Genomic DNA, 56049 nt, shown 5'->3' with positions numbered 1-56049 from the left:
GTGCCTGCCAGACCTGCGCAGGCGACCCCGCCAGCAGGTCGACGACGCGGCCCATGTAATAGATCAGGCCAACCTCGACCGCTGCTACGATGACCGACATAAGGGCAGTCCAGACAAACACCCGAAAGAACGGGCGCGAATAGTCCAGCATAAAGGGCCACAGGCGCGTGGGCGGGGTATCAACCTCGTCATAGGTGATAAACGGGTCAACAAGATTTTCGAAGAAACGAAACATGGATAAGTGCTCCGGTTTGAGCAGGTAAACAGATCATGCGAAAGAAGATGGCGCCAGAACACCACCCCAACGGGTCGAGTGTCCCGGCCTTAGCCGAACCAGATCCCGTAATACATTCGCAGTCCTCCATCCATGTAACAGGCGCACCCTAGCCAAAAACGATCCGGTTTGTCATCCCCTTTTGAGACTTTATGTCACTCGGCCAGCAATTGCGCGCGACCCAGCGTGAAACCGGACGCGATCCAGCGCGCCTCGAGCTCTGACAGTTTCTTGCCCAGCGCGGGGCCCGTGAACTTGGGGATCAGGTCCTGCGCCCGGACCGGAAAACTGGCGCTTGCGCCGTCTTTCAACGCCGTTGCCAGGTCATCCGACCAGGGGCGTTCCAAGAACGCACAGCGCAGAAGCGTTTCGTGCAACCCGCCCTCGGCACCGTACCGGTATCCAAGCTCGGCCACGCTGGCGGTTCCCATCGCCTCGTCCCGCATCCGGGTCAGGCGTTGCAATTGCGAACGGCTCAGCCGCAGGGTCTTGGCGGTATCGGGCGCGGCAATCGCTGCAAGGCGCCGAACCGGCTCGGCCGTTGCGCCAGCGGCCTGTTCAAGCGCGACAAGAACGGCCAGCGACCGGTCATCCGCGCCGGGCAGCACCGCGCCCAGAACCCCCGCTCCGCGCATCGCGGCGATGGCCGGCGCCGGGTCAGGCGCAGCCAGCAGTTTGAGTATTTCGGCACCCACCCGTTCACGCGAAAGCTGTTCCAGCCCGTCAAGGTTCGATGCAATGGCATCCAGCGCATCGGGGTCGAACCCGGCCGCCGCATCGCCATACCAGGCGTGAAACCGGAAATATCGCAGCGACCGCAGGTAATCCTCGCGAATACGGTCTTTGGCCTGCCCGATAAACCGCACATGCCGGGCGTTCAGGTCCGGCAGGCCGCCCAGCGGGTCAAGCAGGGTGCCGTCCGGGCGGGCATACAGCGCGTTCATGGTGAAATCGCGCCGCGCCGCGTCCTCTGACACGGTGTCGGAAAACGCCACCGTGGCGCGGCGACCATCGGTTTCAACGTCACGGCGAAAGGTCGTGATTTCATGCGGGATGCCCCCGCTGACCACGGTGACGGTTCCATGTTCGATACCCGTCGGGATAGCCTTGAGGCCGGCCCCCGCCGCAAGTTCGACCACCCGTTCGGGATGCGCATCCGTGGCAATATCAATGTCCGAGGCCGCGGCCCCCAACAGCGCATTGCGCACGCAGCCACCAACAAAGAACGCCTGGGCGCCGCCATCCGTCAGCGCCTTGCAGACATCCTGAGTGGCCTGCAACTGTATCCAATCATCGGTGATGATCTGCGTCATTCACTTACTCGCGCTGCCAATCCCCGTAACATCCGCGCCGTCGCGCCCCAGATGTAATAGGGACCGTAAGGCACAGCGAAATAATATCGTCTCTGACCACGCCAGCGGCGCGACTCGATGACATAATTCGCCGGGTTCAGCACATGCGCAAGCGGAACTGAAAAAACCTCGTCAACTTCTCCGGGTTCTGCCACCGGATCGAAATCCTGTTCAAGAATGGCGACGACTGGCGTCACGGCAAAGGATGTCACGGTTTCATGCACCGGCAAATGGCCCAGAACGCGTGGAAGATCGGATGGCAGGCCGATCTCTTCATGCGCCTCACGCAGGGCGGTCGCGGTAACGTCCCGATCGGTTTCATCCTGCTTGCCGCCGGGAAAGGCAATCTGACCGGGGTGATGTTTCAACGCCGAGGACCGCTTGGTCAAAATCAGCCGGGGCCCCTGCCGGGTCAGCGAAATTGGCACCAGAACCCCGGCAGGGCGCAGTTTTCGCCCCGCTGGCAAAACGGTCTCTGGGTTCAGGTCAAAATCGCTTGACCCGCCGCCGGGGCGGGTCAGGGCGCGGGTCAGCTGGGCAACGGCGTCACGCACGGCCTGCATCGTCGGCATCGAACCCGACCGTTTGCGGATCAAGCACGTAATGGGCGCCGCAGAACTGACAGTCAGCCGTCACCAGACCTTCGGGGGTTGTCATCTTTTCGATGTCCCGGGCCGAATAGATCGACAGGCTTTGGCGCACGCGGTCCTCGGAACAGGTGCAGCCGAACTTGACCGGCTGGGCGTCATAAACCCGCGGCTGTTCCTCGTGGAACAGACGGACCAGCAAATCGGTCGGCGCAACCGAAGGACCAATCAGTTCAAGATCGTCAACCGTATCGAGCAGGATGTTCACCCGACCCCAGTTCTCGCCTTCGTCCCCGTCGACCAGATCCCCGGCGGACAGGATTTCGCCTGTGCCCTCGCCCGACGCCACAAAGGGCGACGCCTTGGGCATGTGCTGCAGCATCACCCCTCCGGCGCGCCAATGTTCGCCGACACCGGGTTCGGTCGATTTTCCGAAGCTCAACGAGAACCGCGTCGGCAGCTGTTCGGACTGGGCAAAATACGCCTCGGCACAGGCGCGCAGCGAACCGCCCGCCAGCGGCGTGATCCCCTGATAGGGCTGCGTGCCCTCGCCCTGATCGATCATGATGGCGAAATACCCTTCGCCCACCTGATCGAAAGGGGCGCTGTCGGTCAGGCGATCGCGGTCAAAGCTGGCATAGGCGCGAATCTGCGCGGGCTGCCCCGGATCCGTTGGCGCATAATAGTCGGTCGCAATCATCCGAACCGGCCCCTTTGACTGTACCTGCAGCGACAATTTCCAGCGCAGCGCGACAGTCTGGCCGATCAACGCGGTCAGCAAGGCCATTTCGGCCACCAGCGCTTCGACCTGTTCCGGATAGTCATGCTGTTTCAGGATGCCGTCCAGCACCCCGTCCAGCCGCGCAACGCGGCCGCGCATATCCGATACGTCGAGTTGAAAGGGCAGGACGGTATCGTCCCACGCGATTTTCGTTCCAAGAGACATGGGGTTTCCTTACACGCCACGGGTTGGCATACCGCAACCATATAGGTCGAACAAATTTGGTTGAAAGGGGCCATACATGATCAGACGGTTCGGCGAAAGCCCCGAAGCCGGGCGCACCTATACGCGGCGCGTGAGCGTTTATGCGCTGTTGCCGCGCAACGGGCACCTGTTGCTGACCTGCCAGACCGAACCCGGACCGGACCTGCAACTGCCGGGCGGCGGCATCGACCCCGGTGAATCCCCGGTTACCGCGCTGCATCGCGAAGTGTACGAGGAAACCGGATGGCGGATTGCCGCGCCGCGCCGGGTCGGCGCCTTCCGCCGGTTCACCTTTATGCCCGAATACGACCTGTGGGCCGAGAAAGTCTGCATGGTCTATTGCGCCCGGCCCGTTCTGTGCATGGGCCCCCCGACCGAAGAAATGCACGAGCCCGTTTGGATGGCCGTCGCCGATGCGGCCCAGATGCTGGGCAATGCAGGTGACAGGCATTTTGCCACGCAGGTCCTGCGGCGGCTTTAGGGGCCGTTATATTCGAAGAAGACTGCCGATATATCGTCTTCGGCCCCCGCGCCCGGGGCCATTTCCTGCGTCAGGCGCCAAAACAGGTCATCAAGAAATTCGGTCTTGCCACGCCCGGTGCTGCATCCCATCGCCATCCGGTGCAGACCGTCTTCGTCCAACAGGTTTCCATCGGCCAGGCGGCATTCGGTGAAACCGTCGGAATACAGCAGCAAACGATCCCCCGGTTTCAGATAGGCCTCGGTCTGTTGGAATTGGACATCGGCCAGCAATCCAATGGGCAACCCCCCTTCGCCAATGAATTCGGCATCACCATTTTCGCGCAGCAGCAGCGGGTGGGGATGGCCGGCCTGAACCATTTTCAAATGTCCGTTGCGCAGGTCGACGATGGCGTAGACCATGGTGAAATATTCTTCGATACCGGTATCGGCCATGAGGCGTGAGTTCAGCGTTTCCGCGACCTCTTCGGGCGGCAGAAGGGCATAGAACCGGTTGAAACGCTGCTGCATGGCCACGTTCTGATCGAAATGGGTGCTGGACAGGTAGCCGCCCAGCCGCGCGGTCATCATCGCCGATGTAATGCCATGGCCGGACACGTCGATACTGTAGAATCCCAGCCGGTTTACCCCCGGTGAGAACATGCCGACCAGGTCGCCGCCGATGTGCCCGCAGGGTTTCAACAACAGGCTGACCCGCGATTTTCCGAAATCCCGCGTCAATTCCGGCACAAGGGATTCCTGAATTTTGCGGGCCTGCATCAGGTCCTTGTCGATGGCGTCATGGGCCAGCCGCAACTCCTCCAGCGCGGTCTCGATCAGCCGGTTCTTGTCGGAAAGTTCACGCTGCATGTCCAAAATCCGCGCGCCGGCAGATATGCGCGCGCGCAGCTCATCGGCCTCAAGCGGTTTGATCAGGAAATCATCGGCACCGGCATCCAGTCCGCGCGCGACCTCTTGCTTTTCACTTTTCGAGGTCAGCAGGATGAAATAGGTGTACTGGTCCTTTTCCAGTTCCCGAAAGGCGCGGCAGAAATCCAGCCCGCTCATCCCCGGCATGACCCAGTCGCTTAGCACCAGGTCCGGCAGGTCTGCGGCGCACAGGGCGATCGCATCCTCGCCGCAATCAGCCTCAAGAACGGTAAACCCCCATTTTTTCAACGACGCCACAAGGATGCGACGCTGCAGGCGGCTGTCGTCGACGACCAGAACCTTTCGGATCGCGCCAAAATCCAGTTCGACCCTGGCGTCTGTTTGACTGGTTAGTGGCACCCTGATTCCCTGCGTTCCGATTGACCGGTTGTGATCAAAGGCTAGGCTGCGCGGCTTAAGATACCGTGAAAACCACCAATGAGCCTGCCCGCCGCGCTTAACCGGGTGTTTACGCAAACCCGGCTATCCATAGACCAAAGCGGAGGCGGTTATGATCAACTGGCCCAGGGTCAATCAGTTGCGCGACGAGGTCGGCAGGGATGAATTCGACGAGGTCGTGGAAATCTTCCTCGACGAGGTACAGGATGTCATGGTCCGCCTGCGCCAGGACACCGAACGACAGGATTTGGAACAAAACCTCCATTTCCTGAAAGGAAGCGCGCTGAGCCTTGGGTTCGACAGCTTTTCCCGCCTCTGCCAGGATGGCGAAAGGCGGGCCGCGGCCGGGGCGGCGGCAGAGGTGGATATCGACGCCATCCTGGCCGCCTATGACGAATCCCTTGCCCTGTTCCAGTCAGGTCTGACCCAAAACCTGGCCTAGATCACGAACTGCGCCAAAGTCTCGTCTTCGGTGATGTCGGTATAGGTGAACCCGGCCTCGTCCAGATGGGCGAACAGGCGCATGAAATTCTCGGGCTTGCGGGTTTCGATCCCGATCAGAACAGACCCGAAATTGCGGGCCGATTTCTTCATGTATTCGAACCGGGCGATGTCGTCCTCGGGGCCTAGGATGTTCAGGAACTCTTTCAACGCGCCGGGGCGCTGCGGCAGGCGCAGGATAAAGTACTTTTTGATACCGGAATACCGTTGGGCGCGCTCTTTCACCTCGGGCAGGCGTTCGAAATCGAAGTTCCCGCCAGAGGTCACGCAGACAACCGTCTTGCCACGGACAAAGCTCTGGATGTCGCCCACGGCCTCGATCGCCAGCGCACCGGCGGGCTCAAGGACGATGCCTTCGACATTCAGCATTTCGATCATCGTGGTACAGATGCGGTCTTCGGACAGGACCAGTACGTCGGACAGGTGACGCGACTTCAGCAGTTCAAACGGCTTGGCGCCGATCCGGCCCACCGCCGCACCGTCAACGAAGTTGTCGACGTGATCCAGCGACACCGGATGCCCCGCCGCCATCGCCGCGTGCAGGCACGCGCCCCCGCGCGGCTCGACAAACAGGCAATGGGTCCGATCCCCGAACCAGGTGGCAACGCCCGCCGACATTCCGCCACCACCAACCGGCAAGACGACATGGTCGGGCACGCCGCCCAATTGTTCCTCGATCTCGACCGCAAGCGAGGCCTGCCCTTCGATCACATCCGCGTCGTCAAAGGGCGACAGGAAATGCCCGCCCTGTTCCACGCACCATTTTTGCGCGGCGGCCAGCGTGTCGTCGAAATAGTCGCCGATCAGGTGGATTTCGATGTTGTCGCCACCAAAAATGCGGGTCTTCTGGATTTTCTGCTGCGGCGTGGTCACCGGCATGAAGATCACGCCGCGCACATTCATGTGTTTGCACATAAAGGCCACGCCTTGCGCGTGGTTTCCCGCACTGGCGCAAACAAATAATTCCTGCCCCGGCTGCTTGCGCATGGCGTTGAACGCACCGCGGATCTTGTAGGACCGCACCGGGCTGAGGTCTTCGCGCTTGAGCCAGATATCCGCGCCATAACGGTCGGACAGATGGGCATTGCGCTGCAAAGGCGTTGCCGGAAAGACAGAGCGCATCGCCTGTTCGGCGGCGCGGGCGCGGGTCATGAAATCGCTCATGCTGGCCTCCGTGACCTATCCCGACCAAAAGAGCAAGGAATACATCTGGGAACGAGCCTCAACCCAGCTCTCGGCCTTCCACAAAAACACCGTACATCGTGGTCAGAACGCTGACATTGATCAGCGGAAGAACCAGAAGGGATGCGAACAGAACAAGAAGCACGCCCAATACCGGAACCAGCATCAAAACCGTGCTGACCACCTGCACAAGCAGTTGAAACAGAACAGCAACAATCAGCAGAACCACGATGGCGCCCGCCGTACCTGTTGTCCTGTTCCATGCCTCGGACAGGCTAAGCGGATGGCCAATGGCGGCGGCGGGAAGAATGATCATCAGGGGAAAAAGCCCGACCGACACAAACAGCGAATAGGCAACCGTAAGGACCACGGACAAACCAACCGACTGTTCGCCGATAACGGCCAAAAGGAACATCAGCGGCAGAAACGCAATCAGCCCGATCAGGGCCAGCATCAGCCCCCGGCCGAAATAGGCAAGGATTCGGTCAAACCTGAACTCGGGCAGAAATCCGGTCGGGTATTCCTCGAGCAGGATGAAACGGTGCCAGGACACGGCTATCCAGAACATGATGATCCACATCACGACGATCAGCGCCGCCAACAGCATGCCGATGCTTCCAGCCGACACACCCGGCGGCAATCCGGCAGCCGAGTCGTCAAAAACCTCAAGCGGAACGCCAAGCATGATAAACGCCGCTGCAATCAGGATCGTCGCGATCAGAACCGGACCGACGGTGATCTGAAGCACCTGTTTGATATTGCCAAACACCATACGCACCGAATGTGCAAAAATCTGCCAGCCCAGCATAAAAATTACCCCTGTTGAAAATCCCTGTTGGTCTACCACCCGTTTCACCCCAAATCCCCTTATGGGTCAACGCTGATAACTTGCCCCCGCGTGCAAAACCCGCTAGGGGCCAAGCGTTCTACGCATAAAGGGAAATCAGATGTCCGCGCCCAAGAAAGTTGTTCTGGCCTATTCCGGTGGCCTTGATACCTCGATCATCCTGAAATGGCTGCAGACCGAGTATGGCTGCGAGGTCGTGACCTTCACCGCCGATCTGGGTCAGGGAGAAGAGCTGGAGCCCGCCCGCAAAAAGGCCGAGCTGCTGGGGATCAAGCCCGAGAATATCTATATCGAGGATATCCGCGAAGAGTTTGTCCGCGACTTTGTCTTCCCGATGTTCCGCGCCAACGCGCAGTACGAAGGTCTGTACCTGCTGGGTACGTCCATCGCGCGGCCTCTGATCTCGAAGCGTCTGGTCGAGATTGCGCAAGCCACCGGCGCTGATGCCGTTGCGCACGGCGCGACCGGCAAGGGCAACGATCAGGTCCGGTTCGAGCTGGCCGCATATGCGCTGAACCCCGATATCAAGGTCATCGCCCCCTGGCGCGAATGGGATCTGTCCAGCCGCACCAAGCTGTTGGAGTTTGCCGAGGCGAACCAGATCCCGATTGCCAAGGACAAACGTGGCGAGGCACCGTTTTCGGTCGATGCCAACCTGCTGCATACCTCGTCCGAGGGTAAGGTTCTGGAAGACCCCGCCGATATGGCGCCCGATTACGTCTATCAGCGCACCGTCCACCCCGAGGATGCGCCCGATCAGCCCGAGTTTATCGAGATCGGCTTTGAAAAAGGCGACGCGGTCAGCATCAATGGCGAGGCGATGAGCCCGGCAACCATCCTGACCAAGCTGAACGAATATGGCGGCAAGCACGGCATTGGCCGTCTGGATCTGGTCGAAGGCCGGTTCGTTGGTATGAAATCGCGCGGCATTTATGAAACGCCGGGCGGCACAATCCTGCTGGAAGCACACCGCGGTATCGAATCCATCACGATGGACCGTGGCGCGATGCACCTGAAAGACCAGCTGATGCCGCAATATGCCGAGCTGATCTATAACGGCTTCTGGTACAGCCCCGAGCGTGAGATGCTGCAGGCCGCCATCGACAAAAGCCAGGAACATGTGACCGGCACTGTGCGCGTAAGGCTGTACAAGGGTCTGGCCTCGACCGTGGGCCGCTGGTCGGATCATTCGCTGTATTCCGAGGCGCATGTGACATTCGAGGAAGATGCCGGTGCCTATGATCAGAAAGATGCGGCCGGTTTCATCCAGCTGAACGCGCTGCGCCTGAAACTGCTGGCGGCGCGTGACAAGCGGCTGTCCAAGTGACCGACGAAGACGACGGCATAAACGAAGAACTGGAAATGTTCATCGAAGCGCAGGACACGGTCTGGTCCGATGTCCTGCGCGAACTTGAGCAAGGAAAAAAGGACAGCCACTGGATGTGGTTCGTCTTTCCGCAACTGGCGGAACTGGGCCAATCCCACATGGCCCAGCTCTACGGGATCGAAGACCTGGACGAAGCGGCAGCCTATCTGCAACATGACGAGTTGCGCGGCAGGCTGACCGAGGCCGCAAACCTGATGCTGCTGCACAAAGGTTCGGACCCCGAAACCATTCTGGGGGCCGTCGACGCCAGGAAACTGTGTTCTTCCATGACCCTGTTCGCGGCGGTCCCGGATGCCCCATCCACGTTTCAGGCGGTTCTGGATGCCTTTTACGGCGGTCAGCAATGCACGCAGACCCGCGCCGCCCTGGGTTTGCACTAGGGCGCCGAACCTTCTGCTTGGGACACTGACAATCCCTGCCGCATGGGCGTCGCGATGAAGCGGGCGCATTGTGTGGGCGGATCGGGGCGATAAACTCGGCTCAACAGCGCGTGACCTTTGCCGCCTGCGGATTGTCACCGGCGCAACAGCGCGGCACCCCGACCGGAAAGGAGCCCCGCAATGTCCCATACCCGCAAACCCCGCCCAGCGATGTTTTCCATAGCCTTTGCCCTGCTGGCAATGGTTGCCTTAATGGGCGGGCGGCAGGCGCTGGCCGATACACAGACGCTGACCGTGGCGGGTGGCTGTTTCTGGTGCGTCGAATCCGACTTTGAATCTGTTCCCGGCGTGATCGGGGCCGTTTCCGGCTATACCGGCGGGGCGACGGCCAACCCGACATATGACCAGGTCAGCAAGGGTGGGACCGGCCATTACGAGGCTGTCCAGATCACCTTTGATCCGGCCAGGGTCTCGCGCGAGGCGCTGCTTTACATGTTCCTGCGATCCGTCGATCCGACGGATGCGGGCGGGCAGTTCTGTGATCGCGGTGAAAGCTATCGCACGGCCATATTCGTCTCTAACCAAGGCGAAAATACGCTGGCAAGGCGCGTGGTCGCCGATGCGCAGGCGACCTTGGGTCAGCCAGTGGTCACGCCGGTCCTGCCAGAGATGACCTTTTACCCGGCCGAGGCGTATCACCAGGATTACTACAAGGGTAACAAGCTGGTTCTGACACGGTTTGGTCCCAAGCGGCAAAGCAACGCGTACAAAGCCTATCGCAAGGCCTGCGGCCGCGACGCACGGGTGCTGGCCCTGTGGGGAAGCGCGGCGCCTTTTGCGGCCGGGCATTAATCCAGCCGGGCGGCGTGGACCTCTTTCAAATCGGGGATGACATCTGCGGTGCCGTGGCGCGTGACCATCAACGCGGCCGCGCGATTGGCCAGCGTAATCGCCTGCGCCATCGGCATCCCCCGGTCCATCCCGGCCAGAACATAGCCGGTAAAGGTGTCGCCCGCACCGGTCGTGTCCACAGCCTTTACCTTGTGGGCTGCAAAACTGATTGGCGCCGCGCCGCGGTGATAATATTGCGCACCTTCCGACCCCAGCGTCACGATGACATGTTCAACGCCCAGATCCGCCGCGGCCATCCCGGTGGCTGCCTGCAATTGCTCGGCCTCGACCTGATTGAGGATAAGGAAATCCAGATAGGGCAAGACGGCCTGAACAGCCTCGGCCTGAAATGGCGCGGCGGCATAGCAAACCGTCAACCCAAGGTCGCGCCCCAACCGTGCCGCGTCGACCTGCGCGTTGGTTTCATTCTGCATAACCAGGATATCGCCGGTTTCCGCCCCCGAAAGGACCTGTCCCAGATGTGATGGATCAATGGCGTGATTGGCCCCCGGATACAGAATGATCAGATTTTCGGCCTGATCATCCACCGCGATGATCGCGTGCCCGGTCGGCACCTGGGCGTCAACGACTTGCCTGGTGTCCACGCCATATTCCGTCAGCCGATCCCGCGCCCAATGACCGTCACTGCCCACGGCCCCGATATGGGCCACATGCGACCCGGCACGGGCCGCGGCAACCGACATGTTGGCGCCCTTGCCGCCCAGGAACCGCTCAAGGCGTCGCGCGGCAAGTGTTTCCCCGGCTCCGGGCAGATGCGGCATGGAATAGACCATGTCCGCATTGATCGAGCCGAGATTCCAAATCGCCATAACTTACCCGATATCGCATGAGGCCAGGATGGCCATGTTCAGGATATCGTTCGCGGTTGAAACGGTCGAGCAGATCTGAACCTGCTGGTCGATCCCGGACAGGATTGGTCCGATTACCGTCGCCCCGCCCATTTCCTGCATCAGCTTGGTCGAGATGCTGGCCGAATGGCGGGCGGGCACGATCAGGATGTTGGCCGGGCCGGTCAGGCGCGAGAACGGATAGGCCGCCTGTTGATCCACGTTCAGCGCCACATCCACGGTCATCTCGCCCTCGTATTCGAAATCGACCTTGCGCTGATCCAGAACCGCCGGGGCGCGGTGCATCTTTTCCGCCCGCTCCGACACCGGGTAGCCGAATGTCGAAAAGCTGACAAAGGCAACGCGCGGCTCAAGGCCCATGTGTCGCGCCACGGCGGCCGAGCGTTCGGCGATATTGGCCAGGTCATGTTCATCGGGCCATTCATGCACCAGCGTATCGCCGATCAGCACGATCCGCCCCTTGTACAACAGTGCCGTCACCCCGGCGGCGCCATGGGTGGCGTCCGCGTCGAATACGTGGTTGATCCGGTCCAGAACATGGGCCGATTTGCGGGTGGCACCGGTCACCAGACCATCACCATGGCCATGCGCCAGCATGAGCGACGAAAACACGTGCCTGTCACGCGCGGCAAGGCGGTGGATATCCTTGTGGTCGAACCCTCTGCGCTGCAACCGCTGATACAGAAAGTCCTTGTAGGTTTCCAAATGCGTCGTGTTGGCGGCGTTGACCACCTCAAGCTCGCGCACCGCGTCGCCCAGACCGGCGGCTTCAAGCTTTTCTTTCACCTCTTCCTGCCGCCCCACGACCAACGCCTTGCCAAAACCGGAACGCTGATATGTCACCGCCGCGCGCAGGACACGGGGGTCATCGCCCTCGGCAAAGATCATCCGGCTTTGCGCCGCACGCGCACGCGCGTTGAGCCCACGCAGGATGCTGGCCGTCGGATCCATGCGCGACTTCAGGCTCAGCTCATAGGCATCCATGTCGATGATCGGACGCCGCGCCGCGCCGGTATCCATCCCCGCCCTGGCAACGGCAGGTGGAATGCGGTGGATAAGGCGCGGGTCAAACGGTGTCGGGATGATGTAGTCGCGACCAAAGGTCAGCGATTTGCCATAGGCCATGGCAACCTCGTCCGGCACATCCTCGCGCGCCAGACGGGCCAAAGCATGGGCGCAGGCAATCTTCATCTCGTCATTGATGGCGCGGGCATGGATATCCAGCGCACCGCGGAACAGGTAGGGAAAGCCCAGCACGTTGTTGACCTGGTTCGGATAATCACTGCGCCCGGTGGCGACAATGGCATCAACGCGGACCTCATGCGCTTCTTCAGGGGTGATTTCCGGATCGGGGTTGGCCATCGCAAAGATCACCGGGTTGTCAGCCATCGACGCAACCATATCCTGCGTCACGGCCCCCTTGACCGACACGCCCAGGAACACATCGGCGCCTTTCATGGCGTCTTCCAGCGTCCGCAGATCGGTGGTAATCGCGTGGGCCGATTTCCATTGGTTCATCCCCTCGGTCCGGCCCTGATAAATCACGCCCTTGGTGTCGCAGACGATGCAGTTCTCGTGCTTTGCACCCATCGCCTTGAGCAATTCGATACAGGCGATCCCCGCCGCGCCTGCGCCGTTCAGCACGATCTTCACATCCTCGATCTTCTTGCCCGAGATGTGCAGCGCGTTGATTAGACCCGCTGCGCAGATCACCGCTGTTCCGTGCTGGTCGTCATGAAAGACGGGGATGTCCATCTCTTCCTTCAGACGCTGCTCGATGATGAAACACTCCGGCGCCTTGATGTCTTCGAGGTTGATACCGCCAAAGGTCGGCCCCATCAGGCGCACCGCCCGGCAGAAATCATCCGGGTCCTCGGTATCCAGTTCGATATCGATCGAGTTCACATCCGCGAACCGCTTGAACAGGACGGATTTCCCCTCCATCACCGGTTTCGAGCCCAGCGCGCCCAGGTTGCCAAGACCCAACACGGCGGTCCCGTTCGAGATCACCGCCACCAGGTTGCCCTTGTTGGTATAGTCATAGGCGGTTTCCGGGGCCTCGGCGATGGCCTCACAGGGAACCGCAACGCCGGGGCTGTATGCCAGCGACAAATCGCGCTGCGTCGTCATCGGCACGGTCGCCTGCACCTCCCACTTGCCGGGATTGGGTTCCAGGTGAAAGGCCAGCGCCTCTTCTTTGGTGATTTTCGTCTTGGGCATCGGATTCATCGTTTCTTTGCTGCTGCGGGGCCTATGCCTCATAGCGCAGGCAAGTGCGCGCCTCAACGGTTATACTTTTCGCCTTTCACAGCCGAAGGGGGATTTGTAATGTCGCCTTCGGAAAACGCCAGAAAGGGTCCGCTTTGTCCACAGTCACGCCAATGATGGCGCAATATCTCGAGATCAAAGAGGCCCATGCCGACGCCCTGCTGTTCTATCGCATGGGCGATTTCTACGAGATGTTCTTTGAGGATGCGGTCAATGCTGCCGAGGCGCTGGACATCGCCCTGACCAAGCGCGGCAAGCACAATGGCACCGATATCCCGATGTGCGGCGTGCCAGTGCATTCGGCCGAAGGGTACTTGCTGACGCTGATCCGCAAGGGCTTTCGCGTGGCCGTCTGCGAACAGATGGAAAGCCCGGCCGAGGCCAAGAAAAGAGGCTCTAAATCGGTCGTTAAACGCGATGTCGTCCGCTTGGTGACCCCCGGAACCCTGACCGAAGACGCCCTGCTTGAGGCCCGCCGCCACAATTTTCTGGCCGCCTACGCCGAGGTGCGCGACCAGGCCGCGCTGGCCTGGGCCGATATCTCGACCGGCGCATTTCACGTCATGCCACTGCCCCCTCTGCGCCTCAGCCCCGAACTGGCGCGGCTGGCCCCATCCGAGTTGATCGTGGCGGACGGGGCGCAGGACAAGCTATACGAGCCGGCGCAGGATCTGGGCATTTCGCTGACCCCGGTGGGACGCGCCAGTTTCGACAGCACGGCGGCAGAAAAACGCATTTGCGGGCTGTTTCACGTCGGTGCTTTGGACGCGTTCGGAACCTTTGAGCGGGCCGAGGTTTCAGCCATGGGCGCACTGATCGACTATCTGGAGATCACGCAAAAGGGCAAACTGCCTCTTCTGCAGACCCCGCTCAAGGAAACCGAAGACCGGGTCGTGCAGATCGACGCCGCAACCCGCCGCAACCTGGAACTGACCCGGTCCCTGTCGGGCGGACGCGCCGGATCGCTGCTGTCGGTGGTCGACCGCACGGTCACGCCGGGGGGCGCGCGGCTGCTGGAACAACGGCTGTCCAGCCCGTCGCGCAATCTTGACGTCATCCACGCCCGCCTGGACGCGGTGAGTTTCGCCGCCCAAGACAGCCTGACCGCCTCGGACCTGCGCGAAGCGCTGCGCAAAACCCCCGATCTGGACCGCGCCCTGTCGCGCCTGTCACTGGACCGCGGCGGCCCCCGCGACCTGGCGGCCATCCGCAACGGCCTGACCCAGGCCGCGACCATCGCCACCATTTGCAGCAGCAACGACCTGCCCGTCCTGCTTTCCACCGCCGTGCAAAACCTGACCGGGTTCGATGATCTGCTGGCCCTGCTGGACGAGGCGCTGATCGCCGAGCCGCCCCTGCTGACCCGCGATGGCGGCTTTATCGCCCCCGGCTTTGACCCCGAACTGGACGAAGCCCGCACCCTGCGCGACGAAGGCCGCACAGTCATCGCCGGGTTTCAACAGAAATACGCAGATCACACCGGCATCTCTTCGCTGAAGATCAAGCACAATAACGTGCTGGGCTATTTCATCGAAACAACGGCCACCCATGCCGAGAAAATGCTGAACCCGCCGTTTTCCGAGACCTATATCCACCGTCAGACAACCGCCAACCAGGTGCGGTTTACAACGGTCGAGCTTTCCGAAATCGAAACCCGCATCCTGAACGCAGGAAACCTTGCGCTAGAGATCGAAAAGCGGCTCTATCAAAGGCTTTCTGGCGAAATTCTTGCCACCGCCGCCCGCCTGAACCAAGCGGCCCGTGGACTGGCCGAGTTGGACTTGACCACCGCGCTGGCCGATCTGGCGCGTGGCGAGAACTGGTGCCGCCCACAGGTCGACACCTCGCGCGCCTTTGACATACAGGGTGGTCGCCACCCGGTTGTGGAACATGCCCTGCGCCAGCAGAACGGCGATGCCTTCATCGCCAATGACTGCGACCTCAGCGCCCTGGACGGTGCCGCCATCTGGCTGCTGACCGGCCCCAACATGGCCGGTAAATCAACCTTTCTGCGCCAGAACGCCCTGATTGCCCTGCTCGCCCAAATCGGAAGCTATGTTCCGGCGGAACAGGCCCATATCGGCGTTGTCAGTCAGCTTTTCAGCCGCGTAGGCGCATCGGATGACCTGGCCCGTGGGCGGTCAACCTTCATGGTCGAAATGGTCGAAACCGCAGCTATCCTGAATCAGGCCGATAACCGCGCATTGGTCATCCTTGATGAAATCGGGCGCGGCACCGCCACCTATGACGGCCTCTCGATCGCCTGGGCCACGCTCGAACATCTGCACGCCGCCAACCAATGCCGGGCCCTGTTCGCAACCCACTATCACGAGCTTACCGCGCTTGCCGCCAATCTCAATGGTGTCGAAAACGCCACCGTCGCCGTCAAGGAATGGGAAGGCGAAGTCATCTTCCTGCACGAGGTCCACAAGGGCGCCGCTGACCGGTCATATGGCGTGCAGGTTGCACAGCTTGCCGGCCTGCCTGCGTCAGTCGTCGACCGCGCCCGCATCGTTCTGGACCAACTTGAAAAAACCGAACGCGAAGGCGGCAAGCAAAAAGCCCTTATCGACGACCTGCCGCTGTTTTCCGCCGCCCCTCCGCCGCCACCCCCCGCGCCCAAGTCATCGCCTGTTGCCGACATGCTCGACGACATCCTTCCCGACGACCTCAGCCCGCGCGAGGCGCTCGACCTGATCTACAAACTGAAAGAGGCGGCCAAGTCCTGACCGCCCCTTCATCTTTTCACAAATACTCTCGCCGAAGGCTTGGCCTCACCGAGGCCAATCAGCTGGCAGGTGTCGAAGAAACACCAACCTGCGCCGGCCGCAGCAAACGATCATGCAACATGAACCCTTCGGCCGATACCTGAATGATATCGCCGGCCTTGGTTCCGGGCACAGGTGCCTCGAACATCGCCTCATGCACGTTCGGGTCAAACCGGTCGCCAACCTCGGGCGTGATCACTTCGATCCCGTGTTTCTGGAACACATCCCTCAGCGCACGCATGGTCAATTCGACGCCTTCAATCAGCCCGGCGGCAACCTCTTTTTGCTCATCCGTTGCCGCCTCAAGCGCGCGTTTCATGTTGTCGTAGACCGGCAACATATCCCGCGCCAGCTTTGACCCGCCATACTGCTCCGCATCGCGGCGGGCCTTGTCGCCACGCTTGCGCGCATTCTCGGCATCGGCCAGCGCGCGCATGAACTTGTCCTTGTAATCGTCGCGTTCCGCACGCAGCGCATCCAGTTCCAACGCCTCTTCGCTGATCTCGGCAAATTCCTCGGCCAGCTCTTCCGCCTCGGCGGTCGCGATATCATCCAGAAAATCTTCGTTCTTGGGCTCTGCCATCTTCTACCCTCTAGCTCCGGTCGGAAATCAGCCTGCCGACCAGTTGCGCCGTATAATCCACGATCGGCACGATCCGTCCATAGTTCAGACGTGTGGGCCCAATGACCCCAACCGCACCAATTATCTTACGATCAGCGTTCATATAAGGAGACACCACCAAAGAGGAACCCGAAAGTGAGAAAAGTTTGTTCTCAGAGCCAATAAAAATGCGCACACCCTCGCCATCTTCGGTCAATTCCAGAAATTCGGCGATATCGCGTTTCCGCTCCAGGTCGTCAAACAGCGTCCGAATACGGTCCAGCTCTTCTTCGTGGCCAGGTTCATTCAGCAGATTCGCCCGCCCCCGCACGATCAAACGGGCCGAGTCGGCGCCATCTCCGTCCCAGGCGGCCATGCCGCTTTCGACCATTTCGCGCGCCAGCGCGTCGATTTCCTGTTTCCGCGCCGTGATCTGCGATTGCATCTGACGGCGCACCTCGCTCAGCGTCCGCCCTTCAATCAGCGCATTCAGGAAATTGGCGGCCTCACGCATGGAACTGGGCGTCTGGCCCGGAGGCGGTGTGAACAGCCGGTTTTCCACATGACCATCCGAGAACACCAGAACCACAAGCGCGCGGTCATGGCCAAGCGAAACAAACTCGATATGTTTGATTTCGGCCTCATGCTTGGGCGTCAACACCAGCGATGCACCGCGTGTCACATGCGACAAGGCCGATCCGACGCGGTCCAGCATTCCGCCCACATCGCCCACGTTAGAGCCTAATGTCTCGTCCAGCTTCTGCCGATCATCGGCACCCAGATCGCCGACTTCCAGCAATCCATCCACGAACATCCGCAAACCCTGTTGGGTTGGAATACGGCCTGCGCTGACATGCGGGCTGTCGAGCAGGCCCAGGAATTCGAGATCCTGCATAACGTTGCGCACGGTCGCCGCGCTGACCTTTTCCGAAAGCGTGCGCGTCAGGGTCCGGCTGCCGACGGGTTCACCGCTGTCCAGATAGCTTTCCACAATCAGCCGAAACACCTCGCGCGACCGATCGTTCATCTCGTCCAGAATTTTGCTCGCTTCGCTCATGCGCCTTCCCCTGCTGGTTTGTCATTAAATAGCAGGCCCGCGAAAGGTCAATCGGGGTTGCATCGTAACGCTGCGGGGCGGTATCCCCAAGCCAGCAAACAAAGGATTTCCCATGCGACCCTCAGGACGTGATCTAAACGAAATGCGCGCCGTTTCCATCGAAACCGGCTTTACCAAACATGCCGAAGGTTCCTGCCTGATCAAGATGGGCGACACCCATGTGCTGTGTACCGCCACGATCGAAGATCGCGTACCGCCGTTCATCAAGGGCTCGGGCCTGGGTTGGGTCACGGCCGAATACGGCATGCTGCCCCGCGCAACCAACACCCGGATGCGGCGCGAGGCCGCCAGCGGCAAACAAGGCGGCCGTACCGTCGAAATCCAGCGCCTGATTGGCCGCGCCCTGCGCGCGGGCGTCGACCGTGTCGCCCTGGGCGAACGTCAGATCACCGTTGACTGCGACGTGATCCAGGCCGATGGCGGCACGCGCTGCGCCTCGATCACCGGCGGTTGGGTGGCGCTGCGTCTGGCGGTGAACAAGCTGATGAAGGCGGGCGACGTGATTTCCGACCCTCTGGTTGATCCGGTCGCTGCTGTGTCCTGCGGCATCTACGCGGGTCAACCGGTGCTGGACCTTGATTACCCCGAAGACAGCGAAGCAGGCGTCGATGGCAATTTCATCATGACCGGATCGGGCAAACTGATCGAAGTACAGATGAGCGCCGAAGGCTCCGTTTTCAGCCGCGCCCAGATGGACCAACTGATGGACCTGGCCGAAAAAGGCGTTGGCGAACTGGCCGCCGCCCAGAAAGCCGCCACCGCATGACCCGCAAGTTCGACGGGGACAGGCTGCTGGTCGCCACCCACAACAAAGGCAAGCTTGAGGAGATGGCGCATCTGCTCTCGCCCTTTGGTGTGACCGTTGTGGGCGCAGCTGAGATGAACCTGCCCGAACCGGAAGAAACCGAAGACACCTTTGTCGGTAATGCCCGGATCAAGGCCCACGCCGCCGCCAAGGCAACCGGCCTGCCTGCGCTGTCGGATGACTCCGGAATCACCATCGACGCGCTGGACGGCGCGCCCGGCGTCTATACCGCCGATTGGGCCGAGACCGGCAATGGCCGCGATTTCATGATGGCCATGACCCGCGCGCATAACGCGTTAGAGGCCAAAGACGCCCCGCACCCGCGCACCGCGCAGTTCCGCTGCACCCTGGTTCTGGCCTGGCCCGATGGCCATGACGAGGTGTTCGAAGGCGTCGCGCCGGGCCATCTGACCTGGCCGATCCGCGGCAAGGACGGGTTTGGCTATGACCCGATGTTTGTCCCCGAGGGCCACGACATTACCTTTGCCGAGATGGATCGCTGGGAAAAAAACAAGATCAGCCATCGCGGCCGCGCGGTAGAGCTGTTCGTGAAAGGCTGCTTTGGCGGATGATTGGCGCAACGGGGGCTTTGGCCTGTATGTGCATTGGCCCTTTTGCGAGGCCAAATGCCCCTATTGCGATTTCAACAGCCATGTTTCCAGAAATATCGACCAAAAACAATGGCTTGAATGCTATCTGCAAGAGCTAAAGCGTTCGACTGCCGAAACGCCTGATCGGGTATTGAACACGATCTTTTTCGGCGGCGGGACCCCGTCGCTGATGGCGCCCGAAACTGTCTCGGCCATCATTGATGAGGCCCGCGCCCTTTGGCGCCCTGCCAATGACATGGAAATCACGCTTGAGGCCAATCCCGGCTCGGTCGAGGCTGGCCGCTTTGCTGCATATCGCGACGCCGGGGTGAACCGTATCTCGATGGGGGTGCAGGCGCTGAACGATGAAGATCTGCGTCGGCTTGGTCGCATCCATACTGTCGCCGAAGCCCGCGCCGCCTTTGACATCGCCCGCAGGTGCTTTGACCGGGTGAGTTTCGACATGATCTATGCCCGCCAGCATCAGACATTGGACACCTGGCGCAACGAACTGACCGAGGCGCTGTCGATGGCGGTTGATCACCTGTCTCTGTATCAACTGACCATCGAGGACGGCACCGCATTTGGGGATCGTTACGCCGTCGGCAAACTGCGCGGCCTGCCCGAAGATGACAGTGCCGCCGATATGTACCTTGCGACCCAGGATATCTGCGAGGCGCACGGCCTGCCCGCCTATGAGGTGTCCAACCACGCACGACCCGGCGCGGAATCGCAGCACAATTTGATCTATTGGCGTTATGGCGATTACGTCGGGATCGGACCCGGCGCGCATGGGCGCCTGACCCTGAACGGGCGGAAATATGCAACGGAAACCCATCTGGCCCCGACGAAATGGCTGGATGCTGTTTCAACCGGATCCGGTGAGAGCGATCGAACCGAGCTTTCAATGCAGGAACAAGCCTCAGAATACCTTATGATGTGCCTAAGACTTTCCGAAGGTCTAGATGTTGACAGATATCAGGTGCTCGCGGGCCAGCCCTTACCCCAGGAAAGGCTGGACTCTCTGACAGAACTCGGGATGGTCGTTCAGGCTGAGGGCCGATTGAAGGCCACGGAAAACGGGCGCGCGGTCCTGAACGCGGTGATCCGAGAGCTGTTGGGATAAGGCATGCAATATCTCTGGGCCAGTCTTGGATTGCTGTGCGTTGCGCTTGCGATGATCGGGGTTGCATTGCCATTGCTGCCGACCGTGCCCTTTTTGCTGTTGGCCGCGTTTTTCTTTGCCCGGTCATCGTCACGATTGCACAATTGGTTGGTAACCCATCGCACCTTCGGGCCGTTGATTGTCGACTGGCAAAGCTCGGGCGCCATTAGACCGGCCGCAAAAAAGGCGGCCACCCTGTCGATTGCCGCCGTTTTTGGCCTGTCTGTTCTGATCTCGGTGCCGACGTTTGTTCTGAGCATTCAGGCCGTGACCCTGGGCGCCGTCTTGGTGTTTATCTGGACCCGCCCTAGCGGCTGAGCTTGGCGCAAAGATCGTCCAGCTGATCAAGGTTTTCATAGGCCAAAACCACCTGGCCCGTTTCCGACCCGGCCTTGTGGTTGATTGTCACCTTCATCGCCAGGATCGCCGAAAGATCTTTTTCAAGCGCGCGCGTGTCCGCGTCTTTTCCGGCATTCAGGTTCCTGGCCCGTGGCGCGGGCCGATCGGTGCCGCCTTGCTGTTTCTTTACCAGTGCTTCGGTTGCGCGCACCGACAGCCCCTCGCGGACAACCTGCCGGGCCAATTCCGATGGATTTTCCGCCGTGACCAGAGCCCTGGCATGACCTGCCGAAAGTTTTCCTTCTATTACAAAGGTTTGAACATCGTTCGGCAACGTCAAAAGGCGCAGAAGGTTGGCGATGTGGCTGCGGCTTTTGCCAAGCGCCTCGGCCAGTTTTTCCTGCGTGTGGCCAAAGCGATCCATCAACTGCTTGAAACCGGCCGCCTCTTCCACCGCGTTCAGGTCGGCGCGCTGAATGTTTTCGATAATTGCCACTTCCAAAACTTCGGTGTCGTCGAAGTTACGGACAATAACCGGAATTTCATGCAGCTGTGCCATCTGCGCTGCGCGCCACCGGCGCTCACCGGCAACGATTTCATATTGGCCTTCCCCTTTGGGTCGAACAATCAGAGGCTGGATAATACCCTTTTCCTTGACCGAAGCCGCCAGCTCATCCAGTTGATCCGGCGAAAACGTGCGGCGCGGCTGGTCCGGGTTGGCGTGCAGCTTTTCGATAGGAACCGAAAGATCCGGTCTCCGGCGTTCTGGCGCAGACGGTCCGCTGGCATCCTGGGTTACATCCGCCATCAACGCGGATAGGCCGCGTCCCAATCCCCTGGGTTTACCCTTTTTGGCGCTCACTTCGCCCTCCTGACGGCTGTTCAGACAGCCTGTTTGTTATTCTTGTGCATGATCTCGCGTGCCAGGTGCCGATACGCCATGGCGCCCAATGAGCCCGAATCATATTGCAGAACCGGCAACGCATAAGACGGTGCTTCGCTGACCCGTACATTTCTGGGTATCTTGGTTTTAAATACCATCTCACCCAAATTGTCACGGGCGTCCTTCTCGACCTGACGGGACAAGTTGTTGCGGTTGTCATACATGGTCAACACAACACCTTCGATTCTCAGGTCAGGATTCGCGGTGTGCCGAACCTCTCGGATCGTCAACATCAACTGCGACAACCCTTCAAGAGCGAAAAATTCGCTTTGCAGCGGAACCAGTACAGAATGCGCGGCCACCATCGCGTTGACAGTCAACAGGTTCAACGATGGCGGGCAGTCGATCAGGACAAAATCAAAGGCAAAAGCATCGACCGCGGTCTGGCGCAATGCATCATGCAGCAAATAGCTGCGTTTTTCGTTTGAGATCAGTTCGATATCTGCCGAACTCAGGTCGACGGTGGCGGGTACGATATGCAACCCATCGATCTCGGTTTCCTGTACGACCGCATTCAACGGCGCATCGTCCAGGATCAGGTCATATGTCGTCCAATCCCGATCTTCGACGCCCAGCCCCGTTGATGCGTTGCCCTGCGGATCAAGATCGACGACCAGAACCTTGCACCCGGCCTCGGCAAGACCGGCAGCAAGGTTGATTGCAGTCGTTGTCTTGCCCACCCCGCCTTTTTGATTGGCAACCGCGATAATCCGGGGCCCGGCTGGGCGAGACAGATCAACCACGTGATACTCCTTTGATCTTCAGGATTACGGCCTGGGGTTCTGTTAAACTTGTAATCGGCTCTGCATCGAATTTCCATTCCTGACGCGCATCCGCAATTTCTTTTTTCCAGGTTGCCCCTTTTGGAAACAGCGCAACGCCGGTTTCACGTAAATGCCGATCGCTAAATGATAAAAGTTTCGAAAGCTCTGCCAATGCCCGCGCTGTCAGAACATCTGCCTTCAAAGGTTCAACCGCTTCGATTCTTTTGGAAATTACCTGGCAATTCGCGCCAAGCTCTCTGGCGGCAGTGCGCAGAAAGGCGGATTTCCTCTGATCACTCTCCACCAAAGTAAACCGGGTTTCTGGCGATGCCTCTACCGCCATCAAAGCACAAACAATGCCTGGAAAACCGCCGCCACTGCCCAGATCAACCCAATGTTCTGGGGGGGCAATACAGCGGAAAACCTGGACCGAATCCAGAATGTGCCGGGTCCAGACCTCTCTAAGGCTATTGCGGGACACCAGGTTGATCTTTGGATTCCAACGCTGGACCAATGCAACAAACGCTTCGATACGGTCAAATGTTTCACGTGAAACACTCAGATCATCGGCCCCCAGGGCGCGCGAACCCGTCATGCTTTGCGAACCTTTCGGTCCCGCCGCAATTTGGCCAGCACCAACGTCAATGCGGCTGGCGTCACGCCCTCGACCCGGCTGGCCTGAGCGATGTTTTCCGGATTGGCCCGCGACAGTTTCTGCTTCATCTCAGACGAAAGACCATCCAGTGCAAAATAGTCAAAATCACTTGGAATCACATAAGATTCGTCGCGCTTCATGGCTTCGACGTCCCGTTGCTGTCGCGCAATATAGTTCGCATAAAGCGCATCGCGTTCGATTTGACGCCAGGTTTCGGTATCCGTCTGATCAAGGTCCGGAATCAAGGCCAGCAGGTCATCGAAAGTGACATCGGGAAAAGCCAGAACTGCCATGCCGTCCCGGCGATTTCCGTCCTGGTTCACTTCAATTCCCGCCGCTCGGATTTGTTTGGGCGTATATGTTGTGGATGTCAGGTTGGTTTTCACCGTATCTAGTTTATCCATCTTGTCTTGGAAAACTGCTGCCCGGTTTTGGCCAACACATCCAATGCCCATCCCCAGCGGCGTAAGACGTTGATCCGCGTTATCGGCCCGCAGTGACAAACGAAACTCAGCCCGGGATGTGAACATTCGATAGGGTTCCGCCACGCCGCGCGTCGTGAGATCATCAATCATGACACCGATATAGCTGTTGGACCTCGTGAATTGGACCGGGTCCTTGTCTTGCGCAGCAAGAGCCGCGTTCAGCCCGGCAACCAACCCTTGGGCCGCTGCCTCTTCGTAACCGGTGGTGCCGTTGATCTGACCAGCCAAGTAAAGGCCGGGAATAGCCGACAATGATAGGGTTCCGGTAAGAGACCGCGGATCGATATAGTCGTATTCGATCGCATATCCCGGTTGCAAAATCTCTGCGGTTTCCAACCCTTTGATCGAGCGCACGTAATCGACCTGAACATCCTGAGGCAAAGAGGTCGAGATACCGTTTGGGTAAACCGTGTGGTCGTTAACCCCCTCTGGTTCAAGAAATATCTGATGAGAGTCCTTATCCGAGAATCGGACGATTTTATCTTCGATCGACGGGCAATAGCGTGGCCCGACGCCTTCGATATGGCCGCCATACATCGCGGACCGCTTCAGGTTTTTCTCGATGATCTCGTGGGTTCGCATATTGGTATGCGTGATACCGCACGCGATTTGCGGGGCCGTAACCGATTTGGACAAAAAGGAAAACAGCGTTGGATCTTCGTCGCCGTCCTGCCGTTCCAGAATTGACCAATCAATGGTGCGGCCGTCCAGGCGCGGCGGCGTTCCTGTTTTCAGGCGCGCCATATCCAAGCCATAGCTATCCAACCGCTCGGCCAGTTTTACCGAGGGCCGATCACCCATCCGACCGCCGGGGCGGGACACATCGCCAATATGAATGACGCCCCGCAAGAATGTACCGGATGTCAGGATAACAGTTCGGCCCGGTATCTCGGATCCATCCGCCAGTCGAACGCCTGCAACCCGCTCGCCAGACATCACAAAATCGACCACCTCACCGCAGATGACGGACAGGTATTCCCGATCCCTGGTTTCCTGCAACATCGCCTGGCGATACAGGGCGCGATCCGACTGAGCGCGTGGGCCTTGGACCGCCGGACCCTTTCTACGATTCAGCAGCCGGAATTGGATACCCGCCCGATCTGCGACCCGACCCATAACGCCGTCCATGGCGTCAATTTCGCGGACCAGGTGCCCCTTACCAAGGCCTCCAATCGCTGGGTTGCAGGACATAACGCCAATGTCCTTTTCCGACAGTGTTACCAAAGCCGTTTTTGCACCCAACCGGGCAGCAGCATGCGCGGCTTCCGAACCGGCATGTCCGGCCCCAATGACAATAACGTCGAACCGTGAATGTTTCACGTGAAACACTCCTTACTTACCGAGGCAGAAACTCGAGAAAATCTCATCCAAAAGATTTTCTACGTCGATCCTGCCAACAAGGGATTCCAGGGCACGAATTGCCGAACGCAGTTCTTCGGCAGAAATATCATACAGGTCCGGGCCCGATTCCAGAACTGTCATTGCTGAATCAAGTGCCCCCAGAGCATCGATCATTGCCACACGGTGGCGTTCGCGGGTCGCGATACCAGAACTAGTGGTTCGATCAGACAGAACACGCGATATATGGTCAATAAGGTGATCAATTCCCTGCCCTGTCTTACCTGAAACTGCGCCCTCGACAGTGTCACGCAAGTCCGATTTCGGTAAGACATGGATGTCGTCACCCACCATCGGAACACCAAGCGCCGCGGGATCTTCGGTCAGAAACACGCGTAAATCTGCATCCACTGCGCGTTTGCGGGCAAGGGCTACACCCAACCCTTCGACATGATCATTGGTTTCGCGCAATCCCGCGGTATCAAGCAAGGTGACCGGAAGACCAGCCAAATCCATCCGAACCTCGATCACGTCACGCGTCGTGCCGGCATATTCCGAAGTTATCGCCGCCTCTCGCCCAGCCAGTGCATTCAACAATGTGGACTTGCCGGCATTTGGTAAACCGACAATGGCAACCTCGAACCCGGACCTGATCCGTTCGGCGATTTTGACGCCGCGGCTTTCCCGTTTCAGATCATCCATGACACCGGAAATCAGCTGCCGTACCTCGGGCGATACATCCGTTGGCACTTCTTCATCGGCAAAATCAATCACGGCTTCCAGCAGGGATGCCGCCCGGATCAGATCCTTGCGCCAGCGTTCCACCAACTTGCCAAGGTCACCGGAAAGAACCGCCTGCGCCTGTTTGCGTTGGGCTTCTGTTTCGGCATCTATCAAGTCTGCCAGGCCTTCGACCTGGGCCAAATCCAGCTTTCCGTTTTCAAGCGCTCGGCGGGTGAACTCACCCGGCTCTGCCAGGCGCAGCGCATCCATTTCCGCAAGGCACCGCAGAACCGCCCCTGTAGAGGCGGTACTGCCATGTATCTGCAATTCGGCGACATCTTCGCCGGTAAAGCTGGCCGGGCTCTGGAAAGTCAGAACCACCCCATCGTCCAACCGCGATCCATCGGCATCCCAAAGGGTGCGGACACGCATACCACGGGTCGGCAGTTTGCTTTTCGACAGCGTCTCTGCCGCGCCGCGTGCTTGCGGTCCGGACAGTCGAATAACGGCAACGCCAGCTTTGCCTTGCGCGCTGGCCAGGGCGAATATCGTATCCATTCGAAGGCCTCGCGGGGGGAAAAGACCCGTGTCAGGTGTTCATTGAATCGAAGAATTCCGAGTTTGTCTTGGTCTGTTTCAACTTCGACAACAGGAATTCGATTGCGTCGGTGGTGCCCATCGGGTTCAGGATACGGCGCAGAACAAAGGTCTTTGCCAGATCTCCCTTGTCGACCAACAGGTCCTCTTTCCGGGTGCCGGATTTGAGGATGTCGATGGCAGGGAACACGCGCTTGTCTGCGATCTTGCGATCCAGAACGATTTCCGAGTTACCGGTGCCTTTGAATTCTTCAAAGATCACCTCGTCCATCCGGCTGCCTGTGTCGATCAGCGCGGTCGCGATGATGGTCAGCGACCCGCCCTCTTCGATATTCCGCGCCGCACCAAAGAACCGCTTGGGTCGTTGCAGAGCATTCGCATCTACACCACCGGTCAGAACTTTACCCGAGGACGGGACCACGGTGTTAAACGCCCTACCAAGTCTTGTGATCGAGTCGAGAAGAATAACAACATCTCGCTTATGCTCAACCAGACGCTTGGCCTTTTCGATGACCATTTCGGACACGGCGACGTGGCGCGTCGCCGGTTCGTCAAAGGTCGAAGACACAACCTCACCCTTTACCGAGCGCTGCATGTCGGTCACTTCTTCCGGGCGTTCGTCGATCAGCAGAACGATCAGGTAACACTCGGGGTGGTTCTGTTCGATCGAATGCGCGATGTTCTGCAGGATCACCGTTTTACCGGTCCGCGGCGGCGCCACGATCAGCGACCGCTGGCCTTTACCGATGGGCGAAACAAGGTCGATCACACGGGCCGACTTGTCCTTGATGGTGGGGTCTTCGATCTCCATCTTCAGACGCTCTTCGGGATACAGCGGCGTCAGGTTGTCGAACAGGATCTTGTGCTTGGCTTTCTCGGGCTCTTCAAAGTTGATCTTGGTCACTTTGATCAGCGCGAAATACCGTTCATTCTCGTCCGGTGCCTTGATTTCCCCTTCGACCGTGTCACCGGTGCGCAGCGAATGTTGCCGGATCATGTCCGGCGAGACATAGATGTCGTCAGGGCCCGGCAGATAGTTCGCCTCGGGCGAGCGCAGAAAGCCGAAACCATCCTGCAGAACCTCAAGCACACCATCGCCGCCAACAGTCCAGCCCTCATCGGCGCGTTCGCGCAGGATCTGGAACATCATCTCGCCCTTGCGCATGGTCGAGGCGTTTTCGATCTCAAGCTCTTCGGCCATCGCCAGAAGGTCTTTGGGGCTTTTGGCTTTCAGATCGGCCAGATTCAGGTATTCGGTTGTCATGATGATACAGACCTTGGCCGGGACAAGCGCGGCGCAGCTTTGATTGTCAAACAGGAAAGTGCGACGTCCGGACGGACGCGTTGCGCCCTACATAGGCAGCAACCGGCGCAGAGTCAAACCTGTCTCAGAATTTCAAAACAACGGCCAGGACGATGATGACCATCAAAACGGTCGGAACCTCATTCATCAGGCGGTACTGACGCCCTGTCAGCCTGTTCTGGCCCTGTACGAAGTCCTTGCGCCGCGCCATCAGCCAATGATGGAACCAGGTCATCGCAATCACAGCGGCCCCCTTGACCCAGGGCCAGCTCCAATCCCAGCCGACAACACCTGGTGTAAAGACCATGATCAGCCCGCACAGCCATGTCACGATCATCGCAGGACGCATGATCACCCGCAAAAGCTTGTCTTCCATTTCAAGGAAGATCCTGTCTGCGCCATCCACGGCCTGTGCCTGTTCGGTGTGATACACAAAAAGCCGGGGCAAATAGAACAGACCGGCCATCCAAGAGATCACCGCCATGATATGAACGGATTTCACCCAAGGGTACAAAACGTAAAGAAGGTCGGTCATCTCGGTTCTCGGTTTGGTTCAGGACATCCCTAATAAAAATATAAGAAAAGAAAAAGGATGATGGTTTTGTAGGGACGTCCGGATCGGTGGATTACTGAGTTACCCTGTAGTTTTCCCCAAGTGGAAAGAATGACACGCGGTTTCGATGAAAATGTTGATGTCAATTAAAACCAAGTAAAAACAAAGTGTTGCGAAGACGCCCGCGCTGTTCGCGTGGGGATAAGTCCACGGATAACATCTGACAACAGGGTTTTCAGACCATTCCGGGTTATCCTTGTCCCACGTTGAATGAATTTGCACGACTCATGTGAGAACCCCGGCCTTTGCAAGGGGGTTGCGTGTCAAGCTGAAAGCCATACAAACCGCTCAAGAACGCTCAATGAATTGTACACGGGGTTTTCCACATGTCTGTCCCCCTTATCCTGGCATCGGGTTCGGCGATCCGCGCGAAAATGCTGGAAAACGCCGGCGTGCCCTTTGCCGTTCAAGCGGCCCGCGTTGATGAGGACACGGCAAAGCGGGCCCTTCTGGCCGAACAGGCCGCGCCGCGCGATATTGCCGATGCGCTTGCCGAACTCAAGGCGCGCAAGGTCAGCGACAAACGCGCCGATGCGATGGTGTTGGGATGTGATCAGGTCCTGGACTTTGACGGCACGCTTTTGTCCAAGCCGACCACCCGGGAAGAAGCCTTGCAACAGCTTCGGGCGATGCGCGGCAAAAGGCACATGCTGTTGTCGGCGGCCGTAATCTATCAGGGTGGCCAACCGATCTGGCGGCATGTCGGCCAGGTTCGGTTGCGGATGCGGGTCAGCTCGGATTCGTATCTGCGTTCCTATGTCGACAGGAATTGGGACTCTATCCGCCACGCGGTGGGCGGCTATAAGCTGGAAGAAGAGGGTGTGCGCCTGTTTGCCACCATTGACGGAGACTATTTTAACGTCTTGGGTATGCCCCTGTTGGAGCTGCTTAATTTTCTGGCCTTGCGTGGGGTAATCGAACAATGACGGACAATCGCATTCCTCTGGCTGGGGTCATCGGGCACCCGGTTGCACATTCCCGGTCGCCGAAATTGCACGGGCACTGGCTGAAGACGTTGGAATTGCCCGGCTTTTACGTGCCGATGGACGTGACACCGGCAGATTTCGAAACCGTTGTGCGGGCCTTGCCAAAGGCGGGGTTTGTCGGGGCCAATGTTACGGTTCCGCATAAGGAAACGGCCATGCATCTTGCCGATCACGTATCGGATCGCGCGTCGGTCATCGGCGCTGCGAATACGCTGGTATTTCGCGATGACGGGTCCATTCATGCCGACAATACGGACGGGTACGGGTTCATGGAGAACCTGCGCAGCGGCGCACCGGACTGGAACCCCCAAGATGGGCCCGCGGTGGTGTTCGGGGCCGGTGGTGCGGCCCGCGCCGTTCTGTCGGCGCTGTCCGATGCAGGTGTCCCGGAAATCATCCTGACCAACCGCACGCGGTCTCGGGCGGATCATCTGAAAGAAGAATTCGGACAGCGGATCAGTGTTGTTGACTGGGTCCAAGCCGGTAACGTCATTGAAAGCGCGGAACTGGTAGTCAATACCACTTCGCTGGGAATGCAGGGCCAGCCCGAGTTGCGCGTGCCGCTGGATGGTCTGCAGCCCGGAGCGGTTGTCACTGACCTGGTATACGCCCCGCTCAAGACCCGGTTGCTGCGACAGGCCGAAGATGCCGGATGCACCACGGTCGACGGGCTGGGCATGTTGCTGCACCAGGCGGTTCCCGGATTTGAGCGCTGGTTCGGCATACGCCCCGTAGTTGACGCCGCCACGCGGGCGGCCGCGTTGGCATGAGCTTTTGTCTGGGGCTGACCGGTTCGATCGGGATGGGCAAAAGCACGACGGCGCAGATGTTCGCCGACGCCGGATGCGCCCTGTGGGACGCCGATGCGGCGGTTCACCGGCTGTATGCGCCGGGCGGTGCCGCGGTGCGCCCCGTCGCGCAGGTTTTCCCCGCGGCGGTCAAAGACGGCGCCATCAGCCGCGATGCCCTCAAACAGATCATAACGGCGGATGAAACGGCCCTGAAAACGATCGAAGGCATCGTCCACCCCCTGGTCGCGGCGGACCGCGCTGCGTTTCGTGCTTCGGCACAGGCCGATATCCTGGTGTTCGATATCCCGCTTTTGTTTGAAACCGGGGGGGGTGCGTCGATGGATGCGGTGGCTTGCGTGTCGGTTTCCGACGACGAACAGGAACGCCGGGTCATGGCGCGCGGCACGATGACCCTGGCTCAGTTTCGGCAGATCAAGGCCAAGCAGATGCCCAATCGCGAAAAATGCGCACGGTCGGATTTCGTGATCGTCACGGACACTCTGGACCACGCCCGCGCGCAAGTGCAGGATGTGATCAGGCAGATCAGGGCGAAAACAGACAATGCGTGAAATTGTGCTTGATACCGAAACCACGGGTTTCGATCCTGAAACCGGTGACCGGATCGTCGAGATCGGTGCTGTCGAGCTGTGGAACCATGTTGCCACCGGCGAGACATACCACGTTTACATCAACCCCGAACGGTCCATGCCCGAGGAAGCGTTTGGTGTTCACGGTATTGGGCCGGATCTGCTGGAACCGCCGCGACCGGTGGAAAAGGGCCAAATCACCCTGAAGGACAAGCCGGTCTTTTCAAAGGTCGGCGTCGAATTCCGCGAATTTGTCGGCGATGCGAAACTGGTGATCCACAACGCGTCCTTCGACATGAAATTCCTAAATGCCGAGCTGGGCTGGATGGGTCAGCCAGCAATTCCGATGGATCAGGCCATCGATACGCTGGCCATCGCGCGCAAACGGTTTCCGGGGTCTCCGGCCTCGCTTGACGCGCTGTGCCGACGGTTCAACATCGACAATTCGAACCGGGTTTTGCACGGCGCGCTGCTCGATTCCGAAATCCTGGCAGAGGTCTATCTTGAGCTTATCGGTGGCCGGCAGCCGGATTTCGCCCTGTCGACCGTTTCCGGCACCTCGGCCGGCGGCGAAGGGGACACCTGGCGCCCCGCCCCGCGCGAAACGGCGCTGCCGCCCAGGATCACGGCAGAAGAACGCGCCGCGCATGACGCTTTTGTCGAGAAACTTGGGGAAAACGCCTTGTGGGCACGCGCCTGACCGGATCAGGCGCGTGCCACGGGATCAATCAGGCGTCTGATTTCTGCGCCTGCTCGCTTTGGCGGCGCATCAGTTCGTTGCGGTACAACGCGACAAAGTCGATTGTGTCCAGGTTGACCGGCGGATAGCCCCCATCGCGGGTGACGTCGCTGACGATGCGGCGCAGGAACGGGAACAGCATGCGCGGACATTCGATCATCAGGAACGGGTGCATCTGGTCTTCGGGAACGCCTTCGACATGGAACAGGCCGCAATAGTCGATCTCGAACAGGAACAGGATGTCTTCCAGCCCTTTGGCCTTGGACTTGAGGTTCAGCTTGATCGATACTTCGAACTGGTGGTCGGCCTGGCGCTTTTTGGCGTCCAGGTTCACCTGAACGGAAATCTCGGGCTGAACATCGCCCGAGACGCCTTTTTGCGCCATTACGTTTTCAAAGGACATGTCGCGAATGAACTGTCCCAGGACACGCATCTGGATCTGCGGGGCTGCCTTGGCCGCTGTGTTTTCGGCGGCGCTTTCTTCGGTCATGGATCTACTCCGGGAATGAATTTCGCCACTGCTTAACAAGTTGGGCCGGGCACCTCAATGCTGGTGGGGGCCTTCGACCCATTTCGATGGCTTCGCGGGGTCCTTGCGCGGCCGAACCTCGGTGAATTCCCCGTCAATCACGTCGTCGCCGCCAAAAGGGTCACCGGCCGAACGGAATTCAGCGCCGCCGCCCATCTGGAAATGGGCAACCGTCACCCGCGACCGGATATAGCGAAACACCGCCACGCGAATGGCGGGAACCAACAGCGCAAACCCCATGGCATCGGTGAAAAACCCCGGCGTCAGCAGCAAGGCGCCCGACAGCAAGATCATGGCGCCATGGGCCAACGGTTCGGTCGGGTCGTCCAGTTGCGCAAAGGATTGCTGCAATTGGCCCAGCGCCATGCGACCTTGTGTCCGCACCAGGGTTGTCCCCAGAACAGCGGTCAGAACCACGATTCCAAGCGTTGGCCACAGGCCGATCAGCCCGCCAACCTGGATGAACAGGGCGATTTCGATGATCGGCACCAACAAAAATGCCAAGAACAGGTACATTTGCGCTATCCTTTCCGCAGAGCCGGGCTGTGGACTTGCCACCAACTGTCACCTACATAGTGGCAGGAGGCCGCATACACAAAGTCTCGGTTCTGAAATGAGGACGAAATGAATTCACCCCTGATCCAGCTTCTGGTGCTGGCCGGTATCGCGATTTTCCTGATCCTTCGCCTGAAAAGCGTGTTGGGGACGCGGGAAGGTTTTGAAAAACCGCCGCTTCAGCAACAGCCCGAGGCCAACAAGTCGCGGCGCGATTTCGAAGTAATCGAAGGCGGCCCCGACCCGGACATCACCGACCATGTCGCCGAAGACAGCGACCAGGCGCAGACGCTTACGGCGATGAAACGGGTCGAGCCCAGTTTCTCGGTCAGCGAATTCGTACAGGGTGCCCGCGGCGCATACGAGATGATCGTGATGGGTTTCGAAAAAGGCAACCTGGACGAGATCCAGCCATTCCTGTCCGAAGAGGTGTTTGAAACCTTTGTCTCCGTTGTCGCCGCGCGCGAAGATCAGGGTCTGACCATCGAGGCCGAGTTTATCGGTGTGCGTGAAACAACGCTGGCGGATGCCCGTTTCGACAAGGACACCAACCAGGCCGAAATCACCATGCGTTTTGTCGGAGAGCTGACATCGGTTGTCCGCGATCGCGGCGGTGACATCATCGAAGGCAACCCGAACACGGTCAAACGCCAAAAGGACAGCTGGACCTTTGCCCGCGTCATGGGCACGAATGATCCGAACTGGCTGCTTGTCGCCACGGACGCATGATTGCCGCGCTTCGGTCGCTTGTCCTGGGGGGTCTCATGACCATCTCCGGCGCAGCCGGGGCCGAGGTGACGCGGACCATCCTGTCGTTTGACGATCTTGACGGTTGGGCGGATGATGATCATCCGGCCGCTCTGTCGGTGTTTCTGAACACATGCAGTGATCTGGGCGACCCGGATTGGAGGGCGTTGTGTTCCGCCGCGCGGGCCAGCGCGCCCGACGCGGCGCGGTCGTTTTTTGAACTGTTCTTTCGTCCTGTTCTGATCGAGGACGGCGCGGCGGGCCTGTTTACCGGGTATTTTGAACCCGAACTGGACGGGTCCCGTACCCGGACGGACACCTATCGTTACCCGCTTTACCGCCTGCCGCCCGAGGCACGGAATGCGGGCGCGTGGCTTAGCCGCCGCGATATTCTGAGCAACGGCGTTCTTGACGGCCGGGGTTTGGAAATCGCCTGGGTCGATGACCCGGTCGAGCTGTTTTTTCTGCAAATCCAGGGCTCTGGCCGGATAAGGCTGCCGGATGGCAAGGCGTTGCGGGTGGGGTATGGCGGTGCCAATGGTCATCCCTATCGGTCGATCGGGGTCGAGATGGTGCGCCGGGGTATCCTGGGCTCGCACGAGGTCAGCGCCCAGATGATCCGCAGCTGGGTGCGCAAGAACCCCGAAGCGGGCGCGGAATTGTTGCTGCACAACCCCTCATATGTCTTTTTTCGCGAGGTGACGCGCGTGGCACCGGAATTCGGGCCCCTGGGTGCGATGAACCGGTCCGTCACCGCCATGCGCAGCATTGCCGCCGACCCGGCGTTTACCCCGCTTGGTGCGCCGGTCTGGGTGGAAAAGGATGGCCGCGACCCGTTGCGCCGCCTGATGATCGCGCAGGACACTGGGTCCGCGATCAAAGGGGCACAGCGCGCTGACATATTCTTTGGCACCGGTGACAGGGCGGGCCAGGAGGCCGGACAGCTGAAAGACCCGGGCCGGATGGTCGTGCTGTTGCCGATCCAGCGCGCCTTTGCCCTGTTGCCGGACGAGTTCTGATGACGCGGCGCAAACTGACAGCCGAGGAAATCGAACTGTGGCGCAAGGTGGCAAGGCGGGCTGAAAAGCTGCACCCCGAGCTTCCGCAGAACATTCACCCCACGACCCTGCCCCGGCCCAAACCGTCCAAGTCACCCAAACCCAGGGTCGAACAGTTCGAGCTTGGCCAGAAGGCACCCGCAAGGCCATCAGGGCACAACCTGAAACCTTCGATCACGGAACAGATGCGGGCCACTCCGGTACAGATGGACCTCAAGGCGTTTGGCCGGATGAAACGCGGCAAGCTAAAGCCCGAAGCGCGGCTGGACCTGCATGGAATGCGCGTGGATACCGCGCATCCCGCACTGATCCGGTTTGTTCTGTCCTCGCAGGCGTCGGGGAAAAGGCTGGTCCTTGTGATTACCGGCAAGGGCAAGGATCGTGATGGGCCAGGTCCGATCCCGACGCCGCGCGGCGTGTTGCGGAACCAGGTGCCGAACTGGCTGTCGCTGCCGCCCCTGGCGCAGGCCGTTTTGCAGGTGACACCGGCCCATATCAGCCATGGCGGCGACGGGGCCTATTACATCTATCTGCGCCGGGGCCGTTAAAGCCGCCGCATTGCCTGTCGGATGCCTATGCCCGCCGCGATGCAGACCAGGCCGAAATACCCCGCGATCCACAGGAACTGATGGGTCAGCGATACGCCCGCATCAATCAACACCCCGGTCAGGCCCGGACCGATTGCCGAGCCAAGCACCATGACGGCGGCCGCCATCGCCTTGATCGCCCCGATATGGCGGGTCCCATAAAACTCTGCCCAAAATGCGCTGGGCAGCGTGCTGTTGGCGCCGACGGTCAGCGCCAGAAAGAACAGGCCCGCCAGCGCCCCGCCGATCGAGCTGGTTGCCGACAGCACGGCAAACCCCACGGCCATGGGCACTTGATAGACGGGCATCAACCGGGCCGTGCCCCATCTGTCCAGCGCCCAGCCTGCTGCAAACATCGCAAGGATGGATACGCCGGTATAGACCGGGAACATGGCCACAAGTTCGATATGCAGCCATCCTTTGACCTGCGCCAGGTGGACCTGGTGAAAGAAAAAGGCGGTGATGAATGCCGACGGTCCCAACAATGCGGGCATCAGGAACCAGAATAGCGGGTCCAAAAGGGCTTCGCGCCGTGTCCAGTGCCGCCCGGACATACCCGTTGCCGCATAGGATTGCGCCAGGCTCTGCGGCGTGCGCTCGGCCCGGAGAAGGCGCAAAAGCGCCGGTACGCCCAGCACCGTTATCGCGGCGGTCGCGATCCACAGCCAATGCCAGTCGAACACCCCCATCGCGGCAACGAACACCAGCGGAAGAGCCGCCTCGCCCAGGGCAAAGCCCAGCGAGGCAATCGACAGCGCCCTGCCCCGTGTCGTGGTAAACCACCTTGTCATGGCTACCAGCGCGATGTGGCTGCTCATTCCCTGGCCAAACAGCCGCAGCAGGAAAACCACCACCGGCAACAGCAAAAGCCAGCTGTTTATCGCCATCAAAATGCAGGCCAGCGCCAACCCGATCAGCACCACGGGGCCCAGAACCCGCACGCGGAACCGGTCGGTCAGGCCGCCGGCCCATACCATCACGATGGCCGAAACCGTGGTCCCCAGGGAATACAGCCCGCCCCAGGCGCCGTGGCTCAGGCCAAAGGCAGAACGGATTTCGCCGGAAAAGATCGAGATAAAGAAGGTCTGCCCGAAACTTGACAGAAAGGTCAGCAGGATACCCGCACCCAGCCAGCGGGCGTTTTGCGTCAGGTACTGGCGCAGCCCGGTTTGGGTCACGGCGAGCTGACCTGAACCTGTCCGTCTTCGGTCAGGACAACCTCGGTCGCGCCAACCCCGATTTGGTCCTCGGCGGGAACCAATGACGTGATTGCGGGCCTGTCCGGCCCGAATGTCGAGCTGACCTTGCGGGCCGAGTTCAGCAGGGACAGCAACGCCGGAGAGGTCGCCGCGACAAAATGCGAGGACCCGGCATCGCCGCTAAAGGCCGTGGTGTCGATAATATTGATGGGATAGCTTGCAAGCTTGTCGATCGACCCGATATTGCCCAGCCGTTCGCTGTTGGCGGTCCCCCTGAGCCGGGTCGAGACATTCAGAACCTTGTCTTTCTTCGACACCATAACCACAAAAGGATCGGGCGGCGATTTGATGGCGTCCATCTGAGACCGGAAAAGGTCGACATCCAGATCGGGCGAAATCAGGATGACGCCTTCGAGGTTTCGCCGTGACCAGCCAGGTTCGCGCAGCTCGGCCTGCCGCATCATTTCCATCGACAGGGCGCCGCCCATCGAATGGGCCACAAGGACCACGCGTTTGACGCCACTGGATTTCAGCAACCTGATGGTTTCTTCCAGCCCGTCGCGGGCAAACAGCATACTGTCCAGATCATAGGCATAGCCATAGCCGGTGGCCCGGCTGGGCCAGGAATAGATCAGGGTGGTGCCGGGGATGCCGATATCATGTGACAACTGCGCCGCCCGAAACGCCGTTTCGGTCTGGGTGGCGTTGTAGCCATGCACAAAGACGGTCACTTCGTCCGCGCCCTGCACCCTGTCCTTCAGACTTTGGGGGCCGGGAAATTCGGTAGCGCCGGCCAGGACGAATTGCTTGTGGGGATTTGGGTTTGCATAGGAAAAATCCAGGCTTCCCGGCGTATGCCGCGGCGGGATGGATACGGTCATTTCCAGAAACCGCAATTCCTGTGCGCGGCGGAACCCATAGGTTCCGTCCCCCTCGCGGGCGCGGGTGGTCGCGGCAAGCAAGACCTGGGGTTTTCCAACCTCCAGCGCCGATGGCATCACGACGGAAACCGTCCTGTCCACGCAGGCACTTAGCGACATGGCCGCCAGCATCAGGATGAAATAGCGTATCACGGATATTTCCCAAGAAATCGTGCCGCTACGCTATCTATTTTCTGCCGCGCGTCCAGTGCGGCAGGCCCTCGGGCCCGCGGGTCAGCAGCGGGAAATGGCTGAAACTGTTACAACACGTAACGGCTGAGATCAGAGGATTTGGTCAACTCACCCAGGTTTTCGGCGACAAAGCCCGCGTCGACAACGATATCCGTTCCGGCCCTGTCGGGTGCGGCAAAGGACAGTTCTTCGAACACGCGTTCCATCACGGTGTAAAGACGCCGCGCGCCGATGTTCTCGACACTTTGGTTCACATCCGCCGCGATACGGGCCAGGGCGGCAATGCCGTCTTTGGTAAAGCTGACGGTGACATCTTCGGTGCCCATCAGCGCGGTGTATTGCCGGGTCAATGCGTTGTCGGTTTCGGTCAGAATACGTACGAAATCTTCCTCGGTCAGCGCGCGCAGCTCGACCCGGATCGGCAACCGGCCCTGAAGTTCCGGCAACAGGTCCGACGGCTTGGCGATATGGAACGCACCCGAGGCAATGAACAGGATGTGGTCGGTTTTCACCGGACCGTGCTTGGTTGAAACGGTTGTGCCTTCGATCAGCGGCAGCAGGTCACGCTGGACCCCTTCGCGGCTGACATCGCCGCCGCGTGCGTCCGTTCGGGCACAGACCTTGTCGATCTCGTCCAGGAAAACGATGCCGTTCTGTTCGACGGATTCCAACGCCACGCGGTTGACGGTTTCATCATCCAGCAGCTTGTCGGCCTCTTCCCCGATCAGCGCATCATAGCTGTCGGCGACGGTCATCTTGCGCTTGACCGTGCGCCCACCGAACGCTTTTCCGAAGATATCGCCCAGATTCATCATGCCCATCTGGCTGCCGGGTTGACCGGGGATGTCGAACATCGGCATGGGGCTTGATGTGTCCGACAGCTCAAGCTCGATCTCGGTGTCGTCCAGCTCGCCCGCTTTCAGCTTTTTGCGGAACATCTCGCGCGTGGCGTCGCGGGCATCGGCGCCTGCGATGGCTTCGATCACGCGATCCTCGGCGGCCTGATGGGCGCGGGCCTTGACATCCTCGCGCATGTATTCGCGGGTCTGGATGATGGCGGCATCCGCCAGGTCGCGCACAATCTGTTCCACGTCACGCCCGACATAGCCGACCTCGGTGAACTTGGTAGCCTCGACCTTGATAAAGGGCGCGCGGGCCAGTTTCGCCAGGCGGCGGCTGATTTCGGTCTTGCCGACACCGGTGGGGCCGATCATCAGGATGTTCTTGGGGTAAACCTCGTCCCGGATGTCATCCGGCAGCTGCTTGCGCCGCCAACGGTTGCGCAGGGCCACGGCCACGGCACGCTTGGCGTCTTTCTGTCCGATGATAAAACGGTCCAGTTCCGAGACAATCTCGCGCGGGGTCAGGTCGGTCACGGGGCGGTCCTTTCGGTCGGCTGGCATTTCATCGGGATTAGTTAGGCACGGAGCGTACAAAAACAACCAACCCACGGTGTCTGGCTGCCGTGGTTAACAATGCGCCGGAATCTTTGCAAACCTAATCGCACATGCGCGGCTTAGGTGAATTGGCCCTGCTCTGTTAAGGTGGCCGCACCATCACACGCAACCGGAGCGACAGATGAGCAAGATTGCCAAGATCACCCTGCTGTTCGTCGTGTTTGTAGACCTGATTGGACAGGGGTTGGTCTTTCCGATCATCAACTCGCTGATCATGGAGACCAAGTCAGGGTTTTTGCCGGACAGCACACCGATGGGGCGGCGGCATTTCTATTATGGCCTGGTTATCGGGTGCTTTTTCCTGTCGTGGTTCCTGGGTGTCGTCTATGTCTCGAAGGTTTCGGATTCCATCGGGCGCAAGAATGCCTTGCTGGTGTGCCTGGCCGGAGCGCTGGCAGGATATGCGATTACGATCGCGGCCCTGTACCTCAACAGTCTTATGCTGCTGATCGTGGGGCGGTCGATCACCGGGTTTACCGCAGGAAACCAGCCCATCGCGCAGGCCGCCATGATCGACGGCAGCACCGATGCCGCCGACCGCGACCGCAACATGGGGTATATCGTGACCGGTGTCAGCTTTGGCCTGGTCGGAGGGCCGATCATCGGCGCGGTTCTGTCGGATGCCGCGCTGCTGGGCAGCTATGCGACCCTGAAAATGCCGTTCTACGGCGCGTTTGTCCTGGTCCTGATCGCGATTATGCTGGTTCTGTTCTTCTTCCACGACACCAGAACCGAGCGCGCCGCATTTGTTTTCCGCCCGCGCGATATAACCGACAGCCTGGTTGCGGTGTGCGAACATGACATGGTTCTGAAGATCCTGCCGGTCTATGCGTTCTTCATGATCGCCAATGTGACGTTTTACGTCTTTGTCGACAATTTCCTGACCAGCGCCTTTGGCTATGGCGTGATCGGCGGCAGCATGGCCATGGTGGTCATCGGGTTTGCCCTGGCCTTTTCCAGCACATTCCTTGTGAAGCCCGCGCAGGAACGGTTCAGCAAGCACCGGATCATCCTGACCTCGTTGGTGACCATGGTGATCTGCGGGTTGGCCTTTGCCTTCAGCCCCAGCGGCATCTTCAGCTATGTGCCGGTGTTCTTTTTCTATTTCCTGTTCGGGATCGCCTATCCGACGCTTTTGGGGCTGTTCTCGTCCGCCGTCAGCGAGGCGGATCAGGGCTGGGTCATGGGCGTCACAACCGCGGTCTTCTGCCTGGCGGGGGGCATCATGTCCCTGATTGGCGGTGGATTGATGAGCGTTGACATCCGGTTGCCGTATTACATCGTCATCCTGGCCGCGATCCTTGGGCTGATCGGAATGCAGCGGCGGTGGAAGGGCAAAGAGATTGCCGCGCTGCTGAATTAGGCCGTAATCGTTTCGACCGTCAGCTTGCCATTGGTATAGACACAGATATCGGCAGCGATGGCCATGGACTGACGGGCAACCTCTTCGGCGCTTTTGTCGCTGTCCATCATGGCCCGCGCCGCAGCCAGCGCAAAATTCCCGCCCGACCCGATGGCTGCGACGTTGTGTTCCGGTTCAAGCACGTCACCGGCGCCGGTGATCACGAACAGGTCCGCGCCATCGGTGACGATCAACATCGCCTCGAGCTTTTGCAGGTATTTGTCGGTGCGCCAGTCCTTGGCCAGCTCGACCGAGGCACGGGCCAGTTGGCCCGGCGTTGCCTCAAGCTTGGCTTCAAGCCGTTCAAGCAAGGTAAACGCATCCGCGGTTGATCCCGCGAACCCGGCGACAATCTCGAACCCGCCAGGGGATAGGCGGCGAACCTTGCGCGCGGTTCCCTTGATCACGGTCTGACCAAGGCTGACCTGACCGTCACCGGCAATCACGACCTGCCCCCCCTTTTTGACGCCGATAATCGTCGTGCCATGCCATCCGGGAAAGTCGGTATCCGCCATGAAAGCCTCCGTTTCGTTCGGCGTCCTATATGGGCCGCGCGCGCCGGTGGTGCAAGCGTTCATAAACCGCACAAAAGATATGCAGCCAGCGCATTTCGGGGTTACCAGGACAGCAATTGTGAGATTTTGGGATTGGGATTAGATGGACAGCACAACCGACGATGGGTCGGCTGTTTCAGTTGAAAGGAATGCGCAAATGGCAACGACTGCAAATATTCATGCGCCGCTCGGAGCAGCTAGTATCCTGCATGTAGTGGACGCGTTCATCCGTGTTTTCGACTTCGGCGTTCAATGGAACGACTCGCGCAAGACACGCAAAGCTTTGGACGGGCTTTCGGACGCACAGCTTGACGATATCGGCCTGTGCCGCGCGGATATCAACAAGCTGTAAGCCGCACGACAACCGATTGAGATGGCCGTCTGAATTTCAGGCGGCTTTTTCATTTTCAGGCGGGCCTATATGTTGGCCCAACAAAAAAGGCGCCCGAACGGGGCGCCTTTGTTTTTGCGGTATCGGCAAAGTCAGATGGATTCGTCGATCCAGCTTTGCAGTGCGGCCTTGGGGGCTGCGCCTGCGCGGTTGGATACGACCTGGCCGTCCTTGAAAATGAACAGCGCGGGAATACCGCGTACGCCCATCGCGGCCGCCGCGTTGGGGTTGCTGTCCACGTCTACCTTGGCAATCTTGATCTTGCCGCCATATTCCGTGGCCAGCTCTTCCAGGGCGGGCCCGATCTGTTTGCACGGGCCACACCACTCGGCCCAGAAATCAACTACGACGGGGACGTCCGAGTTTTTGACCTCGGCGTCAAAAGTATCGTCAGTTACGGCAACGGTCGACATGATCTGTCTCCTGAAAGGGAAATGCTTGGGATCAGAACCTAGGTGCCCCACAAGGGGAGGTCAAGATATGTGGGCGTCGCTTAAGGAGGCCGTCACAAGATCGTGTGGCAGCCACATCAGATGCGCGGTGCGCGTCCACAAGATACCGGTTTTTATCTGGCGATCCGGGTAAATCTGCGACAGCGCCTGCTTATAAGCCACCATCTGCCGCAACAGACCCACGGGACAGGCTTGCGGGGTGTCGGGGACCGTGGCGTTTGACTTGAAGTCGATTGCCTGAACTTCGGTCCGGGTAACGATCAGGCGGTCGATCACACCATGCATCCTGCGCCCCAGCAGGTCCGCCGTGACCGGAACCTCGGCCAGCGTTCCGGGCGCAAACAGTTTCGCCAGATGCGGTGCTTCAAGGACCGCTGTCGCCTCGGTCATTAGGCCATGGCGGTCGGCGTCGGCCATGTCCGGCAACAGGCGGGTGCCAAGCTCTGGCCACGCTGCCCGGTCTGCCATCGGCAAATGTTCCAGCAGCAGGTGGATCCGGGTTCCGCGCAGCTTGGCGGCGTCTTCGTCCAGGCCCGCGTCGCCGGGCAATGCCTTGGCCCCGCCAAGTTCAGATGGGCTGAGCGTTGCGGGCGCGAGCGCAGGCGCACTGGCCGGCTGCCAAAAAACATCGGGCAGGGTTTCCGGCCCGACCGCGGATTGGTTCTGATCGACCAGAGGCAGCCCGCCCCAGTCGCCATGGGTCAGCCTGCGCATGGCGGTCCCGTCAAGCAGTGTCGCCCCGGCTTTGGTCATGGCGTCGTCAACCATGCTGTACCAGCTGGTGCCATCCTTTCCGATATCGCCGGCGGCGGCGACGATCAGCCATTTTTCCGCCCGTGTCAGAGCCACATACAGCAGTCTGAGGCGCTCATTCTCTTCGCGGGTTCTGGCGTCCTGCCGGGCGCGGGCAATCAGCGCGGGCGACGCGGCTTGCGGCACTTTCCACACGGGCATCCCATCGGCCATCATGATCTCGGCATCTCTGGCTGCGGTCCGCTTGCCCGTGTCGGGCAGGATGACGATGGGGGATTCCAACCCCTTTGACCCATGAACGGTCATGACGCGGATCATGTCCCCGACGCCGGTCATCTGCCGTTTGATTTCAAGGTCGTCCGTCTGCATCCAGACCAGAAAGCCGGTCAGGCTGGGGATGTCGGTCCTTTCGTAGGCCAGCGCCTGCGACAACAGGGCGTTGATCCCGTCCTCGGCCTCGGCCCCAAGTCGCCCCAGCAAACGCCTGCGCCCATCGTGGCGCGTCAGAATACGCTCGATCAGATCATAGGGCCGCAAAAAGTCGATCTGGCGCAGCAAGTCATCCACGATCGCCATGGTCTCGGGGTATTCTTCGGCCCGGTCCCGCAATGCGGCCCACAGGAATTTGTCGGTCCGGCGATGGGCCAGGTCGAACAATTGCTGTTCGGTCCAGCCAAACAGCGGTGATTTCAGCGCTTCCGCCAGCGCCAGGCTGTCCTCGGGCGTGGCGAGAAAGTTCAACAGCGCCGCCAGATCCTTGACCGCAAGTTCCGCGCCAACCTTCAGGCGATCGGCCCCGGCGATGGGCAGGCCCAGGGATTTGCAGGCGCGGATAATCTCGGCAAACAGGTCCGACCTGCGCTGAACCAGGATCAGGAAATCCCCGGGGCGGACCTTGCGACGGACAAATGTACCAGTCGTCGGCCCGTCGTCGGGAATGGTCTCGCCAGATGCGATCATGTCCCTGATCTTTTCGGCAACCTGTTCGGCCAGAACCACCGTATGATGGCGGGCGCCGGGACGGTCGACGGGATCGGTCCAATCGCCGGAATCGTCATCCTGGACCTTTTCGACCACGGGCCAGATGTCCACGCGGCCGGGCAGATCGGCTTTGAACGCGCGGTGCAATGCGTCCTTGTGAAACCCGGCATCTGTTCGGTTTTCGAACAGATGATCAACCAAAGACAGGATCGCGCTTGAGGATCGGAACGAATGTTCCAGCGTGGATTCCCACAGTTTAGAGCCTGATTCCGCCAGTTTCCGCCCAAACTCTGCCTGCATGCGGTCAAATGCCTGCGGGTCGGCACCCTGAAAGGAATAGATCGATTGTTTCTTGTCGCCGACCACGAAAATCGTGCGCTCAACCCCCGACCGGGCCCCTTCCCCGCTGGTGAACTCTTGCGCCAGCTTTTCGATCACATCCCATTGATCGGGGCTGGTGTCCTGCGCCTCGTCCACAAGGATGTGGTCGATCCCTCCATCGAGGCGGTACAGGACCCATTCGGCCACCGCCGGATCATTCAAAACCTGCCGCGCGCGCAGGATAAGGTCATCGAAATCCAGCCAGCCACGTCGTTGCTTGCGCCGTTCGTATTCGGGCAGAAAGGTTGCGGCGAACCGGTGCAACACGGCTGTCTTTCGTGCCGCCGCCAGCGCCAGCCGGTTTTCGCGCGCCGCCTCAACCCGCAGCATCAGGGCGTTCAAGGCGGGCATCCTGTCCGCCAGCACGCCTTCGCGCAGCGCCTTGGTGGGGAATTTATCGGCTTTTGCGGTGAACGGTTCCTTGCTCGAGGTGCCGGTCAACAGGACGTTTTCCAGTATCGCAAGGCTGCTGAGGTCCGCCGCAGCAACAGCGCCAAGCTTGGCGGCAGCCTTGGCGTTGTTGCCACCGCTTTCGATCATCGCAGGCAGCATTGACCGGATCATCTCAAGCTCGCCGCCAAGAAAGACCTGATCCAGCAGTTGGGCCTCGTCAAACGTTTCTGGCAGTCCAAACCGGGCCAGCAGGTCGCCCCACCCCAGCGGATGCGCGAACTGGTTGCGTTTATGGGTGATCGCGGCGGTCAGGCTGTCAAACCCGGTATCGGTGATATGGCGGGCAACGTCGGCAATAAGCCCGGCCTGCTGCCCGCCGGCCAGGTCTTCGACGATCTCTTCGCGCAACAGGGATGCGGCGCGGTCCTCCATTTCCGCGAATTGGGGGCTGACCCCGGCCTCAAGCGGAAACCGGCGCAGCAGCGACGCGCAGAACGAGTGGATCGTTTGGATCTTAAGGCCACCGGGCGTTTCGATGGCGCGTGCAAACAAGGTTCGCGCCTGCGCCAACCGGTCAGGATCAATGACATCCTGCACGCCCAGATCGGTCAGTTGCCGCATCAGGTCGCCATCCCCCAGCATCGCCCATTCGCCCAGACGCTTGAACAGCCGGTTCTGCATCTCGCTGGCTGCGGCCTTGGTATAGGTCAGGCACAGGATGTGCTGCGGCTGCACCCCGTCCAGCAACAGGCGCGCCACGCGGTCGGTCAGAACCCGCGTCTTGCCGGACCCCGCATTGGCCGCCAGCCAGGTCGAGGCGTCGGGGCGTGCGGCCTGTACCTGCCGCTCGGTCGCGTCATTGCGTGCGCTCATGTCAGGTCCTCGGGTGTGGCGGCGTCGGTCCGGTCCCATTCGCCGAACCGGGCGAGATGGTCGTAATCGCCAATATCCGAATCCCGAAACAGCGCGCGGCGCGAGGAAAACCCCTGATCAGGCTCTAAATAGGCCGAAATCAACTGTTTCAGCTCTGACAGGACCTTGTCCGTTGGCTCGGTCCCTAGGGGGGCGGGCATTTCCTTATAGGTACCGCCGACCCCGATGAACACGGCCTGCGCAACAGGCGTCGGGTCCAGCCCGTCGATCCCGCCCTGCTCGGCTATTGCGGCTTCGACCAGCAATTGCTTGTCGAACTTGGCCTGCACCGCCTCGGTTGGAAGGGTGCCGGTTTTATAGTCAATGATGCGCAGCGCCCCGGTGCGGGTCCTGTCGATCCGGTCGGCGCGACCGGAAATAGTGAAATCCAGCGGGGCCAGAACATGGTTCAGCTTTGCCTCAAAAGCCACGGGCCCGCCATCGTCATGTCGTGCACCCTCGGCCCGAAGAAAAGCGTCGGCAATCGCTTCGAGGCGGGTCAGCCACAGGATACGTGCGGTTGGCCACGCGACCTGTGCATCCAAAAGGGCACCGGCCCGTTTCAGGAAGTTCTCGCGCGTCAGCAGGCTGGCATCCAGAACGCTGTCGCGCACGAACCCTTCGAGTATTTCGTGAACAACATTGCCACGCAGCAACGCGTCCGGCGCCTGCACCAGCGGGTTCAGCGGCCTGAGCTTCAGGACATGCTTGGCATAGATGGCATAGGGATCACGGATCAGCCGCTTGATTTCGGTCACCGAAAGGCCGCGTGGGCGCGATGAGACAGGCGGCCGTGGCGAAGGCCGGTGTGCAGGCGCCAGGTCCGGGGCGTCTTCCAGGGCGTCGGCCCATTGCAGCCACGTCTTGCCCCGGCGGCGCATGTCCTGCACCGCCTCGGGCCCGCCCTGGCCGGGAAGGCCCTGCAACAGGTTGGTCAGGCGGTTCAGCCATCTGGAGGGAACCGTTTCCGCATCATCGGACCGACATGAGCGGGTCAGCCAGACCTCGGGCGCGGCAATGGCCTGCTGATAATCATGGGCCGACAGTCCGATCCGCCGTTCCGGCAGCAACAGGCCAGCCTGATCGCGCATCTGGCGGTTCAACCAGGGATCGGGCGCGGCGACCTCGGGCCAGCTGCCTTCGTTCAACCCGCCGAGGATCAAAAGATCGGCGCCTTGAACCCGCGCCTCAAGCGTGCCCCAGATCATGATCCCCGGATGCGCCGCGTCGCGGTCGCGAACCTCTTCGCCCGCAAGAAGGGCCCCAAGCAAGTCAGCAAAGTCGCGGGCATCCATCGAACCGCCATGCGGGGCTTCGCGTTCAAGCGACTCCAGCACCGAAAGCGCCTTTTGCCCGGCGTTCTTGTCCCACAACGTCCCCGCACCGGCCCCCTCGGTTCCGGCCGAAATCGCCTCGGCCAATTGGCGCAGGCGCGGGACCCATTCGGTCAGCGGATGTTCCCCACCGATATGCTGATTGCAGAACCTGTCCTGAACCCAGCCCATCCAGGCATCAGGGATCGCCTTGCGCGTGGCCGCGGCATTCAGCCCCTCGGGGTCGGGGAAAGGCAGACCATGCCGCCGTATGTCCAGTTCAAGGTCACGCGTGTGCCGCAGGTGATCCCCGCGATCGCCGACACCGTGACACAGCGGGTGCTTCAGCAGGGTCAGCAGCGCCTCGGCATCCAGCCGCCGGGCAAACAGGCCCGCGACATGGCGCAGGAAACGACCGGGTGGCGATAATTGCAGCGGCAGGCCGGCGCTGTCATCCGGTACGATGTTCCAGCGATCCAATGCGGCGCTGACCTGCCGTGTCAGCATCCGATCCGGTGTGATCAGGGCGGCCGTCTGGCCGGTTGCGACGGCCTGGCGCAAACGCAGGGCGATGGCCAGCGCCTCGGCGCGGGGTGATTGTGCCTCGACCAGGGTCAGGTCCTGGGTGGCGGGGCCCAGGTCTTTCAGTTCCGGGCCTTCATTCATCCAGGAATCGGTGATGGGCGCGGGACGCAAAGACAATGAGATCAGCCGGTTACGGGACTGCGACGGAGGTTCGTCATCTGTCCAGCGTTCAACCTGACCGGGGTCGATGTTCAGGCTGTGCATAAGCTTGCGAAACCGGAATTGCGGATGGTCTTCTGCCGACAACGCCTTGTCCAGACGAGACCAGACCTGATCGGGTTGTTCGAAATCAAACCCCGGCAACACCAAGGCCCCCTGCGGCAGGGCCGCAACGGCCTGCATCAGCATCAGCGTGGTGCCGCGCGACCCGGTCGACCCGGCCAATATGACGGGATGTTCGGGGGGCGCGTCGCGCCAGCCTGCAATCAGCGCTTCGACGATGCGGCGCTGCCGGGCCTGGGCGTCCATCGCCTCGGGCCCGGCATTGATGAAACGGTCGGCAATGCCGATGAACGCCTGCGCTCGGGCCCAATGGCCCGACAGGTCGCTGACGTCCAGTTGCCGGATGGCATCAGGGGTCACGCCCTCGCCCTGCATTTCATCGATCAGCGCGGCCAGGCTGTCAGACAGGTCAAAAACAGAGGACCGCGCGGCCAGGTCCGGCTGGCGGTCCAACAGGCCCGAGATCAGCTGCGTCAGCTCCAGCCTTCGGCGCAATGGCGCAATGGCAGGCGGGACATGCGCAAGGTCTGTTCGTTCGCCCAGGTCCGTAAGCAGCGAAATCCGGGGCAAAAGGCAGGGCGGTCCCTGGTCGAACAGGTCGCGGATACGGCGGGACATGCGGCGCGTGTTGACCACCAGTTGAACCCGCGCCAGCGCCTCGGGCGGTTGATCAGCGCACCGAGCCCGCAGGCCGTCAACCAGAACGCGCGGGAAATCCACGCCAGGCGGGGCGGCGAAGACGCGCGGGACGGATGTGGCTTCAAACATTCGCCAGCAGCCCTTCGGCCAGTGCGATCCCTTCGGGCCGTCCGACATCGCACCACCGACCGGGATATTGCAGCGCGTAAAGCCGTCCGCTGGCCTGCATCCGGTCCCAAAGCAGGTTCAGCGAAAAGGCTGTGTCGGGGATGTCATGCAGGTCATCGGTTTTCAGGATCTGAATGCCGCCATAAACCAGCCCCGGACCGCGCGTGACCCGCCCGGATTGGTCCAGCGTGAAATCGCCCTGACCGGCATGCCCAACGGTTTGCGCAATGGGAACGCACATCAGCAACCCATCCATTTTGGCCGGGTCCCAATGGTCCCGCAGGGCAATCAGCGGGTTGGGTCCGGCCCAGATCGCGTCGGTGTTCATCGTGAAAACCGTGTTTGCACCCAGCAGCGGCAAGGCCGCCCGCAAGCCGCCCCCGGTTTCCAGAATGTCAGGATCTTCTCGCGAGATCAGGACATCGCGCGGCGCCAGATGGGTTTCAAGCTGATCCGCGAGATAGTGAACATTGGCCACCACGCGCATGGGTTCCAGATCCTGGGTCAAATCCAGCGCATGGTCGATCAGGGGCTTGCCGGCAACCTCGATCAAGGGCTTGGGCCGGGTTTTGGTCAACGCGCCCATACGCGTTCCGAAACCGGCGGCAAACAGCATGACGGCATCCGGTTCGCGGGTCATTGCGGTTTCAGCCGGGACAGGTTTTCAGGCGTGGGTTCCGGCAATGCGGCGCGCAACAGATCCGCCACCGGGACCAACGCGGGATGTTCGAGGTCTCGCATCAGATGCGCCCAGGTCTGCGGGATCATGTCCGCGTAATGCGGTTTGCCGTATTCGGTGGCCAGCCGGGCGAACACGCCCAGGATGCGCAGGTTGCGCTGGGCGCCAAGCACGCTGTAGGCCGTGCGAAAATCATGCGCATCGGACCCGGTTGCCGCGATGTAGCGGTCGATCATGCGCATCTCGATAGCGGCAGGAACATCGCGCCGCACATCCTGAAGGAGCGACACCAGGTCATAGGCCGGATGCCCCAGCATGGCGCATTGAAAATCCAGCAACCCGACCCGCGCAATACCCTTGCGATCGGGCAACCAGATCAGGTTTTCAGCGTGGTAATCACGCTGGACCACCACCCGTTTGCCCGGCGTTTCCCTGTGCAAAATCTCGGAAAAGCGGTGGTCAAAACGATCCAGCGCATCGGTGTCGCAGGTGCCCAGGATGCCTTGGGCATATTTGGTAAAGGCCAGCGCGGCCAGTTCGGTCATCAAGGCCGGATCATAGCTGTCCACAGACAGAACGGGCGCTGCGTGCAAGTGCACCAGAACATCGGTCGCCGCCTCGTACAGCTCGCGTTCCTTGCCAGGGTCTTTCTTCAGCACGCGGGCAAAAAGGTCGTCGCCCAGATCCTCCAGCAAGAGAAACCCGAACTCGGCGTCTTCGGCATAGATTTCCGGCGCGCTGAGGTTCTGCGACCGCAAGTAATTCGCAACCCGGACAAAGGGGCGAACGTCCTCGCCTTTTTCGGGCGGGGCGTCCATCAGGACCGCGGTGCGCCCCGTGTCGGGATCGGTCAACCGTTCATACCTGCGGTTCGAGGCGTCCCCGGCCAGCGGCGCGCACGTGGCGTTCGCCCAGGGTGTCCGTGCAATCAGCGCTTCGGCCAGAACTGCCCTGTTGGTCATGCAATGGTCTCCAGCTTTTCAGTCCATTTCGGGTCGGTCCATGTCACGGTCACGACGCGTGTATCTTCGGCCTGGTCCGGTTCTGTCCGGAAATCCAGTGTCAGCGCCGAGGGCGGCCGCGCCGAGCCCAGCCGATCTGGCCATTCGATCAGGCAGATGGCGGTGTCAAAGGCCTCGGTCAGACCCAATTCATCAACTTCTTCGGCTGCGGTCAGGCGATACAGATCGGCGTGCCAGATTTCGCCCAGCTCTGTGTCATATTGCTGAACCAGCGTGAATGTCGGCGACGGCACGTCCTCGGGATCGGTCATTGCCGCCTGGATCAGGCTGCGTGCGAAATGGGTTTTGCCACTGCCGATAACCCCGTTCAGCAACAGGATGTCCCCCGGCGACAACCGGTCCTTGATCCGGGTGGCAAGAACGGCGGTCTCATCCGGGGATGTCAGTGTCAGGGCAAGCGGCGCGGTCATGGCGGCACAATGGACCTGTGGCGGGATGGCTGCAACCCGGTTCAGGCCCGGATTTTCTGCAATACGCTGTTTCTGACAGCCGGTTGTTCCTGCGAAAAGCGAACGATGGTTGCGCCGTTTTGCATGGGGTTGACCGAGCATGTCAACGCGGTCCCGTCGCGGGTGCGAATTTCGGCGGACCAGTCTGCCCGTTTGTCCCGCATCGCGACAAAGTCGCGAATCTCGCCTAGGACCGGCGTTGCCAGGCAGTTCTGTTGCCAGTGGCGGGTGACATCCAGAACGGTTGCGGGCTCGAACCCGACCTCGTCACTTTCGCCCCACAGCCTGTGATAGGCGTGGTTGGTGAAGGCCAGTGTCCCGTCATCGGAAAACACGGCAATTGCATCGGCCAGACGGTCCAGGATGGACTGCATCAGGTCCATCTCGGACCGGAACCGGCGCGTCAGGGTGATTTCTGCGGTTATGTCTTCGAACAGAAAGGCGACCGCACCGTCCGGATGCGGCCTGCCCCGCACCGAATAGACCGAGCCGGACGGCAGCGACCAGGTTTCCTGGTAATTCCCGTCCTGCGCGGCTTCGAGCAGCGCGTTCATCTGGTCGCGCCACCCGCGATAGTTCTTGGGCTCCGGCATCATGTGCTGGTCGCGCAAACGGTCGAAAAAGCTGGACAGGCTGGGGCGGCAGCTCAGGAAATCTGGGGGCAGTGTTGTCAGGTCGATCAACGCCGGATTGAACAGGGCCAGTTGCCGGTTGCGGTCAAAAATGGCCAGCCCGATGGACAATTGCGCAAAGGTCTTTGTCATGGTCTGAACGAATTTGCGCTGGGCTGTTTCCGCCTCGACAATGGCGTTGATGTCAACGGCATAGCACAGCCTGCCCTCTTCGCGGTCGACATAGGTCAGGTCATACCAGAGTTTGCTTTTGCTGCCGTCGACCGGAATGGATTGACGCGTCTTTTTGCCGGACAGGGTTTCCTCGCCGCCTGTGGGAAACAGGGGGTCGGTCAGGTCCGTATCCTGACCGCGGGCCTTGCGAACCAGGGCGACATAGGCGGCGTTGCACCAGCGTACCGTATCGGTGTTATCCAGAAGCCAGACAGGGTAAGGTGCCGTTTCCATGGCCAGGCGGATCGGGTCATCGGGGTCGCGCGTTTTGGGCGCCGGCGCCCCGGAAAGGTCGCGCAGCTGCACCCGGACGATGCCGTCGATCCATTCGCACAGAACCTCACGCTCGACCGTGAAATCAATTGCCGAGACCACCAGGTTGCCCCGGTCGCGCACGATATCGGGCGTGTCGGGAAAGGCAGGAAAGTCACGACGCAGCAGGCGGCGCAAATCGTCCCAGTCGGACACGGATTCAAACCCCGAAAGCGCAATGTCCGAATGGCTGATCAGGCGATCCCCGTCGAAAAGGAACACCGCATCGAACAGCGATGACGGCGACAGCAGTCCGAACGTATCGCTGCGATTGCGTCGCCGTGGCAAAAGCCATTGTACAGCAAAGCCCGAGGAAACAAGGCTGATTGCGGCCAGAATGATCCAGTCGGCCATGTATGTCCCTGCCCCGTTGAAAACGCGGTTCACTATGCTGGGCAATGGTTAACAGGGCCTTAACGCCTGACGTCGATCTTCAGGCGTGGATGCGTTGGTTTGCGCCGGACGGAACCGGCGTGTCGCCGGTCTGGGCATCGACCAGATTGCGCGGCCAGGTCACACGGACAATCGCGCCGCGCCGGTCCGGCTGGTCCGTAAGCGTCTGGTAGGGGTCCGCGCCATTGGCAAAGTCCAACCCTGCCCCGCTGCGTTCCAGCAGCGTCTTGGCGATGAACAGGCCAAGCCCCATCCCTTCGTATTCCGGCCGTGCCTGCCCGTCGGTTTCGGTCCGGCGGCTGCGCATGAACGGGTCGCCGATACGGCCGATCACATGGGATGGATAGCCCCGGCCGTCATCCATGATGCTGACCGTGATACGCTGCGGGGTCCATTCCGCCTCGACCCAAACTTCGGACCGGGCAAAATCAACCGCGTTCTGGATCAGGTTACGCAAACCGTGGATGATTTCCGGTTTGCGCAGGATCGAGGGTTGCTGAACATCGCCCTCTTCCACCGGACCTTCGTCGAAATGGACCAGCTTGCCGCGATGGATATGCGGCTCCGCGGCCTCGTGAATGACGGTTGACAGGGGCGCCTGCCTGAGATGCAGGTCGTCCTTTCCGGCCCGTCCCATATCGCGCAGGATGTCCCGGCACCGATCGGCCTGCTCGCGGATCAGGGCTGCGTCCTCTTTCAGGTCGGGGCGGTCGTCAAGCTCTTCGATCAGTTCCGCGCTTGTCAGCTTGATCGTCGCCAGCGGTGTGCCCAGCTCATGCGCGGCGGCGGCCACCACGCCGCCCAGATCGGTCAGCTTTTGTTCGCGGGCCAGGGCCATATGGGTTGCGGCCAGCGCCTCGGACATGGATTGCACCTCTGAGCTGACGCGGTGCGAATATGCCCCGAGAAACACAATCGCGATCACGATGGCGGCCCAGTTTCCGAACAACAAGACCTCGGGGATATCCAGAACCAGGCCCAGATCCGTCCGCAGCGGCATGTGGAACTGCGCCAGAAGCGTGGCCAGAACCACTGCGACGCTTCCGATGATCAGGGTCGAACGTGTGCTCATGACATTGGCCGAAATCGTGACCGGCCCGACCAGCAGCAGCGCAAAGGGGTTGTTCAGCCCGCCGGTAAGATACAGCAGGAACGAAAGCTGGAGCAGGTCGAACAGCACCATCAGAAAGTTCTCATACTCGGACAGGCGCTTGTTTCGCGGGAACAACAGGATCGCTGTGAGGTTGCCCATGACAGAAACGCCGATGGCCAGGAAACACAGCCCAAGCTCAAGCTGGACATGATAGGTATGCTGCGCAACCGTGATGGCGGTGATCTGACCGACAATCGCAACCCAGCGCAAAAGGATAAGCGTGCGCAGCCGGATCCAGCTGCTGCGCTCCTGCCCGCGCCAAAGACTGGTGTTGGAATCCTTCATCGGTCGACTATGTCCTGTTGCATCGGCTGATCATCTTGATAGGTGTCCCGGTCGAAACGATCAACAACCCCTTGACCCCGGATAACCGCCATGACCCGCCTTTATGCAATCCTTGCAACAGTTGTTCTGGCCGTCGGCCTGGGCGCCATGTGGCTGATGACACGCGGGGCGGGATCCGATGACCGGTTCGCCCAGTGCCGGTCCAGTCAGATTGCCGGCGGCACGGCGGCCATTGGCGGCCCGTTCGAACTGGTGAATGCGCAAGGCGAAACCGTCACAGACACAGACGTGATCACGGAACCGACCCTGATCTATTTCGGCTATACGTTCTGCCCGGATGTCTGCCCCCTGGACACGACACGCAATGCCGATGCCATCGATATTCTGGCCGAGCGCGGCCAGTCCGTAACCCCGGTTTTCATTTCCATCGACCCCGAACGCGACACCCCCGAGGTGGTCGGCGATTTTGCCTTCAACCTGCATGACAAGATGATCGGGCTGACCGGATCACCGGAACAGGTCAAGGCCGCAAGCCGCGCGTACAAGACCTATTTCAAGGCCCATGACAAAAGCGACGAATACTACCTGGTGGATCATTCGACCTTTTCCTACCTGGTCACCCCACAGGACGGTTTCGTCGAGTTTTTCAATCGCGACGACTCAGCCGAGGTGCTGGCCGACAAGATCGGGTGCTTTCTGGAAAAGATGTAACCGACACTGGCCGTTTGACCTTTGTCCCGGCGCTGCTATTACTCATGTCTGAGCCAAAGGCATGAAAAGCGGAAAGACCACAAATATGGCAGACAGTCCCCAGCGCGAAATCGGCCCCGATAAATCCCTGCTTCTGGTAGATGATGACGAGCCGTTTCTGAGGCGACTGGCAAAGGCCATGGAAAAACGCGGGTTCGAGATTGAAACGGCCGGGTCCGTTGCCGCCGGACGCGCCATCGCAACGGCCCGCCCGCCCGCCTATGCCGTGGTTGACCTGCGGCTTGAGGATGGCAATGGCCTGGATGTGGTCGAAGTCCTGCGCGAGAAACGCCCCGACAGCCGGGTCGTCGTTCTGACCGGGTACGGCGCAATCGCCACCGCCGTAGCCGCCGTCAAGATCGGCGCGACGGATTACCTGTCCAAACCCGCCGACGCCACGGACATCACCAATGCGCTGCTGGCCAAGGGCGACGAACTGCCCCCGCCCCCCGAAAACCCCATGAGCGCGGATCGCGTGCGCTGGGAACATATCCAGCGAGTCTATGAGCTGTGTGACCGGAATGTTTCCGAAACCGCGCGGCGCCTGAACATGCACCGCCGGACCTTGCAGCGGATTTTGGCGAAACGCAGCCCGCGGTAGCAAAGCGACGTCGGGATACCGGGCAGCTGCTTTTGAGTTTCCCACTCAAAAGAGCGGTGCATATTTCCAGTTGTCGGCGTCAGGCGTTACTTCGTCCAGATCGTAATCCGCGCCTTGAAGGCGTTTGGCAATCTCAAGCCCGTCCTTGGCTGCCTGATCGACATAGCGACGGCCCAGGGCCTCGTCTTGTGCAATGCCATGCCCACGCATCAAGTTCAGACCGTGATTGAAACGTCCGACCGGGTCGCCCGCTTCGGCGGCTTTTTGATCCCATTCTGCCGAGGCATCGGGGTTGTATTCGCCACCTAACCCGTTGTTTTCAAGCTGACTCATCCAGGTCATTGCCTTGGTGTATCCAGCCTCGGCGCATCGCCTGGTCAGCTTTCTTGCAAGCTCATGATTGTCGTTTTTCGTGACATTAATACCCAAAGAGCAAGTGACGGAATCAATAACGCCCATTTCGATCTTTCGGGTCAGCATTTCGCGGCCCGTATCCTGAGGATTCAGAATTCCCAGATCATCTTCAACAGTTACTGGCGGCTCTGCAGCGACCGTATTCGCCCAAAAAGCCACACATGTCATCAGCGCCAGGTGCCGCATGCCATGCCCTCCTATTGGGTAAGTATACCACCACGCAAAGCCCGGGTCATCGTTACATAAGTCGTATGCCCTGCAAGCCCGCGCTCAGAGCTGCGCCAACAACTTTTGGTGCCGCGCGTCGATGTTGTAGGAATGGCGCATTGGCTGCGCTTGCCCCTTTCCCCGCTTGGTTACGCGATACGCTCACAGGCCCTGCCGCCGATGAAACGGCCAACAGGACCGGCCAAATTGCCCAGCAGGTCAGTCAACGCGCCACGGTCCACGACATGCTCGGTTGTCAGGCAGGACTTGATCGCCAAATCGGAGTATCGCTGCTGACCACCGCGCTTTCCCGAGCGCGTGGCACACCATCCTGACACCACATCCCTACGCTGACGCAGCGCCTCGTTGTTTTCGGCCCAGTTCGTCACACGGTATTTTGCCTTCGCAAACTTATCCTGCCGCGGCGCATTGAATTCGAAAGGCACCCCAGCATCCCGAAGTCAGATCCAACGATCTGCTACCCGTCAGATGACATTCGTGAAACACGCTCGCGTAGCTTGGCTATACCCTTCAGATCTAGCTGGCATAGAACAAATCAGTCATTTCCCGAAGCGTGACCGTCCCAACCGGCTGCTCGCATCGCCTCTGTCAGATCCAAGACGCGTTCCGGGTCCGCAAAGGCTCTTCGCTTGATGCGCTCCAGCGGAAAGTCCGGCCATGTTTTCATGTAGATATCGGCCAGCCTGCGGGCCTCTTCATGGTCTCCATTGTTCCAATGGGCCGCCATGACATACGCCGCAGCGATAGGTCCAAATGGCCCGCCGCTTGTGATTGAATCTTCGAAAGACCTGATTGCACCGCCGTAATCGCCGGAATGAAACTGCGCCGCGCCCAAGGCATTCTCAAACACACTGCTCCGGTTGATCTTCGCCAGTTTCCGGTAATGATCGGTTTGGTCGAGTATTCTGCTCCACTCTCCGGTGTAAAGCGAGATCAGTGCATCAAACTCGACGATATGGGGGTCGTCTGGCGCAAGCGTTGAGGCGCGCTGAGATAGAAGCGAAGCTTTTCCATAATTTCCTATCGCAAATTCATACCAGGCCCGCGCTGACAGCGCCCATGGGGCATCAGGCTCCATACCAAGGGCCTTGGCGCTGTTTGTGTCTGCCTGACGTAGCAGATTTGTTTCCGAGGGTTGCCGCGACCCAACAATTGCCAACAGGGTTTCGACCTGCGCCGCGCCTGCGTATCCGCCGAAGTACAGCGGATCCCTGTCCTGTCTGACGTCAGCGCCCACCGGACAAATTTAGGGGTTTGAACAACGGAGGATTTCTGGTTCATCGAAGCCATTATGGAGCGAAGATGAAC

At 60.3% G+C, this 56049-nt stretch carries 56 protein-coding genes (1 of these 56 only partly in view); 21 read left to right on the top strand and 35 right to left on the bottom strand.

All coding sequences use genetic code 11. From position 1 onward, the window contains the following. The 4 genes from ACXAG8_RS17355 to hslO form a co-directional block, all read right to left on the bottom strand. Positions 1–235 carry the 5' portion of an ABC transporter ATP-binding protein gene (locus ACXAG8_RS17355; RefSeq protein ID WP_475229937.1) on the bottom strand. 1604 nt of this gene lie to the left of the window's left edge, so 235 of the gene's 1839 nt are visible here — the first part of the coding sequence; the start codon lies at positions 233–235; its stop codon lies off the left edge, out of view. A 194-nt stretch (positions 236–429) separates the two neighbouring features. Beyond that, positions 430–1587, bottom strand: a complete 1158-nt coding sequence (locus tag ACXAG8_RS17350; protein ID WP_475229933.1) for a CCA tRNA nucleotidyltransferase — start codon at positions 1585–1587, stop codon at positions 430–432. Then, positions 1584–2189 carry a CoA pyrophosphatase gene (locus tag ACXAG8_RS17345; RefSeq protein WP_475230001.1) on the bottom strand — a complete coding sequence of 202 codons (606 nt, stop codon included), beginning with the start codon at positions 2187–2189 and terminating at the stop codon, positions 1584–1586. Before ACXAG8_RS17345 ends, ACXAG8_RS17350 begins: the two co-directional genes overlap by 4 nt. Beyond that, positions 2173–3159 (bottom strand): Hsp33 family molecular chaperone HslO, encoded by a 987-nt coding sequence (gene hslO / locus ACXAG8_RS17340; RefSeq protein ID WP_475229930.1) that lies wholly within the window; start codon positions 3157–3159, stop codon positions 2173–2175. Before hslO ends, ACXAG8_RS17345 begins: the two co-directional genes overlap by 17 nt. A gap of 76 nt (positions 3160–3235) precedes the next feature. Between hslO and ACXAG8_RS17335 the strand changes: the two genes are divergently transcribed. Beyond that, a complete protein-coding gene (locus ACXAG8_RS17335) occupies positions 3236–3679 on the top strand; it encodes an NUDIX hydrolase (protein ID WP_475229926.1) in 444 nt (147 codons plus the stop codon). Here ACXAG8_RS17335 and ACXAG8_RS17330 read toward each other — a convergent pair. Then, the gene (locus ACXAG8_RS17330; protein WP_475229921.1) at positions 3676–4947 is read right to left on the bottom strand and encodes a PP2C family protein-serine/threonine phosphatase; all 1272 of its coding nucleotides are present in this window, start codon (positions 4945–4947) and stop codon (positions 3676–3678) included. The two genes, ACXAG8_RS17335 and ACXAG8_RS17330, sit on opposite strands and share 4 nt — an antisense overlap. 151 nt (positions 4948–5098) lie before the next feature. Between ACXAG8_RS17330 and ACXAG8_RS17325 the strand changes: the two genes are divergently transcribed. After that, on the top strand, positions 5099–5428 hold the full coding sequence (locus tag ACXAG8_RS17325) for an Hpt domain-containing protein (protein ID WP_475229915.1): 330 nt from the start codon (positions 5099–5101) through the stop codon (positions 5426–5428). On the opposite strand, the gene ilvA is transcribed toward ACXAG8_RS17325, so the two are convergent. Together ilvA and ACXAG8_RS17315 are read right to left on the bottom strand one after the other, a co-directional pair. Then, positions 5425–6651: a threonine ammonia-lyase IlvA gene (gene ilvA, locus ACXAG8_RS17320; RefSeq protein ID WP_475229911.1), complete on the bottom strand. Its 1227-nt coding sequence runs from the start codon at positions 6649–6651 to the stop codon at positions 5425–5427. The genes ACXAG8_RS17325 and ilvA overlap by 4 nt on opposite strands. A gap of 58 nt (positions 6652–6709) precedes the next feature. Next, positions 6710–7477 (bottom strand): hypothetical protein, encoded by a 768-nt coding sequence (locus tag ACXAG8_RS17315; protein ID WP_475229908.1) that lies wholly within the window; start codon positions 7475–7477, stop codon positions 6710–6712. A gap of 139 nt (positions 7478–7616) precedes the next feature. On the opposite strand from ACXAG8_RS17315, the gene ACXAG8_RS17310 reads away from it, so the two are divergent. The 3 genes from ACXAG8_RS17310 to msrA all read left to right on the top strand — a co-directional run bounded on the left by ACXAG8_RS17310 (position 7617) and on the right by msrA (position 10135). Then, positions 7617–8843, top strand: coding sequence for an argininosuccinate synthase (locus ACXAG8_RS17310; protein ID WP_475229905.1), 1227 nt, complete (start codon positions 7617–7619; stop codon positions 8841–8843). A gap of 35 nt (positions 8844–8878) precedes the next feature. After that, positions 8879–9283 carry a DUF1810 domain-containing protein gene (locus ACXAG8_RS17305; protein ID WP_475229997.1) on the top strand — a complete coding sequence of 135 codons (405 nt, stop codon included), beginning with the start codon at positions 8879–8881 and terminating at the stop codon, positions 9281–9283. Positions 9284–9463: 180 nt separating this feature from the next. Next, on the top strand, positions 9464–10135 hold the full coding sequence (gene msrA, locus ACXAG8_RS17300) for a peptide-methionine (S)-S-oxide reductase MsrA (RefSeq protein ID WP_475229898.1): 672 nt from the start codon (positions 9464–9466) through the stop codon (positions 10133–10135). Here msrA and ACXAG8_RS17295 read toward each other — a convergent pair. Beyond that, complete coding sequence (locus tag ACXAG8_RS17295) at positions 10132–11004, bottom strand: ribokinase (protein ID WP_475229894.1); 873 nt, start codon at positions 11002–11004, stop codon at positions 10132–10134. The genes msrA and ACXAG8_RS17295 overlap by 4 nt on opposite strands. A gap of 3 nt (positions 11005–11007) precedes the next feature. Further along, entirely contained in the window at positions 11008–13263 is a 2256-nt protein-coding gene (locus ACXAG8_RS17290) for an NADP-dependent malic enzyme (protein ID WP_475229891.1), read from the bottom strand. 161 nt (positions 13264–13424) lie between these two features. Between ACXAG8_RS17290 and mutS the strand changes: the two genes are divergently transcribed. Then, on the top strand, positions 13425–16040 hold the full coding sequence (gene mutS / locus ACXAG8_RS17285) for a DNA mismatch repair protein MutS (protein ID WP_475229886.1): 2616 nt from the start codon (positions 13425–13427) through the stop codon (positions 16038–16040). Between the two features lie 58 nt (positions 16041–16098). Here mutS and ACXAG8_RS17280 read toward each other — a convergent pair whose 3' ends face one another. Further along, entirely contained in the window at positions 16099–16662 is a 564-nt protein-coding gene (locus ACXAG8_RS17280; RefSeq protein ID WP_475229882.1) for a nucleotide exchange factor GrpE, read from the bottom strand. A gap of 10 nt (positions 16663–16672) precedes the next feature. Further along, positions 16673–17737, bottom strand: a complete 1065-nt coding sequence (gene hrcA, locus ACXAG8_RS17275) for a heat-inducible transcriptional repressor HrcA (protein WP_475229879.1) — start codon at positions 17735–17737, stop codon at positions 16673–16675. Between the two features lie 112 nt (positions 17738–17849). Here hrcA and rph point away from each other — a divergent pair, with 112 nt between their 5' ends. From rph to ACXAG8_RS17255, 4 genes are read left to right on the top strand one after another with little or no spacing between them, the layout of a single operon-like run. Then, the gene (rph, locus tag ACXAG8_RS17270; RefSeq protein ID WP_170412685.1) at positions 17850–18563 is read left to right on the top strand and encodes a ribonuclease PH; all 714 of its coding nucleotides are present in this window, start codon (positions 17850–17852) and stop codon (positions 18561–18563) included. After that, complete coding sequence (rdgB, locus tag ACXAG8_RS17265; RefSeq protein ID WP_475229873.1) at positions 18560–19174, top strand: RdgB/HAM1 family non-canonical purine NTP pyrophosphatase; 615 nt, start codon at positions 18560–18562, stop codon at positions 19172–19174. The genes rph and rdgB overlap by 4 nt, the downstream gene beginning before the upstream one ends. Then, positions 19164–20318 (top strand): radical SAM family heme chaperone HemW, encoded by a 1155-nt coding sequence (gene hemW / locus ACXAG8_RS17260; protein ID WP_475229870.1) that lies wholly within the window; start codon positions 19164–19166, stop codon positions 20316–20318. Before rdgB ends, hemW begins: the two co-directional genes overlap by 11 nt. Positions 20319–20321: 3 nt before the next feature. Beyond that, on the top strand, positions 20322–20675 hold the full coding sequence (locus tag ACXAG8_RS17255; RefSeq protein ID WP_475229867.1) for a YbaN family protein: 354 nt from the start codon (positions 20322–20324) through the stop codon (positions 20673–20675). Here the strand turns inward: ACXAG8_RS17255 and ACXAG8_RS17250 are convergent. The 7 genes from ACXAG8_RS17250 to hemJ all read right to left on the bottom strand — a co-directional run bounded on the left by ACXAG8_RS17250 (position 20665) and on the right by hemJ (position 28039). Beyond that, positions 20665–21558, bottom strand: a complete 894-nt coding sequence (locus ACXAG8_RS17250) for a ParB/RepB/Spo0J family partition protein (protein WP_475229863.1) — start codon at positions 21556–21558, stop codon at positions 20665–20667. The two genes, ACXAG8_RS17255 and ACXAG8_RS17250, sit on opposite strands and share 11 nt — an antisense overlap. 20 nt (positions 21559–21578) lie before the next feature. After that, positions 21579–22382 carry a ParA family protein gene (locus tag ACXAG8_RS17245; protein ID WP_475229858.1) on the bottom strand — a complete coding sequence of 268 codons (804 nt, stop codon included), beginning with the start codon at positions 22380–22382 and terminating at the stop codon, positions 21579–21581. Next, a complete protein-coding gene (gene rsmG, locus ACXAG8_RS17240; protein ID WP_475229855.1) occupies positions 22375–22998 on the bottom strand; it encodes a 16S rRNA (guanine(527)-N(7))-methyltransferase RsmG in 624 nt (207 codons plus the stop codon). Before rsmG ends, ACXAG8_RS17245 begins: the two co-directional genes overlap by 8 nt. Next, the gene (mnmG, locus tag ACXAG8_RS17235) at positions 22995–24863 is read right to left on the bottom strand and encodes a tRNA uridine-5-carboxymethylaminomethyl(34) synthesis enzyme MnmG (protein ID WP_475229850.1); all 1869 of its coding nucleotides are present in this window, start codon (positions 24861–24863) and stop codon (positions 22995–22997) included. The genes rsmG and mnmG overlap by 4 nt, the downstream gene beginning before the upstream one ends. Before the next feature lie 12 nt (positions 24864–24875). After that, entirely contained in the window at positions 24876–26162 is a 1287-nt protein-coding gene (gene mnmE, locus ACXAG8_RS17230; protein ID WP_475229847.1) for a tRNA uridine-5-carboxymethylaminomethyl(34) synthesis GTPase MnmE, read from the bottom strand. Positions 26163–26193: 31 nt separating this feature from the next. Further along, positions 26194–27465, bottom strand: coding sequence for a transcription termination factor Rho (rho, locus tag ACXAG8_RS17225; protein ID WP_475229844.1), 1272 nt, complete (start codon positions 27463–27465; stop codon positions 26194–26196). 124 nt (positions 27466–27589) lie between these two features. Beyond that, positions 27590–28039, bottom strand: coding sequence for a protoporphyrinogen oxidase HemJ (hemJ, locus tag ACXAG8_RS17220; protein ID WP_475229841.1), 450 nt, complete (start codon positions 28037–28039; stop codon positions 27590–27592). A 404-nt stretch (positions 28040–28443) separates the two neighbouring features. On the opposite strand from hemJ, the gene ACXAG8_RS17215 reads away from it, so the two are divergent. From ACXAG8_RS17215 to dnaQ, 4 genes are read left to right on the top strand one after another with little or no spacing between them, the layout of a single operon-like run. Further along, a complete protein-coding gene (locus tag ACXAG8_RS17215) occupies positions 28444–29043 on the top strand; it encodes a Maf family protein (protein ID WP_475229838.1) in 600 nt (199 codons plus the stop codon). Beyond that, the gene (locus ACXAG8_RS17210) at positions 29040–29873 is read left to right on the top strand and encodes a shikimate dehydrogenase (RefSeq protein WP_475229835.1); all 834 of its coding nucleotides are present in this window, start codon (positions 29040–29042) and stop codon (positions 29871–29873) included. The genes ACXAG8_RS17215 and ACXAG8_RS17210 overlap by 4 nt, the downstream gene beginning before the upstream one ends. Further along, positions 29870–30463, top strand: coding sequence for a dephospho-CoA kinase (gene coaE / locus ACXAG8_RS17205; protein WP_475229830.1), 594 nt, complete (start codon positions 29870–29872; stop codon positions 30461–30463). The genes ACXAG8_RS17210 and coaE overlap by 4 nt, the downstream gene beginning before the upstream one ends. Continuing rightward, a complete protein-coding gene (dnaQ, locus tag ACXAG8_RS17200; protein ID WP_475229827.1) occupies positions 30456–31181 on the top strand; it encodes a DNA polymerase III subunit epsilon in 726 nt (241 codons plus the stop codon). Before coaE ends, dnaQ begins: the two co-directional genes overlap by 8 nt. A 28-nt stretch (positions 31182–31209) precedes the next feature. Here the strand turns inward: dnaQ and secB are convergent, their stop codons facing one another. Next, complete coding sequence (secB, locus tag ACXAG8_RS17195) at positions 31210–31710, bottom strand: protein-export chaperone SecB (protein ID WP_475229822.1); 501 nt, start codon at positions 31708–31710, stop codon at positions 31210–31212. Positions 31711–31764: 54 nt separating this feature from the next. Further along, positions 31765–32265: an FxsA family protein gene (locus tag ACXAG8_RS17190; protein ID WP_475229819.1), complete on the bottom strand. Its 501-nt coding sequence runs from the start codon at positions 32263–32265 to the stop codon at positions 31765–31767. Between the two features lie 108 nt (positions 32266–32373). Here ACXAG8_RS17190 and ACXAG8_RS17185 point away from each other — a divergent pair, with 108 nt between their 5' ends. Genes ACXAG8_RS17185 through ACXAG8_RS17175 form a run of 3 tightly spaced genes read left to right on the top strand, consistent with a single transcriptional unit; the run spans position 32374 to position 34657 of the window. Further along, positions 32374–33033 carry a Tim44/TimA family putative adaptor protein gene (locus tag ACXAG8_RS17185; protein ID WP_475229816.1) on the top strand — a complete coding sequence of 220 codons (660 nt, stop codon included), beginning with the start codon at positions 32374–32376 and terminating at the stop codon, positions 33031–33033. Beyond that, the gene (gene mltA / locus ACXAG8_RS17180; protein ID WP_475229814.1) at positions 33030–34070 is read left to right on the top strand and encodes a murein transglycosylase A; all 1041 of its coding nucleotides are present in this window, start codon (positions 33030–33032) and stop codon (positions 34068–34070) included. The genes ACXAG8_RS17185 and mltA overlap by 4 nt, the downstream gene beginning before the upstream one ends. Next, on the top strand, positions 34070–34657 hold the full coding sequence (locus ACXAG8_RS17175; RefSeq protein WP_475229811.1) for a Smr/MutS family protein: 588 nt from the start codon (positions 34070–34072) through the stop codon (positions 34655–34657). The genes mltA and ACXAG8_RS17175 overlap by 1 nt, the downstream gene beginning before the upstream one ends. Here the strand turns inward: ACXAG8_RS17175 and ACXAG8_RS17170 are convergent. From ACXAG8_RS17170 to hslU, 3 genes are all read right to left on the bottom strand, one after another. After that, entirely contained in the window at positions 34654–35874 is a 1221-nt protein-coding gene (locus tag ACXAG8_RS17170; RefSeq protein WP_475229808.1) for an MFS transporter, read from the bottom strand. The genes ACXAG8_RS17175 and ACXAG8_RS17170 overlap by 4 nt on opposite strands. After that, a complete protein-coding gene (locus ACXAG8_RS17165; RefSeq protein WP_475229805.1) occupies positions 35871–36968 on the bottom strand; it encodes an alpha/beta hydrolase in 1098 nt (365 codons plus the stop codon). Before ACXAG8_RS17165 ends, ACXAG8_RS17170 begins: the two co-directional genes overlap by 4 nt. 107 nt (positions 36969–37075) lie before the next feature. Further along, positions 37076–38383 carry an ATP-dependent protease ATPase subunit HslU gene (hslU, locus tag ACXAG8_RS17160; RefSeq protein WP_475229802.1) on the bottom strand — a complete coding sequence of 436 codons (1308 nt, stop codon included), beginning with the start codon at positions 38381–38383 and terminating at the stop codon, positions 37076–37078. 202 nt (positions 38384–38585) lie between these two features. Between hslU and ACXAG8_RS17155 the strand changes: the two genes are divergently transcribed. Next, positions 38586–39827, top strand: a complete 1242-nt coding sequence (locus tag ACXAG8_RS17155; RefSeq protein WP_475229797.1) for an MFS transporter — start codon at positions 38586–38588, stop codon at positions 39825–39827. On the opposite strand, the gene hslV is transcribed toward ACXAG8_RS17155, so the two are convergent. Beyond that, the gene (gene hslV / locus ACXAG8_RS17150; RefSeq protein WP_475229794.1) at positions 39824–40381 is read right to left on the bottom strand and encodes an ATP-dependent protease subunit HslV; all 558 of its coding nucleotides are present in this window, start codon (positions 40379–40381) and stop codon (positions 39824–39826) included. The genes ACXAG8_RS17155 and hslV overlap by 4 nt on opposite strands. A 196-nt stretch (positions 40382–40577) precedes the next feature. On the opposite strand from hslV, the gene ACXAG8_RS17145 reads away from it, so the two are divergent. Then, positions 40578–40772, top strand: a complete 195-nt coding sequence (locus tag ACXAG8_RS17145) for a DUF1127 domain-containing protein (protein ID WP_475229791.1) — start codon at positions 40578–40580, stop codon at positions 40770–40772. Between the two features lie 131 nt (positions 40773–40903). Here ACXAG8_RS17145 and trxA read toward each other — a convergent pair whose 3' ends face one another. The 8 genes from trxA to regB form a co-directional block, all read right to left on the bottom strand. Then, the gene (gene trxA, locus ACXAG8_RS17140) at positions 40904–41224 is read right to left on the bottom strand and encodes a thioredoxin (RefSeq protein WP_475229788.1); all 321 of its coding nucleotides are present in this window, start codon (positions 41222–41224) and stop codon (positions 40904–40906) included. Between the two features lie 60 nt (positions 41225–41284). Further along, complete coding sequence (addA, locus tag ACXAG8_RS17135) at positions 41285–44644, bottom strand: double-strand break repair helicase AddA (RefSeq protein ID WP_475229785.1); 3360 nt, start codon at positions 44642–44644, stop codon at positions 41285–41287. Further along, positions 44641–47571: a double-strand break repair protein AddB gene (addB, locus tag ACXAG8_RS17130; protein ID WP_475229782.1), complete on the bottom strand. Its 2931-nt coding sequence runs from the start codon at positions 47569–47571 to the stop codon at positions 44641–44643. The genes addA and addB overlap by 4 nt, the downstream gene beginning before the upstream one ends. Beyond that, on the bottom strand, positions 47564–48250 hold the full coding sequence (locus ACXAG8_RS17125; protein WP_475229779.1) for a nucleotidyltransferase family protein: 687 nt from the start codon (positions 48248–48250) through the stop codon (positions 47564–47566). Before ACXAG8_RS17125 ends, addB begins: the two co-directional genes overlap by 8 nt. Then, positions 48247–49251, bottom strand: a complete 1005-nt coding sequence (locus ACXAG8_RS17120; RefSeq protein WP_475229775.1) for an aminoglycoside phosphotransferase family protein — start codon at positions 49249–49251, stop codon at positions 48247–48249. The genes ACXAG8_RS17125 and ACXAG8_RS17120 overlap by 4 nt, the downstream gene beginning before the upstream one ends. Continuing rightward, a complete protein-coding gene (gene tsaE / locus ACXAG8_RS17115) occupies positions 49248–49721 on the bottom strand; it encodes a tRNA (adenosine(37)-N6)-threonylcarbamoyltransferase complex ATPase subunit type 1 TsaE (protein ID WP_475229772.1) in 474 nt (157 codons plus the stop codon). The genes ACXAG8_RS17120 and tsaE overlap by 4 nt, the downstream gene beginning before the upstream one ends. A 41-nt stretch (positions 49722–49762) precedes the next feature. Continuing rightward, positions 49763–51271: a PAS-domain containing protein gene (locus tag ACXAG8_RS17110; protein WP_475229766.1), complete on the bottom strand. Its 1509-nt coding sequence runs from the start codon at positions 51269–51271 to the stop codon at positions 49763–49765. A 79-nt stretch (positions 51272–51350) separates the two neighbouring features. After that, positions 51351–52748 (bottom strand): sensor histidine kinase RegB, encoded by a 1398-nt coding sequence (gene regB, locus ACXAG8_RS17105; protein ID WP_475229761.1) that lies wholly within the window; start codon positions 52746–52748, stop codon positions 51351–51353. 90 nt (positions 52749–52838) lie between these two features. Here regB and ACXAG8_RS17100 point away from each other — a divergent pair, with 90 nt between their 5' ends. After that, positions 52839–53459, top strand: a complete 621-nt coding sequence (locus ACXAG8_RS17100) for an SCO family protein (RefSeq protein ID WP_475229757.1) — start codon at positions 52839–52841, stop codon at positions 53457–53459. An 85-nt stretch (positions 53460–53544) separates the two neighbouring features. Next, on the top strand, positions 53545–54099 hold the full coding sequence (locus tag ACXAG8_RS17095) for an ActR/PrrA/RegA family redox response regulator transcription factor (RefSeq protein ID WP_475229754.1): 555 nt from the start codon (positions 53545–53547) through the stop codon (positions 54097–54099). A gap of 45 nt (positions 54100–54144) precedes the next feature. Here the strand turns inward: ACXAG8_RS17095 and ACXAG8_RS17090 are convergent, their stop codons facing one another. The 3 genes from ACXAG8_RS17090 to ACXAG8_RS17080 all read right to left on the bottom strand — a co-directional run bounded on the left by ACXAG8_RS17090 (position 54145) and on the right by ACXAG8_RS17080 (position 55819). Next, positions 54145–54699: a tetratricopeptide repeat protein gene (locus ACXAG8_RS17090; protein WP_475229749.1), complete on the bottom strand. Its 555-nt coding sequence runs from the start codon at positions 54697–54699 to the stop codon at positions 54145–54147. Between the two features lie 170 nt (positions 54700–54869). Then, positions 54870–55109, bottom strand: a complete 240-nt coding sequence (locus ACXAG8_RS17085; RefSeq protein ID WP_475229744.1) for a hypothetical protein — start codon at positions 55107–55109, stop codon at positions 54870–54872. Positions 55110–55276: 167 nt separating this feature from the next. Next, positions 55277–55819 carry a hypothetical protein gene (locus tag ACXAG8_RS17080; RefSeq protein WP_475229741.1) on the bottom strand — a complete coding sequence of 181 codons (543 nt, stop codon included), beginning with the start codon at positions 55817–55819 and terminating at the stop codon, positions 55277–55279. Between the last annotated feature and the right edge of the window lie 230 nt (positions 55820–56049).

It is taken from the genome of Ruegeria sp. ABD4_443 (assembly GCF_056160865.1).
Note: the sequence above shows the minus strand (reverse complement) of the source record. Positions and strands in the feature narration are given on the sequence as shown.

What these genes read in the sequence shown, in the direction of transcription:
- ACXAG8_RS17350 (WP_475229933.1), bottom strand. Translation starts at nt 1,587, where the DNA reads ATGACGCAGATCATCACCGATGATTGGATACAGTTGCAGGCCACTCAG.
- ACXAG8_RS17345 (WP_475230001.1), bottom strand. Translation starts at nt 2,189, where the DNA reads ATGCAGGCCGTGCGTGACGCCGTTGCCCAGCTGACCCGCGCCCTGACC.
- hslO (WP_475229930.1), bottom strand. Translation starts at nt 3,159, where the DNA reads ATGTCTCTTGGAACGAAAATCGCGTGGGACGATACCGTCCTGCCCTTT.
- ACXAG8_RS17335 (WP_475229926.1), top strand. Translation starts at nt 3,236, where the DNA reads ATGATCAGACGGTTCGGCGAAAGCCCCGAAGCCGGGCGCACCTATACG.
- ACXAG8_RS17325 (WP_475229915.1), top strand. Translation starts at nt 5,099, where the DNA reads ATGATCAACTGGCCCAGGGTCAATCAGTTGCGCGACGAGGTCGGCAGG.
- ilvA (WP_475229911.1), bottom strand. Translation starts at nt 6,651, where the DNA reads ATGAGCGATTTCATGACCCGCGCCCGCGCCGCCGAACAGGCGATGCGC.
- ACXAG8_RS17315 (WP_475229908.1), bottom strand. Translation starts at nt 7,477, where the DNA reads ATGCTGGGCTGGCAGATTTTTGCACATTCGGTGCGTATGGTGTTTGGC.
- ACXAG8_RS17310 (WP_475229905.1), top strand. Translation starts at nt 7,617, where the DNA reads ATGTCCGCGCCCAAGAAAGTTGTTCTGGCCTATTCCGGTGGCCTTGAT.
- ACXAG8_RS17305 (WP_475229997.1), top strand. Translation starts at nt 8,879, where the DNA reads ATGTTCATCGAAGCGCAGGACACGGTCTGGTCCGATGTCCTGCGCGAA.
- msrA (WP_475229898.1), top strand. Translation starts at nt 9,464, where the DNA reads ATGTCCCATACCCGCAAACCCCGCCCAGCGATGTTTTCCATAGCCTTT.
- ACXAG8_RS17295 (WP_475229894.1), bottom strand. Translation starts at nt 11,004, where the DNA reads ATGGCGATTTGGAATCTCGGCTCGATCAATGCGGACATGGTCTATTCC.
- ACXAG8_RS17290 (WP_475229891.1), bottom strand. Translation starts at nt 13,263, where the DNA reads ATGCCCAAGACGAAAATCACCAAAGAAGAGGCGCTGGCCTTTCACCTG.
- mutS (WP_475229886.1), top strand. Translation starts at nt 13,425, where the DNA reads ATGATGGCGCAATATCTCGAGATCAAAGAGGCCCATGCCGACGCCCTG.
- ACXAG8_RS17280 (WP_475229882.1), bottom strand. Translation starts at nt 16,662, where the DNA reads ATGGCAGAGCCCAAGAACGAAGATTTTCTGGATGATATCGCGACCGCC.
- hrcA (WP_475229879.1), bottom strand. Translation starts at nt 17,737, where the DNA reads ATGAGCGAAGCGAGCAAAATTCTGGACGAGATGAACGATCGGTCGCGC.
- rph (WP_170412685.1), top strand. Translation starts at nt 17,850, where the DNA reads ATGCGACCCTCAGGACGTGATCTAAACGAAATGCGCGCCGTTTCCATC.
- rdgB (WP_475229873.1), top strand. Translation starts at nt 18,560, where the DNA reads ATGACCCGCAAGTTCGACGGGGACAGGCTGCTGGTCGCCACCCACAAC.
- ACXAG8_RS17255 (WP_475229867.1), top strand. Translation starts at nt 20,322, where the DNA reads ATGCAATATCTCTGGGCCAGTCTTGGATTGCTGTGCGTTGCGCTTGCG.
- rsmG (WP_475229855.1), bottom strand. Translation starts at nt 22,998, where the DNA reads ATGACGGGTTCGCGCGCCCTGGGGGCCGATGATCTGAGTGTTTCACGT.
- mnmE (WP_475229847.1), bottom strand. Translation starts at nt 26,162, where the DNA reads ATGGATACGATATTCGCCCTGGCCAGCGCGCAAGGCAAAGCTGGCGTT.
- rho (WP_475229844.1), bottom strand. Translation starts at nt 27,465, where the DNA reads ATGACAACCGAATACCTGAATCTGGCCGATCTGAAAGCCAAAAGCCCC.
- hemJ (WP_475229841.1), bottom strand. Translation starts at nt 28,039, where the DNA reads ATGACCGACCTTCTTTACGTTTTGTACCCTTGGGTGAAATCCGTTCAT.
- ACXAG8_RS17215 (WP_475229838.1), top strand. Translation starts at nt 28,444, where the DNA reads ATGTCTGTCCCCCTTATCCTGGCATCGGGTTCGGCGATCCGCGCGAAA.
- ACXAG8_RS17210 (WP_475229835.1), top strand. Translation starts at nt 29,040, where the DNA reads ATGACGGACAATCGCATTCCTCTGGCTGGGGTCATCGGGCACCCGGTT.
- coaE (WP_475229830.1), top strand. Translation starts at nt 29,870, where the DNA reads ATGAGCTTTTGTCTGGGGCTGACCGGTTCGATCGGGATGGGCAAAAGC.
- dnaQ (WP_475229827.1), top strand. Translation starts at nt 30,456, where the DNA reads ATGCGTGAAATTGTGCTTGATACCGAAACCACGGGTTTCGATCCTGAA.
- secB (WP_475229822.1), bottom strand. Translation starts at nt 31,710, where the DNA reads ATGACCGAAGAAAGCGCCGCCGAAAACACAGCGGCCAAGGCAGCCCCG.
- ACXAG8_RS17190 (WP_475229819.1), bottom strand. Translation starts at nt 32,265, where the DNA reads ATGTACCTGTTCTTGGCATTTTTGTTGGTGCCGATCATCGAAATCGCC.
- ACXAG8_RS17185 (WP_475229816.1), top strand. Translation starts at nt 32,374, where the DNA reads ATGAATTCACCCCTGATCCAGCTTCTGGTGCTGGCCGGTATCGCGATT.
- mltA (WP_475229814.1), top strand. Translation starts at nt 33,030, where the DNA reads ATGATTGCCGCGCTTCGGTCGCTTGTCCTGGGGGGTCTCATGACCATC.
- ACXAG8_RS17175 (WP_475229811.1), top strand. Translation starts at nt 34,070, where the DNA reads ATGACGCGGCGCAAACTGACAGCCGAGGAAATCGAACTGTGGCGCAAG.
- ACXAG8_RS17155 (WP_475229797.1), top strand. Translation starts at nt 38,586, where the DNA reads ATGAGCAAGATTGCCAAGATCACCCTGCTGTTCGTCGTGTTTGTAGAC.
- hslV (WP_475229794.1), bottom strand. Translation starts at nt 40,381, where the DNA reads ATGGCGGATACCGACTTTCCCGGATGGCATGGCACGACGATTATCGGC.
- ACXAG8_RS17145 (WP_475229791.1), top strand. Translation starts at nt 40,578, where the DNA reads ATGGCAACGACTGCAAATATTCATGCGCCGCTCGGAGCAGCTAGTATC.
- trxA (WP_475229788.1), bottom strand. Translation starts at nt 41,224, where the DNA reads ATGTCGACCGTTGCCGTAACTGACGATACTTTTGACGCCGAGGTCAAA.
- addA (WP_475229785.1), bottom strand. Translation starts at nt 44,644, where the DNA reads ATGAGCGCACGCAATGACGCGACCGAGCGGCAGGTACAGGCCGCACGC.
- addB (WP_475229782.1), bottom strand. Translation starts at nt 47,571, where the DNA reads ATGTTTGAAGCCACATCCGTCCCGCGCGTCTTCGCCGCCCCGCCTGGC.
- ACXAG8_RS17125 (WP_475229779.1), bottom strand. Translation starts at nt 48,250, where the DNA reads ATGACCCGCGAACCGGATGCCGTCATGCTGTTTGCCGCCGGTTTCGGA.
- ACXAG8_RS17120 (WP_475229775.1), bottom strand. Translation starts at nt 49,251, where the DNA reads ATGACCAACAGGGCAGTTCTGGCCGAAGCGCTGATTGCACGGACACCC.
- tsaE (WP_475229772.1), bottom strand. Translation starts at nt 49,721, where the DNA reads ATGACCGCGCCGCTTGCCCTGACACTGACATCCCCGGATGAGACCGCC.
- ACXAG8_RS17110 (WP_475229766.1), bottom strand. Translation starts at nt 51,271, where the DNA reads ATGGCCGACTGGATCATTCTGGCCGCAATCAGCCTTGTTTCCTCGGGC.
- regB (WP_475229761.1), bottom strand. Translation starts at nt 52,748, where the DNA reads ATGAAGGATTCCAACACCAGTCTTTGGCGCGGGCAGGAGCGCAGCAGC.
- ACXAG8_RS17100 (WP_475229757.1), top strand. Translation starts at nt 52,839, where the DNA reads ATGACCCGCCTTTATGCAATCCTTGCAACAGTTGTTCTGGCCGTCGGC.
- ACXAG8_RS17095 (WP_475229754.1), top strand. Translation starts at nt 53,545, where the DNA reads ATGGCAGACAGTCCCCAGCGCGAAATCGGCCCCGATAAATCCCTGCTT.
- ACXAG8_RS17090 (WP_475229749.1), bottom strand. Translation starts at nt 54,699, where the DNA reads ATGCGGCACCTGGCGCTGATGACATGTGTGGCTTTTTGGGCGAATACG.
- ACXAG8_RS17080 (WP_475229741.1), bottom strand. Translation starts at nt 55,819, where the DNA reads ATGGAGCCTGATGCCCCATGGGCGCTGTCAGCGCGGGCCTGGTATGAA.